This window comes from Nocardia sp. CA-290969 (assembly GCF_050936135.1).
GTDB lineage: Bacteria > Actinomycetota > Actinomycetes > Mycobacteriales > Mycobacteriaceae > Nocardia.
Genome location: NZ_JBNJNJ010000001.1, coordinates 4,695,032 through 4,751,207 on the forward strand (window position 1 = coordinate 4,695,032; position 56,176 = coordinate 4,751,207).

General features: G+C 68.1%; 55 protein-coding genes and 1 other RNA gene (2 of these 56 cut by a window edge). 25 read left to right on the top strand and 31 right to left on the bottom strand.

Features of this window, described 5'->3' with window-relative positions; genetic code table 11:
- The 3 genes from ACQEVO_RS21445 to ACQEVO_RS21455 all read left to right on the top strand — a co-directional run.
- On the top strand, positions 1–353 hold the 3' end of the coding sequence (locus tag ACQEVO_RS21445; RefSeq protein WP_432915907.1) for a hypothetical protein. Its footprint begins 745 nt before the window's first position; 353 of the gene's 1,098 nt are visible here — the last part of the coding sequence; the start codon falls outside the window, past its left edge; its stop codon occupies positions 351–353.
- A 172-nt stretch (positions 354–525) separates the two neighbouring features.
- A complete protein-coding gene (locus ACQEVO_RS21450) occupies positions 526–2,004 on the top strand; it encodes a hypothetical protein (protein WP_432915909.1) in 1,479 nt (492 codons plus the stop codon).
- 76 nt (positions 2,005–2,080) lie between these two features.
- Positions 2,081–3,391 (top strand): AAA domain-containing protein, encoded by a 1,311-nt coding sequence (locus tag ACQEVO_RS21455; RefSeq protein WP_432915911.1) that lies wholly within the window; start codon positions 2,081–2,083, stop codon positions 3,389–3,391.
- Between the two features lie 43 nt (positions 3,392–3,434).
- On the opposite strand, the gene ACQEVO_RS21460 is transcribed toward ACQEVO_RS21455, so the two are convergent.
- Positions 3,435–3,863: a hypothetical protein gene (locus ACQEVO_RS21460; RefSeq protein WP_432915913.1), complete on the bottom strand. Its 429-nt coding sequence runs from the start codon at positions 3,861–3,863 to the stop codon at positions 3,435–3,437.
- Between the two features lie 254 nt (positions 3,864–4,117).
- Between ACQEVO_RS21460 and ACQEVO_RS21465 the strand changes: the two genes are divergently transcribed.
- The 4 genes from ACQEVO_RS21465 (at position 4,118) to ACQEVO_RS21480 (ending at position 8,997) form a co-directional block, all read left to right on the top strand.
- Entirely contained in the window at positions 4,118–5,434 is a 1,317-nt protein-coding gene (locus ACQEVO_RS21465; RefSeq protein ID WP_432915915.1) for a S8 family peptidase, read from the top strand.
- Positions 5,435–5,444: 10 nt separating this feature from the next.
- Positions 5,445–5,684 carry a hypothetical protein gene (locus ACQEVO_RS21470; RefSeq protein WP_432915917.1) on the top strand — a complete coding sequence of 80 codons (240 nt, stop codon included), beginning with the start codon at positions 5,445–5,447 and terminating at the stop codon, positions 5,682–5,684.
- Positions 5,685–5,765: 81 nt separating this feature from the next.
- Positions 5,766–7,607: a protein kinase domain-containing protein gene (locus ACQEVO_RS21475; RefSeq protein WP_432915919.1), complete on the top strand. Its 1,842-nt coding sequence runs from the start codon at positions 5,766–5,768 to the stop codon at positions 7,605–7,607.
- Between the two features lie 226 nt (positions 7,608–7,833).
- Positions 7,834–8,997 carry an FAD-dependent oxidoreductase gene (locus ACQEVO_RS21480; RefSeq protein ID WP_432915920.1) on the top strand — a complete coding sequence of 388 codons (1,164 nt, stop codon included), beginning with the start codon at positions 7,834–7,836 and terminating at the stop codon, positions 8,995–8,997.
- Positions 8,998–9,034: 37 nt separating this feature from the next.
- On the opposite strand, the gene ACQEVO_RS21485 is transcribed toward ACQEVO_RS21480, so the two are convergent.
- From ACQEVO_RS21485 to ACQEVO_RS21520, 8 genes are all read right to left on the bottom strand, one after another.
- The gene (locus ACQEVO_RS21485) at positions 9,035–10,651 is read right to left on the bottom strand and encodes a polyamine aminopropyltransferase (protein ID WP_432915922.1); all 1,617 of its coding nucleotides are present in this window, start codon (positions 10,649–10,651) and stop codon (positions 9,035–9,037) included.
- 1 nt (position 10,652) lies between these two features.
- Positions 10,653–11,078, bottom strand: coding sequence for a DUF350 domain-containing protein (locus tag ACQEVO_RS21490; RefSeq protein ID WP_397102654.1), 426 nt, complete (start codon positions 11,076–11,078; stop codon positions 10,653–10,655).
- Between the two features lie 39 nt (positions 11,079–11,117).
- Positions 11,118–11,543 carry a DUF4247 domain-containing protein gene (locus tag ACQEVO_RS21495; protein WP_432915924.1) on the bottom strand — a complete coding sequence of 142 codons (426 nt, stop codon included), beginning with the start codon at positions 11,541–11,543 and terminating at the stop codon, positions 11,118–11,120.
- A 49-nt stretch (positions 11,544–11,592) separates the two neighbouring features.
- The gene (locus tag ACQEVO_RS21500) at positions 11,593–12,177 is read right to left on the bottom strand and encodes a DUF4178 domain-containing protein (RefSeq protein WP_432915926.1); all 585 of its coding nucleotides are present in this window, start codon (positions 12,175–12,177) and stop codon (positions 11,593–11,595) included.
- A gap of 103 nt (positions 12,178–12,280) precedes the next feature.
- A complete protein-coding gene (locus ACQEVO_RS21505; RefSeq protein ID WP_432915928.1) occupies positions 12,281–14,425 on the bottom strand; it encodes a hypothetical protein in 2,145 nt (714 codons plus the stop codon).
- 56 nt (positions 14,426–14,481) lie between these two features.
- Positions 14,482–16,446 carry a hypothetical protein gene (locus ACQEVO_RS21510; RefSeq protein WP_432915929.1) on the bottom strand — a complete coding sequence of 655 codons (1,965 nt, stop codon included), beginning with the start codon at positions 16,444–16,446 and terminating at the stop codon, positions 14,482–14,484.
- A 34-nt stretch (positions 16,447–16,480) separates the two neighbouring features.
- Positions 16,481–16,798 (bottom strand): hypothetical protein, encoded by a 318-nt coding sequence (locus ACQEVO_RS21515; protein ID WP_432915931.1) that lies wholly within the window; start codon positions 16,796–16,798, stop codon positions 16,481–16,483.
- A 68-nt stretch (positions 16,799–16,866) separates the two neighbouring features.
- Entirely contained in the window at positions 16,867–17,871 is a 1,005-nt protein-coding gene (locus ACQEVO_RS21520) for a hypothetical protein (RefSeq protein ID WP_432915934.1), read from the bottom strand.
- 170 nt (positions 17,872–18,041) lie between these two features.
- Here ACQEVO_RS21520 and ACQEVO_RS21525 point away from each other — a divergent pair, with 170 nt between their 5' ends.
- Entirely contained in the window at positions 18,042–19,061 is a 1,020-nt protein-coding gene (locus tag ACQEVO_RS21525) for a hypothetical protein (RefSeq protein ID WP_432915936.1), read from the top strand.
- A gap of 33 nt (positions 19,062–19,094) precedes the next feature.
- On the opposite strand, the gene ACQEVO_RS21530 is transcribed toward ACQEVO_RS21525, so the two are convergent.
- Entirely contained in the window at positions 19,095–19,769 is a 675-nt protein-coding gene (locus ACQEVO_RS21530) for a class I SAM-dependent methyltransferase (protein WP_432915938.1), read from the bottom strand.
- A gap of 103 nt (positions 19,770–19,872) precedes the next feature.
- On the opposite strand from ACQEVO_RS21530, the gene ACQEVO_RS21535 reads away from it, so the two are divergent.
- Both ACQEVO_RS21535 and ACQEVO_RS21540 read left to right on the top strand, forming a co-directional pair.
- The gene (locus ACQEVO_RS21535; protein ID WP_432915940.1) at positions 19,873–20,433 is read left to right on the top strand and encodes a TetR/AcrR family transcriptional regulator; all 561 of its coding nucleotides are present in this window, start codon (positions 19,873–19,875) and stop codon (positions 20,431–20,433) included.
- A gap of 106 nt (positions 20,434–20,539) precedes the next feature.
- Positions 20,540–20,737 (top strand): helix-hairpin-helix domain-containing protein, encoded by a 198-nt coding sequence (locus tag ACQEVO_RS21540; RefSeq protein WP_432915942.1) that lies wholly within the window; start codon positions 20,540–20,542, stop codon positions 20,735–20,737.
- Positions 20,738–20,856: 119 nt separating this feature from the next.
- Here ACQEVO_RS21540 and ACQEVO_RS21545 read toward each other — a convergent pair whose 3' ends face one another.
- The 3 genes from ACQEVO_RS21545 to ACQEVO_RS21555 all read right to left on the bottom strand — a co-directional run bounded on the left by ACQEVO_RS21545 (position 20,857) and on the right by ACQEVO_RS21555 (position 22,717).
- Complete coding sequence (locus ACQEVO_RS21545) at positions 20,857–21,159, bottom strand: hypothetical protein (RefSeq protein WP_432915944.1); 303 nt, start codon at positions 21,157–21,159, stop codon at positions 20,857–20,859.
- Between the two features lie 274 nt (positions 21,160–21,433).
- On the bottom strand, positions 21,434–21,652 hold the full coding sequence (locus ACQEVO_RS21550) for a DUF4287 domain-containing protein (RefSeq protein WP_432915946.1): 219 nt from the start codon (positions 21,650–21,652) through the stop codon (positions 21,434–21,436).
- Positions 21,653–21,772: 120 nt separating this feature from the next.
- Positions 21,773–22,717 (bottom strand): helix-turn-helix transcriptional regulator, encoded by a 945-nt coding sequence (locus ACQEVO_RS21555; protein WP_432915949.1) that lies wholly within the window; start codon positions 22,715–22,717, stop codon positions 21,773–21,775.
- A gap of 93 nt (positions 22,718–22,810) precedes the next feature.
- On the opposite strand from ACQEVO_RS21555, the gene ACQEVO_RS21560 reads away from it, so the two are divergent.
- Entirely contained in the window at positions 22,811–23,176 is a 366-nt protein-coding gene (locus ACQEVO_RS21560) for a VOC family protein (RefSeq protein ID WP_432915951.1), read from the top strand.
- Between the two features lie 163 nt (positions 23,177–23,339).
- Here ACQEVO_RS21560 and ACQEVO_RS21565 read toward each other — a convergent pair whose 3' ends face one another.
- The 6 genes from ACQEVO_RS21565 to glnA form a co-directional block, all read right to left on the bottom strand.
- Complete coding sequence (locus tag ACQEVO_RS21565; protein ID WP_432915953.1) at positions 23,340–23,771, bottom strand: VOC family protein; 432 nt, start codon at positions 23,769–23,771, stop codon at positions 23,340–23,342.
- Positions 23,772–24,219: 448 nt separating this feature from the next.
- On the bottom strand, positions 24,220–25,068 hold the full coding sequence (locus ACQEVO_RS21570) for an alpha/beta fold hydrolase (protein WP_432915955.1): 849 nt from the start codon (positions 25,066–25,068) through the stop codon (positions 24,220–24,222).
- Positions 25,065–25,802, bottom strand: coding sequence for a DUF899 domain-containing protein (locus tag ACQEVO_RS21575; protein WP_432915957.1), 738 nt, complete (start codon positions 25,800–25,802; stop codon positions 25,065–25,067). Before ACQEVO_RS21575 ends, ACQEVO_RS21570 begins: the two co-directional genes overlap by 4 nt.
- A gap of 124 nt (positions 25,803–25,926) precedes the next feature.
- Entirely contained in the window at positions 25,927–26,493 is a 567-nt protein-coding gene (locus ACQEVO_RS21580; protein ID WP_432915958.1) for a PIN domain-containing protein, read from the bottom strand.
- Between the two features lies 1 nt (position 26,494).
- On the bottom strand, positions 26,495–26,953 hold the full coding sequence (locus tag ACQEVO_RS21585) for an excisionase family DNA-binding protein (RefSeq protein ID WP_432915960.1): 459 nt from the start codon (positions 26,951–26,953) through the stop codon (positions 26,495–26,497).
- Positions 26,954–27,250: 297 nt separating this feature from the next.
- On the bottom strand, positions 27,251–28,687 hold the full coding sequence (gene glnA, locus ACQEVO_RS21590) for a type I glutamate--ammonia ligase (RefSeq protein WP_432915962.1): 1,437 nt from the start codon (positions 28,685–28,687) through the stop codon (positions 27,251–27,253).
- 249 nt (positions 28,688–28,936) lie between these two features.
- Between glnA and ACQEVO_RS21595 the strand changes: the two genes are divergently transcribed.
- Together ACQEVO_RS21595 and ACQEVO_RS21600 are read left to right on the top strand one after the other, a co-directional pair.
- Positions 28,937–29,467, top strand: coding sequence for an RDD family protein (locus ACQEVO_RS21595; RefSeq protein WP_432915964.1), 531 nt, complete (start codon positions 28,937–28,939; stop codon positions 29,465–29,467).
- Positions 29,468–29,500: 33 nt separating this feature from the next.
- The gene (locus ACQEVO_RS21600; RefSeq protein WP_432915966.1) at positions 29,501–29,869 is read left to right on the top strand and encodes a YrdB family protein; all 369 of its coding nucleotides are present in this window, start codon (positions 29,501–29,503) and stop codon (positions 29,867–29,869) included.
- 166 nt (positions 29,870–30,035) lie between these two features.
- Here ACQEVO_RS21600 and ACQEVO_RS21605 read toward each other — a convergent pair whose 3' ends face one another.
- A complete protein-coding gene (locus tag ACQEVO_RS21605) occupies positions 30,036–30,770 on the bottom strand; it encodes a DUF4191 domain-containing protein (RefSeq protein ID WP_432915967.1) in 735 nt (244 codons plus the stop codon).
- A 193-nt stretch (positions 30,771–30,963) separates the two neighbouring features.
- Here ACQEVO_RS21605 and ACQEVO_RS21610 point away from each other — a divergent pair, with 193 nt between their 5' ends.
- Together ACQEVO_RS21610 and ACQEVO_RS21615 are read left to right on the top strand one after the other, a co-directional pair.
- Entirely contained in the window at positions 30,964–32,382 is a 1,419-nt protein-coding gene (locus ACQEVO_RS21610) for a M20/M25/M40 family metallo-hydrolase (RefSeq protein ID WP_432915969.1), read from the top strand.
- A gap of 155 nt (positions 32,383–32,537) precedes the next feature.
- Positions 32,538–33,407: an alpha/beta hydrolase gene (locus tag ACQEVO_RS21615; protein ID WP_432915971.1), complete on the top strand. Its 870-nt coding sequence runs from the start codon at positions 32,538–32,540 to the stop codon at positions 33,405–33,407.
- A 433-nt stretch (positions 33,408–33,840) separates the two neighbouring features.
- Here ACQEVO_RS21615 and ACQEVO_RS21620 read toward each other — a convergent pair whose 3' ends face one another.
- On the bottom strand, positions 33,841–35,283 hold the full coding sequence (locus ACQEVO_RS21620; protein WP_432915973.1) for a metallopeptidase: 1,443 nt from the start codon (positions 35,281–35,283) through the stop codon (positions 33,841–33,843).
- Between the two features lie 220 nt (positions 35,284–35,503).
- Here ACQEVO_RS21620 and ACQEVO_RS21625 point away from each other — a divergent pair, with 220 nt between their 5' ends.
- Positions 35,504–35,782 (top strand): HPr family phosphocarrier protein, encoded by a 279-nt coding sequence (locus ACQEVO_RS21625; RefSeq protein WP_432915975.1) that lies wholly within the window; start codon positions 35,504–35,506, stop codon positions 35,780–35,782.
- 234 nt (positions 35,783–36,016) lie between these two features.
- On the opposite strand, the gene ACQEVO_RS21630 is transcribed toward ACQEVO_RS21625, so the two are convergent.
- The 3 genes from ACQEVO_RS21630 to ACQEVO_RS21640 all read right to left on the bottom strand — a co-directional run bounded on the left by ACQEVO_RS21630 (position 36,017) and on the right by ACQEVO_RS21640 (position 42,040).
- Complete coding sequence (locus ACQEVO_RS21630) at positions 36,017–39,028, bottom strand: bifunctional [glutamine synthetase] adenylyltransferase/[glutamine synthetase]-adenylyl-L-tyrosine phosphorylase (RefSeq protein ID WP_432915977.1); 3,012 nt, start codon at positions 39,026–39,028, stop codon at positions 36,017–36,019.
- A gap of 61 nt (positions 39,029–39,089) precedes the next feature.
- Positions 39,090–40,427: a glutamine synthetase family protein gene (locus ACQEVO_RS21635; RefSeq protein WP_432915979.1), complete on the bottom strand. Its 1,338-nt coding sequence runs from the start codon at positions 40,425–40,427 to the stop codon at positions 39,090–39,092.
- Positions 40,428–40,492: 65 nt separating this feature from the next.
- The gene (locus ACQEVO_RS21640; protein WP_432915981.1) at positions 40,493–42,040 is read right to left on the bottom strand and encodes an alpha/beta hydrolase; all 1,548 of its coding nucleotides are present in this window, start codon (positions 42,038–42,040) and stop codon (positions 40,493–40,495) included.
- A gap of 166 nt (positions 42,041–42,206) precedes the next feature.
- Here ACQEVO_RS21640 and panB point away from each other — a divergent pair, with 166 nt between their 5' ends.
- The 4 genes from panB (at position 42,207) to ACQEVO_RS21660 (ending at position 45,486) form a co-directional block, all read left to right on the top strand.
- On the top strand, positions 42,207–43,085 hold the full coding sequence (gene panB, locus ACQEVO_RS21645) for a 3-methyl-2-oxobutanoate hydroxymethyltransferase (protein WP_432915983.1): 879 nt from the start codon (positions 42,207–42,209) through the stop codon (positions 43,083–43,085).
- Positions 43,086–43,175: 90 nt separating this feature from the next.
- Positions 43,176–43,646, top strand: coding sequence for a hypothetical protein (locus ACQEVO_RS21650; protein WP_432915985.1), 471 nt, complete (start codon positions 43,176–43,178; stop codon positions 43,644–43,646).
- Positions 43,646–44,608: a prolyl aminopeptidase gene (pip, locus tag ACQEVO_RS21655; RefSeq protein WP_432915987.1), complete on the top strand. Its 963-nt coding sequence runs from the start codon at positions 43,646–43,648 to the stop codon at positions 44,606–44,608. Before ACQEVO_RS21650 ends, pip begins: the two co-directional genes overlap by 1 nt.
- Positions 44,605–45,486 (top strand): CHAD domain-containing protein, encoded by an 882-nt coding sequence (locus ACQEVO_RS21660; RefSeq protein ID WP_432915989.1) that lies wholly within the window; start codon positions 44,605–44,607, stop codon positions 45,484–45,486. Before pip ends, ACQEVO_RS21660 begins: the two co-directional genes overlap by 4 nt.
- A gap of 85 nt (positions 45,487–45,571) precedes the next feature.
- Here ACQEVO_RS21660 and ACQEVO_RS21665 read toward each other — a convergent pair whose 3' ends face one another.
- A complete protein-coding gene (locus ACQEVO_RS21665) occupies positions 45,572–45,904 on the bottom strand; it encodes a hypothetical protein (RefSeq protein WP_432915991.1) in 333 nt (110 codons plus the stop codon).
- A 459-nt stretch (positions 45,905–46,363) separates the two neighbouring features.
- On the opposite strand from ACQEVO_RS21665, the gene ACQEVO_RS21670 reads away from it, so the two are divergent.
- A complete protein-coding gene (locus ACQEVO_RS21670) occupies positions 46,364–46,741 on the top strand; it encodes a hypothetical protein (protein ID WP_432915993.1) in 378 nt (125 codons plus the stop codon).
- A gap of 15 nt (positions 46,742–46,756) precedes the next feature.
- On the opposite strand, the gene ACQEVO_RS21675 is transcribed toward ACQEVO_RS21670, so the two are convergent.
- Both ACQEVO_RS21675 and rnpB read right to left on the bottom strand, forming a co-directional pair.
- Positions 46,757–47,587 carry an NAD(P)H-binding protein gene (locus ACQEVO_RS21675; protein ID WP_432915995.1) on the bottom strand — a complete coding sequence of 277 codons (831 nt, stop codon included), beginning with the start codon at positions 47,585–47,587 and terminating at the stop codon, positions 46,757–46,759.
- 18 nt (positions 47,588–47,605) lie between these two features.
- Positions 47,606–48,018: RNase P RNA component class A (gene rnpB, locus ACQEVO_RS21680), an RNA gene on the bottom strand.
- A gap of 174 nt (positions 48,019–48,192) precedes the next feature.
- Between rnpB and ACQEVO_RS21685 the strand changes: the two genes are divergently transcribed.
- Positions 48,193–49,080 carry an alpha/beta hydrolase gene (locus ACQEVO_RS21685; protein ID WP_432915996.1) on the top strand — a complete coding sequence of 296 codons (888 nt, stop codon included), beginning with the start codon at positions 48,193–48,195 and terminating at the stop codon, positions 49,078–49,080.
- A 72-nt stretch (positions 49,081–49,152) separates the two neighbouring features.
- Here the strand turns inward: ACQEVO_RS21685 and ACQEVO_RS21690 are convergent, their stop codons facing one another.
- Positions 49,153–49,656 carry a DUF4870 domain-containing protein gene (locus ACQEVO_RS21690; protein WP_432915998.1) on the bottom strand — a complete coding sequence of 168 codons (504 nt, stop codon included), beginning with the start codon at positions 49,654–49,656 and terminating at the stop codon, positions 49,153–49,155.
- Positions 49,657–49,907: 251 nt separating this feature from the next.
- Here ACQEVO_RS21690 and ACQEVO_RS21695 point away from each other — a divergent pair, with 251 nt between their 5' ends.
- Positions 49,908–50,426 carry a TrmH family RNA methyltransferase gene (locus tag ACQEVO_RS21695; protein ID WP_432916000.1) on the top strand — a complete coding sequence of 173 codons (519 nt, stop codon included), beginning with the start codon at positions 49,908–49,910 and terminating at the stop codon, positions 50,424–50,426.
- On the opposite strand, the gene ACQEVO_RS21700 is transcribed toward ACQEVO_RS21695, so the two are convergent.
- Positions 50,419–51,897, bottom strand: a complete 1,479-nt coding sequence (locus tag ACQEVO_RS21700) for an MDR family MFS transporter (protein WP_432916002.1) — start codon at positions 51,895–51,897, stop codon at positions 50,419–50,421. The genes ACQEVO_RS21695 and ACQEVO_RS21700 overlap by 8 nt on opposite strands.
- 116 nt (positions 51,898–52,013) lie before the next feature.
- Between ACQEVO_RS21700 and ACQEVO_RS21705 the strand changes: the two genes are divergently transcribed.
- Both ACQEVO_RS21705 and fabG read left to right on the top strand, forming a co-directional pair.
- Complete coding sequence (locus ACQEVO_RS21705) at positions 52,014–52,643, top strand: TetR family transcriptional regulator (RefSeq protein ID WP_432916004.1); 630 nt, start codon at positions 52,014–52,016, stop codon at positions 52,641–52,643.
- A gap of 174 nt (positions 52,644–52,817) precedes the next feature.
- On the top strand, positions 52,818–53,570 hold the full coding sequence (fabG, locus tag ACQEVO_RS21710; protein ID WP_432916006.1) for a 3-oxoacyl-ACP reductase FabG: 753 nt from the start codon (positions 52,818–52,820) through the stop codon (positions 53,568–53,570).
- 163 nt (positions 53,571–53,733) lie between these two features.
- On the opposite strand, the gene ACQEVO_RS21715 is transcribed toward fabG, so the two are convergent.
- Positions 53,734–54,711 carry a phytoene/squalene synthase family protein gene (locus ACQEVO_RS21715; RefSeq protein WP_432916008.1) on the bottom strand — a complete coding sequence of 326 codons (978 nt, stop codon included), beginning with the start codon at positions 54,709–54,711 and terminating at the stop codon, positions 53,734–53,736.
- Positions 54,708–56,176: the 3' portion of a phytoene desaturase family protein gene (gene crtI / locus ACQEVO_RS21720; RefSeq protein WP_432916010.1), read on the bottom strand. 58 nt of this gene lie beyond the right edge of the window; only the last 1,469 of its 1,527 coding nucleotides appear in the window; its start codon lies beyond the right edge, outside the window; the stop codon is at positions 54,708–54,710. The genes ACQEVO_RS21715 and crtI overlap by 4 nt, the downstream gene beginning before the upstream one ends.

Genomic DNA, 56,176 nt, shown 5'->3' on the forward strand with positions numbered 1-56,176 from the left:
GGCGGCAGTTGTCGCGGCTCACGTCCATCGATTCCCTGCTGGACCTGGTTCCCCCGGGCGCCTCGTTCACCCCGGGTGAGGGATTACAGGATGCCATCGCGGCGATTCCGTCGCGGTACGCACCGGAATGTATGTCCAGCTGCGAGCTGGCGTTCGCCTGCCGTTCGGAGGCCCGGGCGCAGGGGTCGGTGGATACGCTGGGGCGAGGGGTCTGCGACGATCTCGGCGGTATCGACAACCTCGACACCGTGCTCGCGCTGGCCGAGGGCACCCTGGAGCCCGGCCCGGAGCATGCCGATATCGCAGAAATGCTGCGCCGCGCGCAGATGCTGCGGCTCGAGGTCGCGCGATGAGCGGGACGGAATCGATGGCAGTAGCCCAACCGGCCCACGGAGGATCACCGCTCATCGCGCCGGGGCGCACCCTCAGCGAGCCGCGCCCGGAGGCGGTAGCCCAGCGTGACCAGGCAGGGCCCCCGCTCATGCACGATGTACGCGGCAGGAACACACCAGGATCGGTGGCGGCATGAGCGTGCTCGGCGCGCTGGCGAAGGCGACCGCGGCGCGGACCGGCCGCGCCGAACCCATTGCCGCCCGGCGGCACTACCATCTCGCCGGCCGTCCGCTGGTGCTGGTCCCGCTGCGGCTCGCCGGTGAGGCCGCGGCGCCGCTGGCGGTGATGCTGGGTTCGGCGCCGGAGGATTCGACGGTGCTGATCGTGGCCCAGCCCCGCGACCGGGTCCTGCGTCTGCGTTTCATCGAACAACTGGCCGACCGGGTGCTGCCCTACATTTCGTCGTTCTGCGAAGACGCCGAGGAACTGACGGTCAAATCGACCGGCGAAACCTATCTGCGCTACCTGGACGCCCCACAGCTGCTGCTGCCCAATCTCGGCGGCATCCAGTTCCTCCGGCTGCTGGGCCGTTCGGTGCGGTTCCATCGCACCGAGGGCGAGAATGCCGTCCCGGAATCGCTGCCGCTGCTGGGGCGCTGGCTCACCTGGTTCGGCGACCGGTCGGATTTCCCGGGGTCCAGTGTGTGCCTGGCGATGACCTCGGTGCTCACCGCGCATTGGGCGTCGGGCCAGTCCGCGCTCGAGGACGCGAATCTCGCGGCCCTGCTCGGCTGGATCGACCCACCGCCCGGGCTCACCGGGGCGCAGGCCGCCGCCCTCGCCGAGGACCCGCTCGCCTCGCCGCCCGCCGGCCCGGCCACCGACCCCGGTTTCGACAACGAGGAACTGGCCCCGCTCATCGCCGCCTATGACAGCGCTGCCCACGAATGGGCGAAAGTCATTGCCGCCGAACGCCTCGAGCAGGCGCTGCGCGGTCAGCTGGAACCCACCTGGCGGCTGATGTGGCGGGCGGTGGAACTGCTGCGGGAGCTGCCCGAAGGCGCGAGTGTGGAGAAACGCTGGACCGACGACCGGTCGGCGTTCTCCTGGTTCGTCGCGGATATCCCCGAGGGCTATCCGCAGGCCCGCCGCGATTCCGCGGTCTCGGCGACCCGGCGGCTGCTCAAACAGGAACAAGCCCTCGACACCTTCCAAGCGCAGCGGGCGTTCGACGATCCGCGGGTACTGATCGAATACCGGCTCGTCGGCGAGGCGTTCCAGGGCACCGTGACCGACTGTGAGCCCGAGCGGCGGGCGAAACCGAAATCCCGCGAGGTCCCGCGACCCTATATCTGGGTGCATACGACCGACCCCTTCCGCGGTCGTGTCGGCGAAACCCTGTTCCGGATCGACCGGCCCGCGCAGAAAGCCGAAGTGGTCGCCGTCGACGAGGCTGTCGTACAACTGGAACTGGTGAGCGGGATGGGCCAGGGAAAGAACCCGGCCGCCGGCAGCGTGCCCGAGGAAGGCGACCCGATCGGTTTCGCCCGCTTCTCCCCCAGCGGTTTCGGCGGTCCGCCCGCCAAACTCCCGCCCCGCGAGGAGACACCGTGGACGCACGGCGGTCCCCCGCCCGATCCGGCGGCCGAACACCAGGAGGAATGGTCGTGAGCGAGCGGCAGCGAGTGAACCGTCAATGCAGCGCACCAGTGCGTACGACGGCGCCGGGCGCCGGCGAGGCGCAGTCGTGAGCACTGCCGACGCGGTGATCGGCGCGATCCTCACCGATCTCGACAACACCGCGCACCGGGCCCTGGTGGTGGATTCCCCGCCGGGCGCCGGGAAATCGACCCTGGTGGTGCGCGCGGCCCGGCAGCTGGCCGCCGCCGACGACGAGCAGCGGATGATCGTCGCGCAGACCAACGAACAGGTCGACGACCTCATCGACCGGCTCGCCACCGCCGACCCCGAACTGCGGATCGGCCGTCTCTCCGCGGGCGACTACCGCCCCAGCGCCCGCATCGACCGGGAGAACGTGGACGTGGCCAATCGGCCCGCGGATCTGGAGCGCTGCGCGATCGTGATCGGCACGGCCGCGAAATGGGCCACCCTGGACGAAGGACGCTGGCCGTACGCGATCGTCGACGAGGCCTACCAGATGCGCTCGGATATGTTGCTGCGCATCGCGAATCGTTTCGAACGCGGCCTCTTCGTCGGCGACCCCGGCCAGCTCGACCCCTTCGCCACCGTCGACTCGGACCGCTGGGCGGGCCTGTCCTGGGATCCGACCATGAGCGCGGTCGCGGTGATGCTCAACCACAACGACGGTATCCCCGTGCACACGCTGCCGGTGTCCTGGCGGCTACCGCCCTCCGCGGCGTCGGTGGTGTCGGCCGCGTTCTACCCGTTCGCCCCGTTCGAAGCCGGGACCCGGCCGGAACAGCGGCGGCTGGAATTCACCACGCGCGGCTTGCGTGGACCGGTGGACGATGTCCTCGACGAGGCCGCCGCCCACGGCTGGGCCTACTACGAGTTACCCGCCCGGCACACCCTGCGCACCGACGGCGAGGCGGTGGCGGCCATCGCCGACCTCACCTGCCGGCTGCTGGAACGCGGCGGAGTCGCCCACTCCGAACAAGGCACCCGCACTATCGACGCCACCCGCATCGCGGTCGGCACCGCGCACCGCGATCAGGCACAGGCCGTGCGCGACGCGCTGGCCGGCACGCTCGCCGCGGAGGTCACGGTCGACACCGCCAACCGGTTGCAGGGCCGCGAATACGATGTCACGGTCATCCTGCACCCGCTGTCGGGCCGCCGCGACGCCGGCGCGTTCCACCTGGAGGCCGGACGGCTGTGTGTGCTGGCGTCGCGGCACCGGCACGCCTGTATCGTCGTCGGCCGCCGCGGAATCGACGAACTACTCGACGCGCACCCCTCCGCGGAACCGGTCTACCTCGGTGTGCCGGTGAAGTTCCCGGACGGCTGGGAAGCCAATCAGGCCGTACTCAGCCGCCTCGCCGAACACCGCATTGCCGCCGCGGTCCCGAATAATTGAGCGGCACCCGGCACACCCGGTCGCCGGAGACCGCCACCGCGGGTCACAGGGGCAGCGGACGAATCCAGAAGCCGGCCGGATACACAACCGTCGAGGTATTGGCGACGGTCACACTGCCGACCCAGTACCCCTCGGTCACCTGTGGTGTGAGCGCCAGCCCGAGCGGCGACGCCCCGAAGGTCAGATAACTCTCGTTCGGGCCGTGCGGGGTCTGCCGGCCGGCGAAACGCTGCCCGCCGCAGACCAGCTCGACCGAGACTCTGTCCTCGAAGGCGAGAACGTGGCAGTTCTGCAGCGGCGTCCCGGAGAAGGTGGTCGGAATGGGACCCTGCGGCGGCGTGATGACCAGATACTCGCCCGGCGGCACCACATTCCGCGGAATCCAGGGTTCGTCGGCTCCCGCCGCGGCGGGAGCGCCGCAGAGCGCGGCCGCGATCATGGCGAAACAAGCTGTGACAGAGCGGATTCGCATATGCGACTATCTCCTGACCAGTAGTCCGACAAGACGCACTTCACCGGTGCCCGCGTTTCGGTCCCGCTTGCTGCGGTGCGCTCGGCCGGTCGAACGCGAACAACCCGGGACAATACGCCGGCCGTCCCTACACCGTAGGCGCAGCGGCGAGCATCCGTCGATACGGCCACTGGTCGCGGCTCCGATCACTCGCCGCCCTGCCCGCGGTTGCGCTCCGATTGCCAGTTGTACCGGCGCAAGGCACCATGGCGGGCATGCGAGTCGTCATCGAGCTTCGCCCTTCCCCCGAACTACTCTCCGCCGCAACCGGTTCAGCGAGCGATATCGCCGCCGCCGATCTCACCGGCGAGTTGCCCGGCTTCAGCCTCGATTCCGGGTACTCCCCGGTCGCCCTGCCGCCGGGCACCCGCGAGGTCAGCGATACATCGCAGCAGGATGCCGGAACCTATCTGGTGCGCGGCGAGATTCCCGACGGCGATCAGGCCGCGCGGCAAGCATTGACCGGCGCGCCCGGAGTGACCGGTGTTTTCGCGGACCCGGTGATCGAACCGGTGCTCACCTGCGGTGACGACGGCGCGGTGGGTGACTGGAAGAAGGTCGCCGAACTGCTCGGTCGCGACCGGCTCGCCGCCGAGGGGTTGACCGGTGAGGGGGTGGCGGTGGCCGTTCTCGATACCGGAATCAACGCGGCGAAGGTACGGGAAGTCAGTGGTACCGCGATCGCCATCGACGCGGCGCGCAGCTGGAATCCAGCCGGGGTCAGCGGGAAAGCCGGCGAATTCGACGTCGATCACGGCACCATGTGCGCCTTCGACGCGCTCATCGCGGCGCCCCGGGCGACCTTCCTCGATATTCCGTTGCTGCAGAGTTCCCGGTCCGGGGGCAGCCAGATGGACGGGCTGCTCTCCGACGCGCTCGCCGCCTTCGCGCATCTGCGCACCGTGCTCACCCAGCAGCCCGCGGACCGCCGCTCGCTGGTGATCAGCAACAGCTGGGGTGCGTTCTCACCACAATGGGATTTCCCGGTCGGCGATCCCGGCAACTATTCGGACAACCCCGGCCACCCGTTCAATGTCATCGTCGGTTCCCTGGACGCGGCGGGCGCCGATATCCTGTTCGCCGCCGGTAACTGCGGACGCGACTGCCCGGACGGCCGTTGCGCTTATCCCGACCGGCCCATCACCGGCGCCAATTCGCATCCGAACGCGCTGTCGGTGGCCGGAGTCGATACCGGCGGGCAGCGGGTCGGCTATTCGTCGCAAGGTCCGGGACGCCTGGCCGAACGCAAACCCGATATCAGCTCCTACACCCATTTCCTGGGTTCCACGGCGTTCGGCGCCGATGCCCCCGATACCGGCACCTCTGCCGCCTGCCCGGTGCTGGCCGGGGTGATCGCGGCGTTCCGCACCCGGTGGCCGGCCACTCAGGTGCCGCCGGCACGGTTGCGGGAACTGCTGCTGAACAGTGCCACCGACCGGGCCGGTGCGGGATACGACCACGATTACGGGCACGGCATCGTCGCGCCGCAGGCATTGCTCGCGGAACTGCGCGAGGTGGCCGTCCGCGCGTAGCCTTGGGGGCGTGCCGTTACTGACCGTCGAACTGCCCCCGGGCTCGGTGCTGGCCGACGCGCTGAACGCACTGGGCCTCACCGAGGACGAGATCGACCGCGATTTCGGTTTGATCGCGGTCGATCCGGAGGCCGGCCGTTTCGCGTTACGGGTCGGGGCCGACGCCGCGGCCCGCCTCGGTGATTCGTCCGCCCGTGTCTTCGCCGATCCGCCGATCGAATCCATCAGCACAGACGAGCCGCCCGATTAGCCGAAACCTATTGTGTCCAGCGTTTTCCGGTGTTCCAGGGTGTAAACCCGGTAGTTGTCGGGTGCTGTGAACGGTCACAGGATGTGGTATCCGTTGCTCGTGGAAGGAACACCGTTCGGCCGCTACCGGCTGCTCGAATTACTCGGGGCCGGGGCCATGGGGGAAGTGCACCGCGCCTACGACACCGGCACCGACCGGCTGGTGGCGGTGAAAGTCCTCGCCCCGGAGTTCGCCCACAACGCCACCTACCGTAAACGCTTCCAGCGCGAAGCCCAGGCCGCCGCCCGGCTCTCCGAACCGCATATCGTGCCGATCCACGACTTCGGCGAGATCGATGGCCGCCTCTTCCTGGATATGCGCCTGGTGCAGGGCCCCAACCTGGCGACCCTGCTCGCCGAACGCGACCACCTGGAACCGGAGGAAGCGGTCGAGGTGGTCGCCCAGATCGCCGCGGCCCTGGACGCAGCCCATGCCGAAGGGCTCGTTCACCGGGATGTGAAACCGTCGAACATCCTGGTCACCCCCGCGGGTTTCGCGTATCTGATCGACTTCGGGATCGCCCGCAGCGACGAGGACACCACCGTCACCACCACGGGCGCCGTGATCGGCACCTTCGCCTATATGGCCCCGGAACGGCTCGCCGACGACGATTCGGGCGCACCCTCGGATGTGTATTCCCTGGCCTGCGTGCTCTACGAATGCCTGGTCGGGGCGAAGCCCTATCGCGGCGAGAGTATGCAGCGCCAGATCGCCGCACACCTCAACGAGGAACCGCCGGCACCGTCGACCGCCGGGTTGCCGAGGCAATTCGACGCCGTTATCGCCAAAGGTATGGCCAAGGATCCCGGGCAGCGCTACGAAACCGCCGGCGCACTGGCCGTCGCGGCGCGCGCCGCGCTGCGGGAGCCGGCGACGGCACTGTCCCCGGCTCCCGCCGACCCGGCGCGGCCCTCGGATCCGCCCACTCCGGCCACCGCGGCACCGGCACTCGCCCTGGACCCCGCTACGGCGGCACCGGCCTCGAGCCCGGATCCGGCTACAGCGGCATCGGCATTCAGCCCGTATCCCGGAACTCCGGCCACGGCGACGCCGGCCTCGAGCCCGGATCCGGCCATCGCGGCGGCGCCGGGACCGGGTCGTGCGACCTCCACCACTCCCGAAGCCGACCCGGCTGCCGCGGCACCGGTCGCTACTCCGGCGACGGCCGCCCGCTCGGCGGACCCGTCCGCTGCGGTCTTCGTGCCACCGAAGCCCGGGCCGCGGGCCGGCGCCGCTCCGCCCGCACCGCGTTTCCCCCGGCGGGCGGCTGTCGTGCTGTCGGTCCTGGCTCTCGCCATCGCCGGAACCTCGGCGATCGCACTCACCCGCGACAACAGCACGCTCGTCACGGAAACCCCCGGATCCGCGCCCTCCACAACCCGTTCGACCGTCACCGAGCCGGCCGTGCCCGCGCGCCCGTCGAGTCCCCCACGTTCTCCCGCGCCACCGGTTTCGGTCACCGAATCGGTGCCGGTGACGTCGATGGTCCCCGACAACCCGGCCGGGGATCCCGGCCCGCCCCCGGTCCGGACCGAACCCGAACCGCAACCCAGTTCCCCTCCCCCGCCGCCACCGGTCACCACGACCACGCCGCCACCGGTCACCACCACCACCGTCGAACCCACCCCCTCCGAAACGACCACTCCGGAAACAACCACCCCGGAGACCACGACCTCCGAGACCACGGTGACGACGACCACCGGTGAGAACAACGAAGGCGAGGAAGCGGCGGGCGGCGCCGACGCCACAGGCAGCGCCATCGCGACCTCCTCCACCGCCGGAGGCACGGGCACCAGCGCCGCCCCCGCCTCTTCTGCCGGAACCACCACGCGACCGTCCGCGACCGGAACCACACCGACCCCCACGCCGTCAGCGGAAGGCTGATTCCGCACCGGAACGTTGCCATCCGATGCTCTCGGGTGCGGCGGCCCCGCCACGCCGGGTGACGAAATCCGGTCGGTCGTTCACATATCCGGCCGCCTGTCCGTCCTCGCGCGGCCGAGTCCTCGACCGAGTCGAATCACACACCCTCGGCCGAACCGTGTCCGGCCGCGGACGCGACATAATCGAGTCCGGACGGGCAACGGTGCCCGAGACGGAGGTGGGGACGATGGCCGGCGGACCGATCGGACAGCAACGCCGGGCCGTGGTCGTCGGCGCGGGTATCGCGGGACTCACGGCGGCGATTGCCTTACAACAGCGGGGCTGGCAGGTCGAGGTTCTCGAGCGCGCCACGGAAGTGGGTCCTGCGGGATCCGGTTTGAGCTTGTGGCCCAATGGTTTACGTGGCCTGGATGCGATCGGCGCCGGCGCCGGCGTCCGGGAACAGGCACTGTCGGCCACCGAGGCGGGTATGCGCGACCCGTCCGGCCGCTGGCTGGCGCGCACCGATATCGCGGGCTTCCGCGAGCGCTACGGCGATCTGGTGCTGATCCACCGCACCGGCCTCTTCGAGGTTCTGCGCCGCGCGCTCGGAGACGGCCCTCTGACACTGGGTGCGGCCGTACACAGCGTGGTTGTCACCGAGGGTGGCGTCCGGGTCGAGCACAGCCTCGGCACTTCCACGGCGGGTCTCGTGCTCGGCGCCGACGGGATCAACAGCACCGTCCGGGCGCTACATTGGCCCGATGCCCCACCACCGGCCTACGCGGGCTACACCGCCTGGCGGGCGATCGTGACACCGCGCGGACCGGTGACGTCGGGTGGCGAAACCATCGGGCGCGGTGAACGTTTCGGGATCGCTCCGCTGCGCGACGGCCGGGTGTACTTCTACGGCGCCGCCGACCAGCCCGCCGGAGCGAGCAGTCCGGACGGTGAACTCGCCGAACTGCGCCGCCGCTTCGGTACGTGGCACGATCCGATCCCGGGCCTGCTGGCCGCAACCGATCCGGCGACCCTGCTCCGGCACGACATCTACGAATTACCGCGCCTCCGCAGCTACACGCGAGGCCCGATCGCCCTGCTCGGCGATGCCGCCCACGCGATGACGCCCAACCTGGGTCAGGGCGCGAACCTCGCCATCGAGGACGCTGTCACCGCGGCTGCTTTGCTCGACCGGCACTCCGATATCGCGACCGCGCTCACCGCATACGATCGTCTCCGCCGTGCCCGCGTCGAGCCGCTGCAGCGCTTGTCGCGCCGCACGGGGATCGCGCTGCAATTGTCCTGGGCACCCGCGGTGCTGCTCCGCGATGCGTTCATGCGGATCGCCCCCGTGGGACCGGCACTGCGCGGCCTCGCCCCTGTACTGAATTGGGACCCGCCCACCGGATAACGCGATTGTCGGTCCGGGCGATATCGGGTAACCGCCGCTAGACCCACTCCTTACGGGCCAGGTCCAGGATCACCGGGTGCATCAGGGTGGACGGTTGCTCGCCGGTATCGCGGCGGTCCGGCGCGAAAACGGTTGCGGCTTGCAGACTTGTCTCATCGATCGAGCGCAGCGGGCCAGGGGGGTCGAGGCGCAGTTCCGGATCCGGGTCGCGGGTGGCGAGCAGGAAACCCCAGTCGCCGAAGCTCGGCACATCCACGTGGTACGGCAGCACATTCAGCCCCGACGTGCGCACCGTCGCCGCGATACACCAGTAGGAATGCGGGGCGAAGAACGGCGATCCCGCCTGCACCACCATGGTGGCGTCCGGGGCCAGCACCTGTGCGGCCATGGCGTAGAACTCGGTGGAATAGAGCTTGGCGATGGAGGTCTGGTCCGGGTCGGGCAGGTCGATGATCACCGCGTCGTAATCGGATCCGGCGGTGCGCAGCCAGGTGAACGCGTCGGCGGTGATCACGTGGACCCGTGGGTCGGCGAAGGAATTGCCGTTCAGTTCGGTGAGCCGGGTGTCGGTGCGGGCGAGTTCGATCATGACGGGGTCGAGTTCGACCAGCGTCACCGTGCGCACGTCGGGATACTTCAGGATCTCACGCAGCGCCAGACCGTCACCGCCGCCGACGACCAGCACGTTCTGCCGGTTCCGGGCGAGCGCGGGATGCACCATGGCCTCGTGGTAGCGGTATTCGTCCACCGATGAGAACTGGAGGTCGCCGTTGAGGAAGAGCCGGGTATCCTGCGTCCCGAACGGTGAGATCGATTCGGTGAGCACGATTTTCTGGTACTCGGTCTGCTGCTGCCACACGATCGGCGCCGCGAACAGCGCCTGCTGGGCGGTGGCCTCGAATCGGTCGGCGTAGAGGTAGCCGCCGACGAGGGTTCCCGCGACGAGCAGGGTGAGCATGGCGAACGTCGCCTTGACCAGGTGCGAGAGGTCGGCGCGGAACCAGACGAACACCAGCGCCAGTCCGGCCAGCGCGTTCACCACGCCCACGATGAGACTGCCGCGGATCTGCCCGAACACCGGCAGCAGCAGGAACGGGAACGCCAGCCCGCCCAGCAGGGCGCCCACATAGTCGGCCGCGAACAGATCCGCGACGGCGCTTCCCGCTTCCTGTTTGCGAATGCGCTGTAGCAGTTCCATCAGCAGCGGGATCTCGGCGCCGACCAGGGCACCGATCACACAGGAAGCCACCACCAGCGCGGCCGTGTAGAGGTTGAGCCAGGCGTAGGCGGCATAGAGGCTCAGTACCGACAGACCGCCCACCAAGGCGAGGGCGAGTTCCACCGCCAGGAAAGCCGGCGCGGCCAGATGCCGCAGCGGTTTCGCGGCCAGCGCACCCACCCCCATCGCGCACACCATCACACTCAGCGTGATGGAGGCCTGGGTGGCGGTATCGCCGATCAGATAACTGCCAAGCGTCACCAGGGACAGTTCGTACACCAGCCCGCAGGCTGCGCAGACGAAAACCGTGAGCAGCAGGGCGATCCGGGCGAACCGCCCGGGAACACCCGGCTGCGCCCCGGAATCGGGCGCTGCCGGGGCCGCGGTATCGGGTTCCGCAGGCGGCTCGCCGGCCGTGAGCGTGCTCGCCGGCACCTTAAGTGAGTGCGGAGGCGACCACGGCGGCCACCGCGATATGCACCGCGGCGCTCACCCACACCCCGGGATGCAGTTCGTGCTCGTTCACCACACCCCGGAACTCGCCGGGCGTGGTGAATTCGAGGATCAGGAACGCCAGCCCCATCGCGACCAGGCCGATGATCCCATAGACGGCGCTGGAGACCAGGGCCCGCCCGATCGCGCCTTCCGAGGTCCAGATCGCGGTGGCGACGATGATCCCCACACCCAGCATGTTCGCGGCCACCAGCAGTGCGGCGTTGCGGTTGCGTTCCACCCAGATCTGGTGGCGCAGATTGCCCGGGGTGAGCACGTCGACCAGGACGAACCCGAGCACCATCAGAACGATTCCGAGGCCGGAGTAGGCGGCCGCGGCACCGGCGTCCGCGGGCAGGTCTTCGAGCATTTCTTTCCTCCTGGGAAGGGATCGGTGGGTCGGGGCGGCCTATTTTCCTTCGCCGGAACCGCCGCCGCGGAAGCTGCTGTTGTCGCTGGGCCAGCCGTAAGCGCTGACAAAAGTGTGGTGGCGCCGGTGGCCGGTGCGGTAATCGTCGACCAGAATCTTCGTCCCGGAACCGTTCGGGGAGATCGCGATGATGTCGTCGCGGTACTGCAGGAAGGTCATCGGGCCGGTCGAGCGCCGGTCCAGCGGGCGCGACGCCTTCGCGATCTCGTCGGCGACCGCGTTCGGCTGCTTGTTCGCGGTGTAGGCCATCCCGTTGTTGGCTTCGTCGAGCTTCGCGGCCCGCGTGTAATGCGATCCGACATAGGACCGGGCGCCCACACCGTCGTCATCGTCGGACCCGCACCCGGACAGCACAAACGCGAGGACCGCGCAGACAGCAGCGATCACCCAGGACTTACGACTCACAGAAAACCTTCCCCCGTCTGGTACACAGCCCGTCCGGTGATGCAGCAACTCAAGACGGCGACTGCGGATAGATCATAATCGCGCTGCGGTAAACGACCTGCCCGATTGCCGCTTCCTTCTTCCCCGAATCCCCGAAATCCTCGAACGACAGCCGCGTTCCGTCCTCGGCCACATAGTCGTGATACGCGACCGTTCCGGTGGGTGTGAGCCCGGTGGTCGCCTCACCGATGTAGCGGGCCGTCCCCGACTCCTCCAGCCGGAACCGCTTCCCGTCGTGTTCGAGCTCGTCACCGCCGGGCGCCGGGATCCCCGGCGTCTCGGTCCACAGCACCAGCTCGAGCTCGGGGTCCTCCTCCACCGACAGCCATTTGCGGGTGCCCTTGGCGTTGTCCAGCAGATGTTCACTCCACTGGTAGCCGCCCTCCTTCAACCGCAGCGAACCGCGCACGGTGAAGGTCTCGTTGAAGATATCGACGATATCCCCGGCCTTCAGCCCTCGCGGGTCACCGCGCAGGGCATCGGTGTCCTTGTCGGCGAACGGGTCCACCGGCACGGGCGGTGCGGCCTGCTCGTTCTTCCGCTTCACGAACAGGTACAGCGCTATGCCCGCCACGACGAGCACAACGATCAGCACGACGATCCACAGTGCGGTGATGGCAGCCTCCCTCCGGCGATCTCAGCGGAGACTAGCATTCACGTCCCCGGCCCGCCGCTCACCGCGGGGGCCGGGGACGCCGTCAGATCTCCGGTGCCTGCACCGGAGGTGGCTCCGGCGGTTGCGACTGGGTGATCTTCGGCTCCGGCAACTCCGTGGGCGCTTCGGGAACCGCCGCGCCGGCCGAGTCCAGACCCGTCGGATGGAAGTAGTTCTGGAACTTGCCGTACTGCGCACTGTCGAGGTTGCTCTGGTCGAGCGGCACCAATTGACCGTTCTCCAGATAGTGCGGGCCGTTGCCGTTGTCGACGATGACCGCGCTGTGGTTCTCCCAGGCGATCACATCACCCGACCGCAAAGCCGACACGTCGACCACCTGCCATGGATGCTCAACGGTCTGCTCCGCCGGAGTACCGGCATATGCGCTACCGGCATCGATCGCCGGATTACCCGCCTGCCTGGTCAGTGCATCGGCCGCGGCCTGCGGCACGTTGATCGGGTTCTTGGGGTCACCACCTGGCGGCACCCAGGGCGCCGTGGCGCCCGGGGTGCTGACAATGGGCGGCGTACCGGTATCGGCCGGCGCGGTGACGACGGGCGCCGCCGGCGCACCCTGCTCGGGCGCCACCGGCGCACCGGGAGACGGCTGTCCTGGGGCCGGCACCTGCCGGTCCTCGTCCCGGCGCTCCTCGTCCTCCTCGTCCTCGTCGTCCTTCTCCTTGTCGGCGCCGAGTGCGTTCTGCATCGGCCCGGCCATGGCTGCCATCATCATGGGCATCATCATCGAGGACATGTCCGGACCGGCTGCCGCCTGCTGCGCCTGCGTTCCGGTCTGCGCGGCGGCGGCATCCTTGCCGGCATCGCCCTCGATGTAGTCCATCACCTTGTCTTCCAGAGTCGAGGACGGGGATTCGGACTCGCCCTCCTCGGTACCGCCGGGCAGGTCCGCGGATTCCGGCGTCTTTTCGGTGGTATCGCCCAGGATGGTCGAGAACTCCTCACCCAGATCCGCCAGGGCCTGGTCGGCATCGGTGGCACCACCCGCTCCGTCACCGTTGCCCGCCCCGGACCCATCGCCGTTTCCGCTCCCGTTCCCGTTCCCGAACTGCTCGTCCCCGTTCCCGCCGCCGTTGCCCCCGCCGTCGCCGTTACCTCCGCCGTCGCCGTTACCCCCACCATCGTCATCGCCTCCGCCGTCGCCCCCACCGTCGTCATCGTCCCCGCCCTGGTCGACCTCTTCGGCTTTCTTCTGGAACTTTTCGGTGGCGTCCGCGTAAACCCTCTCCCACTCGTCGACGGCTTCATCGATGTGGCGCACGTAGTACCGGTACTCCGCTTCCGGCGTCAGGACATACTTCCCGTAGGACGAGCCCTCGACGTCCTTGTCCTCCTCGTTGAGGTTCTTCTCGAAGACCGGAACCTGCATTTCGGAGGTCGGGGGCCCGCCGGAGCTCTCGGTGAGCGTATTTCCGGTATGGGTGAGATCGGGGATCTCGTATTTGAGATGGTCGTTCAGGTCACGCTCGATATTCAGCAGCTTCGTGAACAGTTCATGGGTCATCAGCGCGGTGTCATCGGTCTTGAATTCGACACCGGTCAGCCGCTGACCTTCACCGGTCTGCCGATTCGAGAGTTCCCGTGACAGATCCTCGTGACTCGCCACCATCTCGGCCCAGTCATCGGTGGCTATCTCTTTTTCGCCCGCCATATACTGATTGAAATCGGGAGCGGCCTCCGGATTACGGGCGCCGAGTGTGTCGAACCCCCACTGCATGGTGAACTCGGTGTCCTCGAGGAGAGCCTTCAAACTATCGGACGCGCCCTTCGGCTGATACAGGTCGACCCAATGGACATGCTTTTCGTCCTCGGGCCGCTCCTCCCAGCCGTACTCCTGATATTCCGGCTCGGACTCTTCGGCATTCTCTTCCGCAACCTGCTCTTTGTACGGATTCGCGTTTCCGGTCGACAATCCATATACGATATTCGCATATTTATCATCGTTTGCCAGATCGGAGTCCAGATCTTCGACCAGGTTTATTCGGGCTTCTTCGTCCAATTGCCCGATTACCGCTTCGAATTCATCGCCGTTCAGCTCGGCGAGCGCCTCCATCATCTCCTTGTCTTCATCGTCCTTGAAATTTACCCCGTTATCGTAATCTCCCGCGTTCTCCAGTTCATTGAATTTATCGACAGTGCTGTCCACTTTGCCTTGGTCTACATTTCCCACGATCCGCTCCTCCGCTTATCGGGTCATGCGACCCGGTGAACCCTTCCGATCGGTATCTACGGATTCGGCGAGGGCCGGGGAAGAACAGCCGGCACCGAGGACAACTGTGCCGACGAATACGAAGCCGCACCCGTTGGACCGAGACCACGGGAAGTATCACGGGGCGGCTCCGCAACCGGACGCGCCGCGGTGACCTCGATCGGCTGCGCCGTCACCGCCGCCGCGGCGGCGAGGGCCGGATGTTCGACCACCTGACCGTACGCGTACAGAACATCGCGCAGCGTCCGGCGGTCGGCAGGCCCCTGAGCGACCAATCGCAAAATCTCATCGATGCGGCGTTCGAATACCACGCTGTCCGGGCCGTCGGCCTCTGCGAACGCCCGGCGCACCGCGCCGATACGGATATGCGATACATCCCGTCGCGGCGATTTCCGCGCAGTCGTGACGGCTTGCACCGCCCGCAACTCATGCCACCAGTCCGCCGGGACCGTTCCACCAGCGGAGAGCGCACGCAGGATCCGTGCGCGGACGTCGTCCCGCGCGTCTCCGGCCGGCGCGATTTCGCGCAGGCGCGCCACGGCGGCTCGGCCGAGGCCGAGGCAAGTGGCCCGTATCTGTTCATTCGGCACGGTCGCCGCCTGCTGCCGCAGCTCATCGGAACCGGCCAGCTCGAGCCGGTCGACGAGGCCGGCACCGGGCGAGGTGAGATCGACGGCGGATTCGGCAGCCGCGACCGAAGCCGCCACAGCAACGCCGTCCCCCACTGCCGTGCTCAACGTATCCGAGATCGGCGCGGAAGAGGCGAGAGCCGTGAGCCGAATACGCATCCGGCGCGGCACCGCCAGGCAGAACTCGGCCAGTATCCGGGCCGGATCGGTGGTGCCTTCCAACGCCGACAGCGCACGCCGGGTCGCCGGCCCGAATACGCCGTCGAATCCCCAAGGAAGGGCGACCTCCGCGGGAAGGAACAACCCGGACGGAAGCCAGCCACGGCCTTCGGTCGAAGTAAGCAAAACCACGGGTCCGATAGGGCCCCGTACGACGGCAGCCGCCCAGTCGAGATCGGCTGCCGAATCGGCCACGGCGGCACGGATACTCGCGACCAGCGCCCGGGCAAGAGCGATATCGTCCTCCTGCCGATCCCCCACCACGAACGACGGACGAGATCGCCGGTCGTCCGCCGCATGCACCGCGGCGAGGAACGGGCCCGGGGGTAGTGGCGCCGGAAGGCCCGGGATCGTGGGGAGACCTGTCCCGGTGCCCGGCTGTTCCGTTGCTGCAATTCCCGCGGGAGCGGGCATTGCGCCGGCCTCGTTGTACCGCTCCACCGGTGTGGCGGAGTCCCCTCCGACGGGCTGGAACAGCGGTGGACGATCCGTCGACGGAGCGGTGACGACCCGCCCGTCCGAACCCGGCGGCGCTTCCCGAGCGGTATTCGTGACCGCCGGGCCGGGGGGCACACCGAACCCGGAGTACGACGGGGAAGCCGAGGCGGCAACGGCAGGGGCCGGGCCCGGCAGGATCGGCACACCGGCAACAAAATCCGCGGGCGCAGGCGGCGCCGCATCCCGGGCCGGGACGGGCTGCGCGCCAGGCACCTGCGCGTTATGCGGATGGCCGGGAGCGGAGGGCTGCGGATGCCCGGGACCCGGCATATAGGGATCAGGAGCGCCCGGAGGCCGCGTAATGGAAAGACTGTCGTCGACAGCACCGCCCGCGTCGTCGACCAAACCTCCGCCGCTGCGATCGGCCTCTTCGATCTTGTCTGCGGCGGCGAGCAGCGCATCCCGCGTCCGCTCATGGTGCGCGGCACGACGCTCCGCTTTGTCGTGCCGCTTGCGGTAGTAATCCACCAGAGCCGAGCGGACCGGATCGGCTATCGCGCCGTACGACGGCTGGAAGTTGCCGAGCCATTCACTCGGGATTTCGCCCCACTTCCGGATTTTCGCAGCGCGGACGCCGTTCTCCCAGGCCATTCTCCGCAGCTCATCCGGCTCGAGGTTCAAGTACGGCGTCGGCATGCTCTGCTGAATCCTCCCACCATTTAGCCCTTACTCATTGTTCCGCCTTCCCAAAGTTGGGGAGCTGCTTGCCCGGTCCCGTTCTCGCCCGCCATTCGCGCATGACCTCGGCGATCGGCCGCGGCCGATCGCCGGGGTCGTTCATCCTCAGGTGGTACTGCCGGCGGGCGTCCGCCGCGCTCTCGGCAATGGCAGCGACGATCTCGTCGGCCAGCTCCCGATTCCCGAAACGAGCGCAGGTCCCGGGCGCCAGATACAGGTCGCGCAGGCGGCCCATGGCATCAACCTCGGGAATGACCAGACCACTCGGTGAGGGGCGGCGGGCCACGATCTCCTCGGTTCGCTCGCGCACCCGGGCAACTCGGTGCCGCAACTCCCGAACCATGCTCAGTGCAGCAGAAACATCGGGGTGGACTTCTCTCATTTCTCCTCGATCAATCGCCGGCGCAGGCGCTGCGCGGCATATTGCTCGCGCGCGGCTGCGGATGTCGACACGGCCTCCACGGCTGCCATCACCGCTACGGCAGTACTGAGCAAACCACGATCATCGATGTACTCGAGCGCATCCGATTCGCCCGGTACCAGCATTCTGGCCGACGGCGGCCAGCTCCCGTCGGGCAACTGAGCTTCCAGCAGCGCACGAAGAAACAGGTCGGCATGGTCCTGCGCGTCCAGGCGAATCGCGGCAATCAGACGGTGAGCGGTATCGAACGGCGGCTCGGGTGGCGTATCCGCGCAGCTGCCATCGCGCGCCACAAAATCATCCAGCCGCGCGCGCTCGACCGCGGCGACATCGGCCGGTACGCCTCCGGTCCGTGCCAAAAACATCAGGTTATGGGCGATCCCATAGGCATCGGACCGCCACCAGAAAGCGGTCCACCCACCGCTTTCCCGGTGCCGCTCCACGACCCTGGGGCGAATCCGGTCGACTGCGCTCGAATCGCCCAGCGCCAGGAAGGCAAGGCCCACGGCAGGGGTGACCTCGTCGTGCTCGTCGGCCCAGCTCCCGAAGAACTTCGGCGAACGGAAGGTGCGGATACCCGATGCGGAGGTTACGTATTTGTCGAAGATTTCGCCCGGAATCTCGCGGTGGTCGTATCCGGCGAGCAGACGAACCGCCCATGAGGTCGAGTCGGCATCGCAGGGAACGCGGCGGCTGTATCCCCAGCCACCTTTCCGCCGCGAGGCGCGTAACGCGCAGGCGGCGCGGTCGATCGCACCGGCGGTGCCGAGTTCCGTGGGGACGAGGTCGCGTACGAGGTTCAGTACCACACCCACACAACCGGTGATCCAGGTGTCGGATCGGCCGGGCGGCATGTGGAAATCCCGCCAGTACCCGTCCGGCTCTTGCCGGCTCACCAAGTGAGCGGCACCGGCCGCAATTGCCTCGACGAGCTCGCCCCTGGCGCCGGCGACTTCGGACACAGCCTTCCTTCCGCTCGAATCCCCGGGGAGCGAGTCGATCCGGCGGGCGGGATCGAACCAACGACGATCCTCGATCGATACGACAGTTGTCCATCATCCATGGAACCGGCGACGTCCCAGCCATGGGAATAGACGAAGGGGGCTGTAACCGGCATGGCAAAATTCCCGGAATGACCGATACGGCCGTGCTCGCCGCCGGGAACTTCCTGGTGGACTGGGCCGAGCGGATGGAGTGGCCGCTCGATCCCACCTCCCTTCGTGGGGTGCTGGAGCGTGCCTGTACAGGACAACTGGATCCACGCGGACCGGATGGACGACTCGCCAGCACCATGACCCGCTACGGAATTCCGCTGGAAGTCAGCGTGAGCGGCGGCCGAGGTGAAATCGTTCCGACCCTCCGCTACACGGCCGAGGCGGCCACCCAGGAGACCTCGTTCGCCACCCGGGTGACCGCTCAGTGTGCGGTGATTCGCGATCTCGCCGCTCGGCTACCCAACAGCAGCGAAGCGACCGCGGATATGCTGGCATCCTTCGTCGCGACGCTCTATCCCGCGGCCCGACCGGTTCCGGCCCGATGCCGGTCCGCCGCGGGGACCGGCATCGTCCACCACCCGTACGCCCCCGAACACATCGCTCGCCTGAAGGTCTACGGCAGTCCGGCGATAGTGCCGGGAACATTTCAACGGTTGTGTAGCATCTGGCCCGAATTCACCGCGCTGGCCTCGGTCCCCGACGACGAGAAGCTGATCGAGCTCAGCGGTACCGCGCTGGAAGTAGACGCCTACGGCCAGATCAACTACAAGATCTACTTCCAGGCCCGGCCGAATGACGCTGCCGTGCCGATGAAGCTCGTGCGGCACTTCGGGGAACCGGCGTGGGAACTGATGTCGGAACTCGTTTCCTGCGGCCTGGACGCCACCGACCTCCATCGGCACACGATCTTCTTCTGCAATGCACCCGGCGGCTGCGCACTTCTCATCGGGCGGACGAGAGACAACGATCTGAAGGACCTGGCACGTGAGCTGGCCGCCCGCCACCACGGCTCGGCCCACGGTGTCGACTCGATGGTGCTGGCAGCGGAATCCAGTGGCGCGACGTGGCACTACACGGCCGTCGCCCTCGGCTTCTCCGCCGACTCCGGCATAAACAAACTCAACGTCTACGGTGCACCGCTGTGGACGACCGGGTGAACCGCAGCCGGATCGGGATCGCAGATCCGCGGATCACAACCGTTTCGGCTTGGACGCCACAGATATACCGGTCATCCAGCCGGTGAGGTCATCGGGACCGAGGAAGCCGACCGCCCGCAACTCGGGGGTGTAACGACGGATGTCGATTGCGTCGAACGGATCGGTGGTGTCGTGCCGCCGGCGAGTGGATCGGCTGAACAGGAAACGCATCCACGGCGTGGGCCGGGCGTCGGCCAGCACCAGCCGACCGCCCGGACGCAGCACGCGCCACATTTCGGAAATCGCCGCCGCGCGATACTCCTCTGGGATGTGATGCATCACGAAGGTGCACGTCACCACATCGACGGAGGCATCGGCCAGCGGTAACTGCTGCGCCGGAGCCTGGACATAGCGGTGGTTCGAGTGATCGTCCCGCCGGCGGTTGTAGTCGACTGCGGACGCGGAGGGGTCGATACCGACCACACTGCCCATCGGCCCGACCTGCGCGCCAAGAGCGCGAACAAGTTTGCCCGGGCCGCAACCGATATCGACGGCGTCCTCACCGGGGCGGGCTCCACTTGCCCGGACGAGTTCGCTGAGCAGCCGGCGATGCCGACCGAGGAACCAGACGGCGGTGAACACGTTATAGCGACGCATACCCTCGATGACCAGGCCCGTATCGGGGGTGTCGACGAACATGGGGGCGCGGGTGCGCTGATCTGATGTCATGTGTCGATCGTCGCCACCGGGGCCACGATCGACCAGAATCAGATAGGCCTGATCCGTCCGTTTCCGGACATACCCGGCCGGACTGTCCATCGAGAGAAGACGTATGAGTATCCCCGACCGCCGGGTCCGGCGGACCCGCGAGGCCCTGCACCGGGCCCTCATCGAGCTGATGATGGAGCGTGCCTACGACCGCATCACCGTGAGCGATGTGATCGCGCGGGCGGACGTCGGGCGCTCTACCTTCTACGCTCACTACCGGGACAAGGACGACCTGCTCGTGGTGAGTTGCGGCGAGCATCTGCGGCATGAAATCGCCCGCTCACCGGACCGGGCGCGGTGGACGCCGGTCCGGGTGATGATCGGGCTGGCGGCGGGGTATCCGGAGGTATATCAACCGTTGATCGGGCCCAAGGCGACGACGACAGCGTTGCGCGGATACCGCAGCAGTGTCGCGGACATCCTGCGCGAACACCTCGACGAGCAGCCCGGACCGGCCGTCGACGACCTCACCGTCACCATGCTGTCCTGGGCGCTTGTCGGCCTGTTGACGGCGGTCACCGACCGTACGAACCCGGTCGGCCCCGAGCCGGCATGGCGGCGTTTCGCTTCCCTCTGCGGCGATGCGCTCCCGGCCGAGTCCCAGGAAACACCGGACAGCCCATGACTCACGGGCGCAATTCTGTATGCCCAAGTCCCGATACGAGGACGGGCGCATGAACCGCGCCGGTTTTGTCCGCCGGAACCGGAATGCCGCGAGGTAGTTTCGCGGCATGAGCACAATGCAGGACCGCGGACCGGTGTTCGACGGTGTGAAGATCGGCCGGCCCGCGACCGGTGCACTGATGGACGCCGGCTACCGGACGATCGCCGACCTGCCGCCGCGACTGGACGACCTACTCGCGCTCCACGGAGTGGGCCCCCGGGCGATCCAGCTGCTGGACGAAGCCCGGCGTCGCGAACACCCCTGAAAAGCCGTAGTCCCGGGTTCTTCCGGGCGGGCGCAGGATGCGCCTCGCGGCTGAAGTGACGGTCGCCCGATCGATAGTCCAGGGTCTCCTGCCGGACCGCGCGTGGACGAGCGGACCTGTCAGTTGCCGCGACGCCCGAGGTCGGGCCAGGGTGGGCGGCGCAGGATCGCCAGACTCGCGATCACGGCCGCGAGCAGGCCGATCAGTTCACCCATGAGGGCTATCCGGTCGACGTCGACCGCGGGAACCCAGGTCGCCGACCCGTCGCGTACGACGAATACTCCGGCGGGCCGCATCACCGTGCTGAACAGGCCGCGGCGGGCGACGGTGATGACGATGGCACCGTCGGATGTTTCGAACGGTTCACCGTAGACCGGCGCGGAATCGTCCGCCGGAAGTCCCGATCGGTCCCGAATTACCATGTGATGCGCCCCAATCCCTCGGCTCTACCGCCACCGACGTGCCGGTGCGGCGAAGCCTACGGTGGAACTCGGTCGCAGCAGGGCATTTCTACGCCGGGTCGTGACGTGCCACCCGGGCGGTAACGCACAACAACAGAACGGGACGGTCCGGGCTCCATGCGTTTCCGTGTCGCGCGCTGTCGACGGCCCGAACTCCCCGGAGCGGACAGCCGAAAGCAGATGCGGGCATACCCGCAGCACCCCTCGTGCGCTTCGGCCGGTCCGTCCGGTCCCGTCAGGCGGCGGCCCATTTCTCCGGATGCAGATGATGCTGGGTGAGTGCGTTGGCATGCCCGTGCCCGAAACCGTGTTCGGCTTTCAGGAATTCGACGAGCTCTTTGTGTGACGACAACCCGGAGTCCCGCAGGACGGCTTTCCACTCCTCGATACCGCGGCCGTACTTCGCCTCGATGGACGGGAAATAGGACGCGGGACCTTTCGGCTGTGCCGCCATGGTGGTTCTCCTTGCTTCATACAACGTTCCAACGCATAGGACGGGGTGCGACCCGGGAAATCGTCGCGACATCATCTGTGACTCGAACCACATAGGGCGATGCGGGATACCACCGTGGGCTCACTGATAGTTGCGCAGCATCGCCGCGGTGAGTTCCCGGATCCGTTCGCGTGCTTCCGGCGGGCCGGTGACCGTGAAATCATCGGCGAACTGCAGGAGTTGCCGCACATCCTCGACCACCCGGCAGGCCACGCTGATGTGTACCCGCCCGCCTTGCTCCGGTGGCCGGACGGTCAGGCGAGTTCCGAGGATCCGTTTCGCGCGTTCCAGCTGGCCGGCGGTCAGTTCACCCTCGATCCGCAGGGCACCCGCGTTCTCCCAGTTCGCGGAAAGTTCCGCGGCGACCGTGTGCAGGCTCGCCCCGGCCCGCAGCCGCCGTGCTGTGCGCAGCGCCCGCCATCCGGCGATCCGTTCCAGCGAGTAGAGGCGCGGGTGGGCGTTGTGGTCGGCCACGAGATACCACCGGCCGCCCTTTGCCAGCAGCCCGTACGGGTCGACCACCTGCCAGGCCGGTTCGGTCTCGTTCGAGCGGCGGTAATTGATCCGCAACCGGACCCCGCGCCGCAGGTCACCCAGTAACGCCGCGGGGCTTATCCCCTCACCGGCCCGCCCGAACCACGGCCGGTTATCGGTGGTCACCACGGCATGCACCGGCAACAGATTCTCCGGACGCATACGACCCGGAGCCACCTTGCTCCGCGCCCGGCGGCCGTCGGGGCCGCCACCGAGTTGATCACGTTGCGCATCGTCGAGCCCGGACAACGCGAGGTGGTCGCGTTCGTCCGGGGTGAGCCGGGCGAGGTCGAGCGCACCGCCGGGCAACAGGGTCACCCCGCCCCATCGGCCCCGGCGCACCAGTATCGGGAACCCGGCATCCTGCAACCACTGCACGTCCCGGAACACCGTCCGCACCGAGATGTCCAGCTCATCCGCCAGTTCGGTGGTGGTCACGGTTTCCCGGGACTGCAGGGCGATCAGCAGGGAGAAGAAGCGATCGGGCGTCATAGCGGAAGATTCTTCCGGAAACCTGCCGGAATCTGTCGGGTATAGCAGCGAACCTCATGTCGTCCACACCAACGGCAAGAGGAGAACATCCCCATGACCACTCCGAACATGTTCATCGTGTACGTCGGCGACGCGGCGGCCGCCGCCCGTTTCTACGGCGATCTGTTCGATATGAAGCCGGTATTCGAGTCCCCGCGCTTCATCGCCTTCGACCTCGGCGGCGGAATCCAGCTCGCCGTCTGGAGCGGTGTGCAGGACCGGTTGTCCCGCGACATCCCTCGTACGAGCGAACTCTGCCTGGCCCTGCCGGGTGGACCGGAAGAGATCGACGAGCTTTTCCGGAAATGGGCCGGTAAGGGCGTCGAAGTCGTCGCGAAACCGTACGACGAGGTCTTCGGTCGCACATTCGTGGTAGCCGACCCCGACGGCAACCTCATCCGGGTCGCACCCGTCGACTGATACCCCTGCGGTACGTAGGAACAACGGAACGGAGCCTCCCACACCAGGTGTGGGAGGCCGCTTCCGAGACCCGCGCAAGCGGGCTCACCTGATTCGAGGTAGGCAAGCGGTACGGCCGCTCATCGTGCAGGGCCGCCCTGCGCGACACCGGCACGTACCGCGCTCACCCGAGCACCACGGTGCCGTCTCCTTCTATACGCCAGGAGGGGTTGTGCGCGATCTCCCACACCACTCCATTGGGGTCGGCGACGTGACCGTTGAAGATGCCCCCGAATTCGCTCTCCCGCGGCGTTTTCAACACCGTCCCGCCCGCGGCGACCATCGCGTCTACAGTACTGACGACCTCCTCGCGACTGCCGACGTTGTGCGACAGCGTGAGCCCCGATACCGCCGCCCGATCGGACCCGTCGGCGATATCGGCGTTGAACTTCTCCGCAAGAAAGAAGCCGAGCACCAACCCGGGCGCGATCTGGAAGAAAACGATCTCCCCCGGCACATCCATCAGCGGTTCCCAGCCCAACCCCGCCGCATAGAACTGCCGCACCGCGTCGAGATCCGGTGTGGCGATCGTGAGGAAATGCGCCTGCTGCTTCACGAAGACTCCCGTCGAACGTGTGGTCCCGGCCGCCGCCAGACTACCGCCGTCGCGGCTCCGGATCGGCCTACCGGAGGCAACCCAGGGCGGGTCGCCGGCGGCCGACGCATCAGGTCCGCAGTCACTGACCCGGCGAGCCTCGAACGCTGCCCCCGCAACGCCGCCTACGGCCTGGGTTTGCAGAGCACGCCGCTGCCCTGCGGGGGCTTGGCCTGGTGCACTCCGGGGAGGTCTTCGGCTTCCAGACGATCGGCGCGACCACGACCGACGGCCGGAGCGCAACGGTGATGGTCAACCTTTTTCCAGGGTCGAGCGAAGCGCAGGACGCTGATATACACGCCGCCCTCACGACGGCACTGTGCGCAAGCCGCCCTTCGAAATCCTGAGGCACAGACGAGTCGACCCGCCGAGTGATCACCGTTGCGATCACTCGGCGGATCGACTTCCTTCAGAACAGTTCAGGTGTCGCCGGTGGCAGATCGTCGAGGAAGGAACTCACCATCGGTACCAGTACCGCCGACTCCCCGCTGATACCGATATGCGATGTCGCGGGCAGAATCACCAAGCGCGCGGCCGGGGCCTTGTGCAACATGCCCGATGCCGCCGCTTCTTCGTCACCGCCCCCGCGCAGCGTGAACATCTGCAACGCATGCTCCGGTTTCACGCCGTCCGCATCACCGATTATCACCATCGTTTTCGCGGAGATCGAACGCATCTGCGCGTCGCTGATGTTCTGGTCTTCGATATTCAGCACCTTCATCTTTTCGAGGTAGGCGGCGAATGCCGTGGGATCCGGCGTGTGCTCGAGGAACGCCGTCTCGACGGGTGTACCGGCGAACATTGCCGCGTCGAGACCCGCGATGCCCTCCAGCACCGAGGGATACCAGCCGTCCTTGCGGAAGGTAGCCGACAGCGAAACCAGTTTGCCCACGAGTGCCGGGTGACGGAGCGCGAGCTGTAGGGCGACCCCACCACCCTGCGAGTAGCCCATGACATCCGCGCGCTCGACATCCAAGGCGCGCAGCAATTCCGCCGCATCGTCGGCGAATTGCTCGTACGACATCGTCCGCGAAGTATCCGGGGTGCGGCCGTGCCCCTGCTGATCGAAGACGATCACCGCCCGCTCGCCCGCGAAACCGGATATCCACGACGTCATCGAGTCGGTGGCCATGAATGCGCCGGGTATGAGCAGCAGCGGGGACGTTTCCGAACTGCCGAGCTCACCGTGCACTTCGTAATACAGGCGCAGACCGTTGATCGGCAGGTGACCACTGCGCGAAGGCTTCGTTGCCGTCATTTCGAGCTATCCCCTCGCGCACCGGAAACCGGAGTAGCGTCGGCGTCCGGACCGTACAGCCGGGCAACGTCGGGCGAATCGAGCCACTTGGAATAGGTGGGCGATTTCGGCCACCCGTCGGGTGAATCCTGCCATTCCTCCTGGCGGCCCCACGGCAGGATATCGACCAACGCGAACGTGTAGCTGAGCTGCTCGGTGCCGCGGCCGTTGGTGTGCCAGGTGCGGTAGACCTTGTCGCCGTCGCGGAGAAACACGTTCACCGCGAAACCCCCGCCGGGCGGTGCGTCCACATCGGTACCGAACGAACTCTCCGAGGACGAATACCAGTCCATCATGTTGCCGACCTTCGTCTTGTAGGCCAGCGCCTCACCGATGGGTCCGTTGGTGACGACGACGAAGCGGGCGTCGTAGTTGTCGAGCCAACCCAGCCGGACATACTGAGACGTGAGCCCGGTACAACCGCCGCACTGCCACTCCGCACCATCGGACCACATGTGGTGGTAGACGATGAGCTGAGAGCGCCCGTCGAAAACGTCGACCAGCCGGATAGGGCCGTCCGGGCCGATCAGTGTGTAGTCCGGCAGCTCGACCATCGGCAGCCTGCGGCGTTGCGCGGCGATCGCGTCCAGTTCACGAGTGGCGGCCTTCTCCCGCTTCCGCAGATCATCTAGCGCGGTCGCCCACGTCTGCCGGTCGACGATCGGCGGCAAGGCGCCGGCGGTGTGCTCGGTCATGATTTCCTCCAGAGTCCGGATGGATCTGCTCTGGATATGTGGACCGGGCCCGGAGCCGGAAATCATCGCTCTCCGGGGCATCCACCGTTGGCCGGCGCGATCTGCGACTCGATCTGATCCACTATCAGGCTGTCCAGCGCCCTGATCGGAGAGCGGCTACGGATTCCAGCATTCCCGCTCGGTCGAGTGCGTCGAGCACATCCTCGGCCGTTTCCGGAGGGTGGCGCCGTGAATCCGCAATCTGCTGGACACACGCCCATACTCGCCGATCGTCGATGCTGATCTGCTCGAGGAGGAATTCGTCAGGGCTCTTGGCTTCCACATTCCACGGATTCAGGCTTTCCGGTGGAAAGTCGGAGAGATTCCACGTAACGATCGTCGACGCGTGGCACTTTATCGCAGCAGCCAGTACATGCCGATCATCTGGATCTGGGAGCTTCAGTACTTCGATCAGCGGTTCGTAGCCCGTGACCAGGCTGTCCGGAACTGCCGCATTCATCAGTGCCCGCAGCCGGTCGAGCTTGGCTCGCTGAATATCCGGGCGGCGCGCCGACAGATTCTCGAGCGCCTCGTCGAGGATTCGTTCAGACCACTTCGCCTGCACCAGACGGGACCGGGCGACCCGTATCAACATGTCCCGCAAGGTGTTGCCGTACAGGACGTTCGCGTCGTAAACGACCACACAGGGCATGTCAGATACCCAGTTCCTGACCCAACTCGGAGAGCTCGTCGGCCGCAGCGCGACCGGACTCTTCGAGCCGGCGCTGGTAGGCGCGAAGATCATCGAACCTGACGCGTCGATGGGTGCCCACCAGGCGGAACGGAATCTCACCCGATTCCAGGAGGCCGACCAGATAGGGCCGCGAAACGTTCAGCATGTCCGCGGCCTGTTGCGTGGTCAATTCCGCGTCGGAGGGGACAATGGTGACGCCTCGGCCACCCGCCGCTTCCGCCAGCACGAAGGCGAGCAGATCGACGACCGCGCGTGGCACCACCAAGGCATCATCGCTGCCGACCTCCCGGCCGACCGAAATGGCGTCCTCATCGGGATGCCGGGCAAGATAGTCGCGAATGCGGCGCATAGCTCGCGCGGCGACCTCGGCATCGATGGCACCCGGCTCGATTCGTTTCGCAGTGTGTACACCCGTCACGACTCACCTCCACGACCAGGATAGCAATAAACGAAATAAACGAAACAGGCGTCGATGTCTCCGACCCCGGAGAAGGCGAGTGATGCCAGCGAGCTGAGCGGCGCCTCTGAGCGCAGAGCGGCGGCTCCCCAATGCCGCCACCGGCCACGTCGACGCCTTCGCGCATCTGTCACCGGACACAGACGAGTCCACCCGCCGAGTGATCGCGCGATCACTGAGCGGGTGGACTCGAAACCTCCTACTGCGTACCCACTGCGGTCCGGAGACCGGAAGCAGGGGTAGAATCGCAGGTCAGGCTTACACGTCGAAGTAGAGTTCGAATTCGTAGGGGTGGGGACGGAGGTTCACCGGGGCGATTTCGTTTTCGCGCTTGAGGGTGATCCAGGTTTCGATCAGGTCCTCGGTGAAGACATTGCCTTCGGTGAGGTACTCGTGGTCGGCCTCGAGGCGGTCGATCACCGACGCCAGGCTGGTGGGAGCCTGCGGGATGTTCTTGGCCTCCTCCGGCGGGAGCTCGTAGAGGTCCTTGTCGACCGGGGCCAGCGGCTCGATCTTCTTCTTGATGCCGTCCAGGCCGGCCATCAGCATGGCGGCGAAGGCCAGGTACGGGTTGCCCGAGGAGTCCGGCGCGCGGAACTCGATGCGCTTGGCCTTCGGGTTGTTGCCGGTGACCGGGATACGGACCGCGGCGGAGCGGTTGCGCTGCGAGTACACCAGGTTGATCGGGGCTTCGAAGCCCGGGACCAGGCGGTGGTAGGAGTTCACGGTCGGGTTGGTGAACGCCAGCAGCGACGGCGCGTGGTGCAGGATGCCGCCGATGTAGTGGCGGGCCAGATCCGACAGGCCACCGTAGCCGGCCTCGTCGTGGAACAGCGGCTTGCCGTCCTTCCACAGCGACTGGTGGGCGTGCATACCCGAGCCGTTGTCACCGAACAGCGGCTTCGGCATGAAGGTGACGGTCTTGCCCTCGGCCCACGCGGTGTTCTTCACGATGTACTTGAACAGCTGCAGATCGTCGGCAGCGCCCAGCAGGGTGTTGAACTTGTAGTTGATCTCGGCCTGGCCGGCGGTGCCGACCTCGTGGTGGCCGCGCTCCAGCTCGAACCCGGCGTTCTGCAGGTTGGTGGAGATCTTGTCGCGCAGGTCGACGTAGTGGTCGTAGGGGGCGACCGGGAAGTACCCGCCCTTGTTACGGACCTTGTAGCCGCGGTTCGGGCTGCCGTCGGGGTTGGTCTTCGCGCCGGTGTTCCAGGAGCCCGAGATCGACTCGACCTCATAGAAGGCGCTGTTCATGCCGGAGTCGTAGCGGACCGAGTCGAAGATGTAGAACTCGGCCTCGGCGCCGAAGAACGCGGTATCGGCGATACCGGTGGAGCGCAGGTACTCCTCCGCCTTGCGCGCGATATTGCGCGGGTCGCGGGAGTAGGACTCACGGGTGAAGGGGTCGTGCACGAAGAAGTTCATGTTGAGCGTCTTCGCCGCACGGAAGGGGTCCAGCGCCGCGGTGCCGAAGTCCGGCAGCAGCAGCATGTCGGACTCGTCGATGGACTGGAATCCCCGCACCGAGGAACCGTCGAACGCAAGGCCTTCTTCGGCCAGGTCGGCAGTGAACGCCTTCGCCGGGATGGAGAAGTGCTGCTGCACACCCGGCAGATCGCTGAAACGGATGTCGACGTATTCGACATCCTGATCCGCGATGTACTTGATGACCTCGTCGGCCGTGCTGAACGTCACTTATATCTCCTTACGGATAGATTCCCAGCCAGTATCGAGTGCGGGGCGTCGCGAACCGACGCTATGGACCGGGTGTTTCCCGGCAGTCAAGGCCGTGTTTCGCCAGTGTTACACGTGCCGACCAGCCGGTGTCGTCGGCCACGCCACGGACACTACTCCGCGCTCACCTGCCGGAACGGCCCCGCCCCGGCCGCCGGGAGAGCGGTCACCGCCGGAAATGCCGGAAATCGACGGGCATATCCTGGGGTCATGGCACGTGTTACCGGATCCTGGCTCACCGGACCCTCCGCCGATTCCGGCGATCCGGAAGCAAGCGAGTACCGGGGCGAACATATCGGTCTGCCTCGTAAGGGAGCGGGGTCCCTGGTCGGTCTCCCCCGGCGCATCGCGGCGCTGATGGTGGACTGGGTCATCTCGATCGGCATCGCCGCGCTGATCGTGCGACCCGATCCGCAGCAGATCATCGCCGAATCCGACCCGCCCCCCGGGGTGGCCGAGCCCACGGCCTTCGAAGCGGTCTCGGCGGCGTTGAGCACCCCGACCTGGCTGGTCTGGATGGCGATAGGGATTGTCGCGGTCGCCCTGTTCGGCTTCACCCCGGGGCAGTACTTCCTGCGACTGCGGGTGATCCGGGTCGATATCCCGGCGCGGGTCGGTTTCCTGCGCGCATTCGGCCGGCAGGTGCTGCTCACCTTCGTCGTTCCCGCCCTGTTCACCGATGGCGACGGTCGCGGTATGCACGACCGCGCCACGGGCACCGCGGTGGTCCGCTCGCGCTGACCGAGTGACGGGACCCGGCCGTACGATCGCCCGGTGTCACTGAAACCCGCCCTGCTCGGCGTCCGGTTCCTGCTGGAGTTGATCGCCCTCGTATCCTTCGCGGCCCTCGGCTGGCGGGTGACCGACAATCCGAGCCGATGGCTGCTGGTCGTGTTACTACCGGTGCTCGCGGCAGCGGCCTGGGGTGTGTTCGCCGTGCCGGACGACCCGAGCCGTTCGGGTGCGGCTCCGGTCGCTGTTCCTGGACCGGTCCGACTGGGTATCGAATTCGCCGTGCTGTGGGGCGGAGCAGCCGCACTATGGGTCGCCGGACTGCCGCGTCTGGCGTTGTTCTCCGCAGCGGCCATGCTCCTGTACCAGGTCGTAGCCTACGACCGGGTGATCTGGTTGGCGAAGCGCTGACCTTCCAGGCTTACCGACCGAGCCGCGGATAGTTGACCTCCGTGGTTCGGGGCCCGTCTCGGATCTGGACTGACGGAGCGGGGGAGCGAAGCGGAGGAGCGGAGGAGGGAAGATTCGAGACACGAGGGGGCCCCGAACCTGCGCCGCCGGAGGCGGCGCCGAGAACTCAGCGGCGGCGGATGGTGCGCTGCATACCGCGCATCTTGGCGTTGGTGGGCATCGGGCCCTTCGGCATGGCCGGGCCGCCGCGGGCGCTGAGGGCGCTGAGCCGGCCCTCGATCTGATCCATCCGTTTGGTGTCGATATTGCGGGGCAGTTTGGTGAGGTAGCGCTGCAGTTCCTTGAGCGGGACCTGACCTTCCTCGTTACCGACCACCACGTCGTAGATGGGGGTGTCGCCGACGAGGCGGGCGGTGCGCTTCTTCTCCTGGGCCAGCAGTGAGCGCACCCGCTGCGGCGAACCCTCGGCCACGAAGATCACGCCGGGCAGCCCGATCACCCGGTGCACCGCGTCGAGCTGGGTGGTGGCGGCAATACCGTTGCTCACCCGCCATTTGCCCTGGAGGTTGTCGAGCACCCAGGCGGCGGCACCGGCCTGGCCTTCGGCTTTGCCGTAGACGGTCTTCTGTACGCGGCGGCCGAAGATGATGAAGGCGAACAGCACACCCAGCAGCAGGCCCAGCGGCAGCAGGAACCACTGCACATCGAAGAGGAAACCGATCCCGAACAGCACCAGCGTGGTGACCACCACCGCGCCGATCATCAGCGGCAGCAGCAGTTTGTCCTCTTTGCGCTGCATCTGGAACGCCTGCCAGATCTGCTGACGACGTTCCTTCGACTGCTGTTTGCGCGCCGCTTTCGCCGCGGCCTTCGCCTCTTTGTCGGGCTTGCCTGCTGCCATGAGTCCCACAATAATGCCCGCACCCGGACCGCCGGTCACGGGACGGGCAAGCCATTCGAGCCGGTCGGGCCGCCTGCACCCCCGCCGCCGGCCCGAGTCCAGCGGCCGGACGGCCCGGCGCCACGATCCGCTCGGCCACCGCCACCCGGAGCATCCGGCAACATCGGGGGCGCGGGGCGAGGACAATACAGGGATGTCCACCAACCTCGAGACCCGTCCGTCGTCCGGCGACCCGGTCGACGACGCCACCGCGGAACGGCTCGCGGTCGCGTTGCGCTGTGTCACCGTCTCCCGCGAGGAGGTCGCCGACTCCGGTGCGGAAACGGGGACGAACGCCGCGCAGAACTCGCTCGATGCGGAATTCCGCCGGCTCGGCGAGCACCTGGAGGAATCCTTCCCGCGGGTGCATGCCGAACTCGAACTCGAGAAGTTCGGGCACAGCCGGCTCTACACCTGGCGCGGGATCGACGACACCCGGACCGCCGCCCTGCTGCTGGCGCACCAGGATGTGGTGCCCGCCGACGATCCCGGGCGCTGGACGCACCCGCCGTTCGCCGGAGTGGTCGACGAGGAGTTCATCTGGGGTCGCGGCGCGATCGACGACAAGAGCCGGGTGCTGGCAATCCTGGAGGCCACCGAATCCGCGCTGGCCGCGGGTCTACGCCCGCGGCACACGATCTATCTGGCCTTCGGTCACGACGAGGAAGTGTTCGGCGATGCGGGCGCGGTCCGGATGGCGCAGCGGCTGCGCGAGCGCGGAGTACATGCGGATCTGCTGCTGGACGAGGGCGGCGTGATCACCGACGGCATCGTCGGCGATGTGCGGGTGCCGGTGGCGACGATCATGGTCGGTGAGAAGGGGTACGCGACGGTCCGGCTGTCGGTCACCGATGCGGGCGGGCATTCGTCCATGCCGGGCCGGCAGACCGCGATCGGGCGGCTGGCGCGGGCGGTGAGCCGGCTCCAGGACCATCCGATGCCGTTACGGGTGACCCCGGTGGTCACCGATATGCTCACCCGCCTGCGTCCGTACCTGCCCACGACCAAACGCCGGCTGCTCGGCTTCGCCGGGGCGGCGGCGCCGGTGGTGTCCCGGATCCTGGCCGCGTCCCCGCAGACCGAATCGATGGTGCGCACCACCACCGCGCCGACGGTGATCCACGGCGGAGTGAAGGCGAATGTGCTGCCGCAGCAGGCGGAGGCGCTGGTCAATTTCCGGATCCTGCCCGGCGATACGGTCGAATCGGTACTGGCGCACTGCCGCCGGACCGTGCGCGACGAGAACGTCCGGATCGAATCGGTGGGGATGACCTCGGAACCGTCCGCGGCTGCGGTCCCAGGGCCGCAGTTCGATCTGGTCGCCGAGATCACCCGGCAGGTGGCGCCGGAAGCCGCCGTCACCACCGGGTTGGTACCGGGCGCGACCGATTCCCGGCACTACGACGATCTGGCGGGTACCCGGTGCAATTTCGCGCCGATCCGGCTCACCGCGGCCGACCTGGAACGAATCCACGGAAACGACGAACGCCTCTCCCGGGTGAACTACGCTCGGCTGATCGAGTTCAACCGGCGCCTGTTCACCGCCCTCGCCGAGCCGCAGCGGGGCAACTGACCGGCCGAGGGCATCAGGAGCCGGGAGGATGCGATACCGCCACCGGCGCTTCGGCCGCCGCGAACCGTATGCACGGGCTTCGCGGGAGCAGCAGTGATGCGATACCTCCGCTGCGGCTACCGCGGACCACATGTATTTCCTTCGAGGGAGGTCCGATGACCGGCGACCAGGGTATCCGCACACAGCGCGGGGAATTCGAGCATGCGGGCCACCGCTTGGCGCGACGCGCCTGGCTGCCCGCCGGGCCGGTGGTCGGCGTGATCGTGCTCGTCCACGGGGTGGCCGAGCATTCGGGACGGTACGAATACGTCGGGCAGACGCTGGCGGCGGCGGGTTTCGCGGTGCACGCCCTGGACCATGTGGGTCACGGAGAGTCCGCGCGGGTCGGCGCACCGGCGAATCTCGGTTCGGTCGACGACGCCGCGGACAAGGTGGCAGCCCTGCTCGACCTCGCCCGGGCCGAGCATCCCGGCGTGCCGGCGTTCCTGATCGGGCATTCGATGGGCGCGCTGATCACCCTGTACCTGGCCACCCGGGCTCCGCTGGATGTTGCGGGGGTGGTGGTCTCGGCGCCGCCGTTGCTCATCGATGCCGGCAATCCCGTGCAGCGACTGTTCGCACCGGTGATCACCCGGATCGCGCCGAATCTGGGTGTGCTGAAACTGGATTCGTCGCAGATCAGCCGCGACCCGGACGTCGTCACCACCTACGACAACGATCCACTGGTATTCCGCGGCAAACTCCCCGCCCGCACGGCGACCGAAATACTGACCGCCGCGGGCCGAGTCCTCGACCGGCTCCCGGACCTGCGGGTCCCGACTTTGGCGATGCACGGTACCGCCGACGCCATCGCCGCCCCGGCGAGCACCGACCGAATCGAACAACGCGCGGGCACAACGGATCTGACGATCCGCCGTTACGACGGCCTGTACCACGAGATCTTCAACGAGCCCGAACGCGACCAGGTGCTCGCCGATGTCGTCGCCTGGCTGACCGCCCGGCTCCCGGACTCCGCGCCCCGGTAAACGGAGTCCGTGGTCGACCGGCGGCTCGCCTCCTGCCGGGCCGGGTGCACGCTGTCGATCGGAAGAGCGGAGTCACCGGCATACAACGCAGCGTTGTCGGCCCGCCGATCGGTATTCCGCCGAGCAGGACCGGGCTGAACAGTGGGATCACCGGATACCGAGCGGCACGGCTGCACGATCGGCCGCCGCGGAGGCAGTACCGCCCCGGAACTGTTCTCCGGCGTCACTCGGGCCGATGGACGCTCGACCTGTTGAGCGACGCCGGTAGGCAGCACGGGCCCCGCCGCAGCAGCACCAGCGGTCGGTGACAGCATCGGGCACCACGCGATGCCGTAGGGGCGGCTCGCATCCGAACAATGTGATTTCCAGTGTCTTTCGGCCGCCGGGATCCGGACGTCGCTTATCGTCGTCGGCGTTCAGCCGGGGGCACCGCCTATGCGTACTCGGTGAGGCAGGCCTGTTCGCCGTCGAGGACGCCCAGGCGGAAGGCTTCCAGGCGCAGGTAACCCTCGGGAACGACCTCGCCGTTCACATCACTGGCCGCCAGCCCGTCGGACAGCAGGCCGGAGACCGCTTCGTCCAGGTCCCCGGCGGACAGGCGTGGGTTGCTGGTCTCCTGGCTGAGCGCGGTGGTGACCACGCCGGCGAGGCAGGCGGTGCGCAGGCCGGCGGTGTCGGCGCCGGTGAGGGTGAGTTGTTTCTCGTGCTGGTACAGCAGGGCGTAGCGGGAGATGAACACGACGAAGGCGTTGTAGTCGCCGCTGACGATCGCCGAGAGCGGTTCGTCCTCCGAACCCTGCTCCCCCGCGCGTTCGGCCAGGGCGTCGACATCGGTGCCGATCACCTCCGTGGCCGGGCAGTACGCGACCGGCTCGGTGGGGGTGGCGTCGGCGCAACCGGTGGGTACGCCGTCGTAGTCGTACCGGGGCGTACCGCTGACCGGCAGGATATCGCCGAGTGCGGCCGCCATATCCTGCAGCGAATCCTCGGTGACCTCGAGCTGCAGGTATTCCTCGCCCGGTTCGAAGGTGACCGGCAGGCCCGAACGCCGGTTCTCGATCTCCTGTTCGTCGATCTGGGCACAGGAACCGGCGCCTTCCATATAACCCATCTGCACGGCAGTGACCCGCTCGAAGGCGGTGCCGTGCACATTGTCCGGATCGTTGGGGTCGCGGTCGCGCACGGCCACCGTGGCGCCCAGGACGCCGTTGAGACCGTCGCTGGTGTTCAGCGTGAAATGCGGTGAATCGCCTTCCGCGACATGGCGGAGGAACACCCCGGCCAGGCAGTCGGCCTGCTGTTCGGTGACCAGGCCCGGGGTGTCCTCGGTGGCGATACCGGCGGGGATCTGCAGGGCGTGGCCGTATTCGTGGGCCAGCACCATCACCACGGCCATTTCACCGAACTGCTGCACCAGTTCGGGCAGCAACACACCGCGATCCCAGCCGATCGAATCGTCCAGCCCGCAGTAGGCGGCGTTCACCAGTTCGTGGGTGCTGACGGTGCAGAACTCCACCGAATCGCGTTCCGCGGCCGTCGCGTCCCAGGAGATCAGCTTCGGGACGGGCCGGAATTCACCGGGGAAGGTCGCCGAATAGTTCTCCGCCCAGAACGCCTCGATATCGGCCACCGCGTTCAGGGCGAGGCGGTCCATTTCCCCGCCGTCGCTGTTCTCGGCCCGGCGGTCGGTATCGGATACGCCCTCACGTGGCCCGCTGGGGCCCGTGCTGGTCGTCGCCCCCGCGATCTGCCACGGATTGTCCGGATCCGTCGCGTTCTGCGCGGAATTCGCGTCCGAGCACGCCGACAGCGCGGAAACCGTCAGCATCGCCGCGGCCGCCAGCCCCATCAGCCGCGACCACCGTGTCCTCGTCATTTGTTTCTCCCCGTATCCCGTGCCGGGCCGTCGGCGGCCCGGCAGCGCCCGGGCGGCGGTATCGCGTGCCCGGACCGGTGATCATCGAATCACAAGGCGGGCAACGGCGTACACCGCAGAACACGGGCGGCTCGTTCATCTTGCGGTATAGGGCTCGGCAGCGGGCTCGTTAGCACCGGCGGCTCACTAGACTGTTCACAGCCGTGATCGAGGAGGAGCCGTGTACGTCGAAGAGTTCCGGTCGCCCGGCGCGCTCACCGCGGAATCCGCCGAGGAACTCGCCGCGAGCGCGGCGGGCTACAGTTCCCGCATCACCGTCGCGGCCAACGACCACGCGGTGAACCTGCCGGTTCTCCCGTGGTGCTGGGCCGACCTGGGGATCGGCGAGGGGACCCGGGTGACCATCACCGCCGAGGGCGGCATCCGCCCACCCGACCTCGAGGACCGCCGGGCTCTGGACGCCCTGACCGGCCGTTTCCGCGCGCTGACCAGCACCTGACGATACATTGCTCCGACGGCGCTACCGACCGGGCTCTGGGGGCCGGGCCGAGCGACCGTCGGTCCTCGCTCGGCGAGAGCGACCGCGGCGGTATGCGTCGCCCGGCACAGCTCAGCGCCACTCGTCACCCACCCACACACTGTCGCAGCGTCGGCGGGAATACGCCGCGTGGAGGCAGCCGGGCGCATCTCATTCCGCAGACCGTGCCCGGTCGTGGAGTGCTGCGGTATGCCTCTAGACGCCGAACACCCGTTCCACCACGCGGCGTGCGCGACGGGTGATCCGCAGATAGTTGTCCAGGAATTCGCCGCCGTCGCCGCTGGGCCAGCCCGCCACCCGGGCGACCGCCGACAGGGTACGGCCCGGTCCGGGCAACTGGTCGGTGGGCTTACCGCGCACCAGGACCAGCGCGTTGCGGGCCGCGGTGGCGGTAATCCAGGACTGCCGTAGCAGGTGGGTGTCCTCGGCGCCGAGCAATTCGTGGCGGGCGATGACATCGAGTGATTCCAGGGTGGAGGTGTTGTGCAATTCCGGGACTTCGTGCGCGTGCCGCAACTGCAGCAGTTGCACGGTCCATTCGATATCGGCCAGTCCGCCGCGACCCAGTTTGGTGTGGGTGGCGGGGTCGGCGCCCCGGGGCAGGCGTTCGGAATCCACCCGGGCCTTGATCCGGCGGATTTCGCGCACCGCCTCCGCCGAGACCCCGCCGGCGGGGTAGCGCACCGGGTCGATGGTGTGCAGGAACCGCAAACCGAGGTCCTGATCGCCGGCCACCTGATGCGCCCGCAGCAGGGCCTGCACCTCCCAGGGCTGGGCCCATTGCCGGTAGTAGGCCTCGTAGGCGGTCAGGGTGCGCACGAGCGGGCCGCTGCGGCCTTCGGGTCGTAACCCGGCGTCGACCTGCAGCGGCGGATCGGTACTGGGTGCGCCGAGCAGTTTCTGCACCTGTTCGGCGATTCCGTTGGCCCATTTCACGGCGACGTGTTCCTCTTCGCCGGGCCGGGGTTCGCAGACGAACAGCACATCGGCGTCGGAACCGTACCCCAGTTCCATGCCGCCCAGCCGGCCCATGCCGATCACCGCGAAATCGGCGGGTGCGGGGGCACCGCGTTCGGCCACACTCGCCCGGATCACCGCCCGCAGTGAGGCTTCGAGCACCGCCACCCATACCGACGACAGCGCCGCGCACACCTGCGGCACCTCGAGCAGGCCCAGCAGATCCGCCGACGCCACCCGCGCCAGTTCGTGCCGGCGCAGCGAACGCGCGGTGGCGACGGCACGTTTCGGGTCGTCGTAACGGTCGGCGGCGGTGAGGATGCCGCCGGCCACATCCGCGGGCTGGGTGCGCAGCAGCAACGGGCCCTCGGGGCCGTCGGCGAACATGCGGATGGTTTCGGGGGCGTTGATGAGCAGGTCGGGCAGGTAGGCCGAGGAACCCAGCACCATCATCAGCCGCTGCCCCACCGCGCCCTCGTCGCGCAGCACCCGCAGATACCAGTCCTGGTCGTTGAGGCCTTCCGAGACCCGCCGGTAGGCGAGCAGGCCCGCGTCGGGGTCGGGGGTGTCGCCGAGCCAGGCGAGCAGGGTCGGCAGCAGCAGGGCCTGGATCCGGCCTTTCCGGGAGACCCCGCTGGTGAGCGCCCGCAGATGGCCGAGGGCGTGCTCCGGGTCGGCGTAGCCGAGCGCGGCAAGCTGGCGGACGGCGGCGTCGGGGCTGAGCCGCAACGCCTCCGAGTCGATACTGGCCACCGATTCCAGCAGCGGACGGTAGAAGAGTTTGGTGTGCAGGCGCCGGACGCGGCTGGTGTTGCGGCGCAGTTCGGCCTGCAGCACCCCGGCGGCGTCGCGTTTGCCGTCGGGCCGGATATCGGCGGCCCGCGCCAGCCACCGCATACCTTCCTCGTCGTCGGCGGCGGGCAGGGTGTGCGTGCGTTTGAGCCGCTGCAGCTGCAGCCGGTGTTCCAGCAGGCGCAGGAATTCGTAGGACGCGGTGAGGTTGGCGGCGTCGTCGCGACCCACATATCCGCGCGCGGCCAGCGCGGCCAGCGCTTCCACGGTGCCCTGTACATGCAGTTTCGGATCGACCCGGCCGTGCACGAGTTGCAGCAGCTGCACCGCGAACTCCACATCGCGCAGGCTGCCACTGCCCAGTTTCAGCTCACGTTCCCGCAGATCCTCGGGCACCAGATCTTCCACGCGACGCCGCATGGCCTGCACATCGGGCACGAAATCCGGGCGTTCGGAGGCGGTCCACACCATCGCGTCGGTCGCGGCCCGGTACTGCTCCCCCAGCTCCAGATCACCGGTCATCGGCCGGGCCTTGAGCAGGGCCTGGAATTCCCAGGTCCGGGCCCAGCGCTGGTAGTAGGCCAGATGCGAATCGAGGGTGCGGACCAGGGCACCGGCCTTGCCCTCGGGGCGCAGGGCGGCGTCCACTTCGAAGAACGCCGAACTGCCGACGGTCATCATCTCCGCGGCCAGCCGGGTGGCGACGGAGTCGGCGGGTTCGGCGACGAACACGATATCGACATCGCTGACGTAGTTCAGTTCGCAGGCGCCGCTCTTGCCCATGGCGATCACGGCCAGCCGCACCGGGCACGGTTCGTCGCGGCACACCCGCGCCACCGCCACGGCCAGCGCGGTGGTGAGCGCGGCATCGGCCAGCGCCGTGAGCTGCCGGCCCACCACCTCGTACGGGATGACCGGTTCGTTCTCCACGGTCGCGGCCAGATCCACGGCGGCCAGCAGCATGAGCTGGTCGCGGTAGCGTTTGCGCAGCGCGGCCACCACTTCCGGCCCGGATTCGCGGGCCCGGAACAGCATCGGCGACGCATTCGGCCCGGTTTCGGGTTCGGCGCCGACCACCGCCAGCAGGTCGGCGATCAGTTCGTCGCGCTCGGGCAGTTCTGCGCGGCGCAGCAGAGTCCACGCGTGCGGATCGGCGACCAGGTGATCACCGAACGCGGTGGAGGAGCCGATGAGCGCGAAGAGCCTGCCGCGCAACGTGGTTTCGGTGCGGATCGCCGAATCCAGGGCGTCCCAGTCGTTTCCGAGGGATTCCCGGATCCGGATCAGGGTGTTGAGGGCGAGATCGGCATCCGGTGCGCGCGAGAGCGCCCACAGCACCGCGATGCTGTCGACATTGTCCCAGCCGAGGGTTTTCAGCGAATCGGCGGCCGTCGGCTCGAGCAATCCGAGCCGGCCGGCACCGGGGACGGCGGATCGGGCGGACGGGGGGCGGACCATGAGCCAAAGTTACCCATTGTGCGCCGGGAAGTGTGCCGGACCCCCGTCCGCCGCCGCGTCGTTACAGGCCGAGGTATTCGCTCAGTTCGAACGGCGTCACCTGGGTGCGGTAATCGGCCCACTCCCGCCGCTTGTTGCGCAGGAAGAAATCGAAGACGTGCTCGCCGAGGGTTTCGGCGACCAGTTCCGACCGCTCCATCGCGCGCAGCGCCTCGTCCAGCGTTCCGGGCAGTTCCTTGAACCCCATGGCGCGCCGCTCCGCCGCGGTGAGCGACCAGACGTCGTCCTCCGCCTCGGCCGGCAGTTCGTACCCCTTCTCGATACCGCGCAGGCCGGCGGCCAGCAGCACGGCGAAGGTCAGGTACGGGTTGCAGGCCGAATCGGGGCTGCGGATCTCGACCCGGCGCGAGGACGCCTTGTTCGGCGTGTACATCGGCACCCGGACCAGCGCCGACCGGTTGGACCGGCCCCACGAGGCCGCCGTCGGCGCCTCACCACCGTGGATGAGCCGCTTGTAGGAGTTCACCCACTGGTTGGTGATGGCGCTGATCTCGTGCGCGTGCTCCAGGATGCCGGCGATGAACGCGCGGGCGGTCGCGGAGAGGTTGTCGGGATCGTCCGGATCGGCGAAGGCGTTGGCCTCGCCCTCGAACAGGCTCATATGCGTATGCATGGCCGAGCCGGGGTGCTGGGAGAACGGTTTGGGCATGAATGTCGCACGCACGCCCTCGTCGATGGCGACTTCCTTGATCAGGTACCGGAAGGTCATCACATTGTCGGCCATGGACAGCGCGTCCGCGTAACGCAGATCGATCTCCTGCTGGCCGGGTGCGCCCTCGTGATGGCTGAACTCCACCGAGATACCCATGGATTCGAGGGCGTCGATGGCGTGGCGCCGGAAGTTCGGGGCGGAATCGTGCACGGCCTGATCGAAGAACCCGCCGGTATCGGCGGGGACCGGCGGGAGACCGTCGGCCTGGTTCTTCAGCAGGAAGAATTCGATCTCCGGGTGCACGTAGCAGCTGAACCCGACATCGCCGGCCTTGTTGAGCTGACGGCGCAGCACATGGCGCGGATCGGCCCAGGACGGCGAACCGTCGGGCATGGTGATATCGCAGAACATGCGGGCGGAGTGCTGGTGACCTTTACTCGACGCCCACGGAAGCACCTGGAAGGTGGACGGATCGGGCCGGGCTACCATATCGGCCTCGGAGATCCGGGCGAACCCTTCGATGGCCGACCCGTCGAATCCGATGCCTTCTTCGAACGCCCCCTCGAGTTCGGCGGGCGCGATGGCGACGGACTTGAGATAGCCCAGCACGTCGGTGAACCAGAGACGTACGAAGCGGATGTCCCGCTCTTCGAGCGTCCGCAGCACGAATTCCTTCTGGCGATCCATGACCGCGAGAGTAGGCACCCGGCGTTAAATCCGTGTTACATGGCGTGCTGCGCTGTGTGTCGGCGTCAGCAGCGCAGGCCTTCGGGCGGCGATTTCAGGTCGGTCAGGTAGCTGATCACGGCATCGTCGACGCAGGTCGCGCCACCGTTGAGGACCACGGTGTGGCTGTCGCCCTCGTGGGTGATCAGCGCCGCCCCGAGCTGCTCGGCCAGATCGACACCGGCCTGGTACGGCGTGGCGGGGTCGCCGGTGGTGGATACCACCACGGTCTCCGGCAGACCCTGCACGGAGATCTCGTGCGGTTGGCTGGTGTTGGGCACCGGCCACGTCGCGCACAGTTCCAGCGGGGCCGCGCCGGTTCCGCGGCCGTCGTCGAGGAAGGGGGCCGCGGCCCGGTATTCGGTGTCCTGGCGGCCGGCCACCGCCCGGTCGGTGACGCGCGGATCGTCGACACAGCGGATGGCGTTGAAGGCGTCGGTCAAGTTGCTGTAGCTGCCGTCGTCGCGGCGGCCGTTGTACAGATCGGCGAGCTGCAGCAGGGTATCGCCGCGCCCCTGGCCCAGCTCGGTGAGCCCGACGGTGAGTACCGGCCAGAAATCGGCACTGTAAAGGGTCTGCTGCACACCGGTGATCGCGTCGTTGTAGCTCAGGCCGCGGGGGTCGGTGGTGGCGGCCGGGGTTTCCCACAGCGGGTCGACCAGGGCGCGGAACCGCGGGATCGCCTGCGCCGGGTCGGTGCCCAGCGGGCAGTCCGCCGATTTCACACAGTCGGCGGCGTAGGCGTCGAAGGCCCGCTGGAATCCGGCGGCCTGGCGCAGCGATTCGGCAACCGGGTCCTGGGTGGGGTCGATGGCGCCGTCGAGCACCATCGCGCGCACATTGCCTGGGAATTCCTCGGCGTAGGCCGTGCCGAGGCGGGTGCCGTAGGAGTAGCCGAGATAGGTGAGTTTCGGATCGCCCAGGACCGCACGGATGACATCCATATCCTGGACGACCTCGCGGGTCCCGATATGCGCGAGCAACTCCTCGCCGGTGCGCGCCATACAGAGGTCGGCGTATTCACGGTTCTCGGCCTCGTCGGCGGCGATACCTTCGGGCGTGTTCGGCTCCGGCGGCTCGGCGCGTTCGGCGTCGGCTTCGGGCGGGGTCAGGCAGGTCACCGCGGGGGTGGAGGCGCCGACACCGCGCGGATCGAAGCCCACCCGGTCGAACCGCTCCGCCAGCGGAGTCCCGCCGCCGATCGCCACGGTGGACAGCCCCGACATCCCGGGGCCGCCGGGGTTGAGCAGGAGCGAACCGATCCGGTCGCCGCTTGCGGGCAGTCGCGAGAGGGCCAACTGCGCGGTCGGGCCCGCGGGGTCGGCGTAGTCGATCGGCACCTCGATCCGGGCGCACTGCGCGGCCGGCGGCAGACCCTCCCCGGGCGCGGCATAGCCGGTACACGACCCCCACTGCGGGACCTGCGTGTAGAAGCGGCTCAATTCGGCGGGGACCGGAGCGGGCGGCGCTGTCTGCGCCCCTTGCTCCTCCGCGCAGCCCGTCACCAGGATCGCCACCGCCACCATTGCCAGCACACCCGCCGGCACTCCGCACCCGCTCCGCACCGGCGCCATGCTAGCGCGACCAGCGCCGACACCCGTGGATGTGACCAACCGCACCAGGTCGCGGGCTTAGTTCCGGCTGCGCCGCGGGTGCACACTGGAAGGCGTCAACCGAACCCGGGGACCCGGTCAGGGCCTCGAGGAGACGAAAGGGACGATGATGTCCGAATCATCAGGCATGCCCGATTCCGCCGCGGAAACCCCCGCCTACGGTGCCGCGAAAACTTCCACCTCGGGCGCGGCCGATTCCGCGAAACCCACCCGGCGCCCGACCCGCGTCCAGCATCTGCAGCAGATGAAGGCGACGGGCGAACGCTGGGCCATGCTCACCGCCTACGACTACTCCACCGCCCGGCTCTTCGAAGAGGCAGGTATCCCCGTCCTGCTGATCGGCGATTCCGCCGCCAACGTGGTGTACGGGTACGACACGACCGTCCCCATCACCACCGACGAGCTGATCCCGCTGGTCCGCGGGGTGGTACGCGGCGCCCCGCACGCTTTGGTGGTGGCGGATCTGCCGTTCGGCAGTTACGAGAGCTCCCCCGAACAGGCCCTCGCGACCGCCACCCGCTTCATGAAAGAGGGCGGGGCGCACGCGGTGAAGCTGGAGGGCGGCGAACGCGTCGCCGACCAGATCGCGCTGCTCACCGCCGCCGGTATTCCGGTGATGGCGCATATCGGGTTCACCCCGCAGAGCGTGAACACGCTCGGCGGTTTCCGGGTGCAGGGCCGCGGTGCGGGTGCCGAGGGCTTGCTCGCCGATGCGATCGCGGTGCAGTCCGCGGGCGCGTTCTCGGTGGTGATGGAGATGGTTCCGGCCGATGTGGCGGGCCAGGTGACCCGGAAGCTGACCATCCCGACCATCGGCATCGGCGCCGGTGCCGACTGCGACGCCCAGGTGCTGGTCTGGCAGGACATGGCCGGGTTCACCAGCGGGAAGACCGCGAAGTTCGTGAAGCGGTTCGCCGCGGTGGGCGATGAGCTGCGGACGGCCGCCGCCGCCTACGCCGAGGAGGTCCGGCGCGGGACGTTCCCGGGTCCCGAGCACAGCTTCTGAGCCCGCGTCCGGGCCGGAGCCGCTTCTCACCTCGTTTCGAGATGGCAAACTCGGAGTCGAGAACTTTCGGCTCGAGCACATGAGGTATTGATGCGGCAACGCGCTTGGACAACCGCCCGGACGGCACGGGGCGCCCTGATGGTGGCGGGAGTGTGTGGGGCGGTGCTGCTCACCGCGTGCGGTGGTGTGCAGACCGGTTCACCGGCCGCGAGTTCCTCCGACGCTTCCGCCACCGGTTCGGCCACAACTTCCGCACCGGCCCGCACCAGCGCCGCGCCCAGCACCCCGTTGGAGGTGTCGGACAAGGCCGCGGAGAACCTGTGCGCCATGATGCGTCCGGAGCTGTCGAACTGGCGGGTGCAGGGGCCGACGCTGGGCCGCGTCGGACTGAACCTGATGGCGCACGAATGGGCGCTCACCAACGGGATCGGCAACCCCCAGCTGCTGTCCGATCCCGCGGTGATCGACCGGGCCACGTCGGCGAGCTGCCCGGACGTGCGGACCCAGGCAATCGAGGCGCTCGAACTGCCCGACCTGGCCGCCGGCGTGCTGAGGCTCTGATGCGCGGCCTGTACCCCCCGATAGAACCGTACGACCGGGGCATGCTCGAGGTCGGTGACGGTCAGGCAATCTATTGGGAGACCTGCGGCAACCCCGAGGGCAAACCCGCCGTCTTCCTGCACGGCGGCCCCGGTGGCGGTATCTCCGAACTGAACCGCCGCTATTTCGACCCCGCCCGCTACCGGATCGTGCTGCTGGATCAGCGCGGTTGCGGACGATCCACCCCGCATATCGCCGACGGCGCCGACCTCTCGGTGAACACCACCCCGCATCTGATCGCCGATATCGAGGCGCTGCGCACGGAATTGGGAATCGACCGCTGGCTGGTGTTCGGCGGCTCCTGGGGTTCGACCCTGTCGCTGGCGTACGCGCAGCAGTATCCCGAACGCGTCACCGAACTGGTACTGCGCGGAATTTTCCTGCTGCGCCGCAAAGAAATCGACTGGTATTACAACGGCGGCGCCGGATACGTATATCCGGACGAATGGGAGAAATTCCTCGCGCCGGTACCGGTTTCCGAACGCGACGGCGACCTCGTGGCGGCCTATCACCGCCTGCTGCACGCCGGCGATCCGCGGATCGCGACCGAAGCCGCCGTGGCCTGGTCCACCTGGGAGGCCGCGACCAGTTCGCTGCGCCCGGATCCCCAGCGGGTGACCGATTCCGCCGATCCCCGGTTCGCCCTGGCCTTCGCCAGGATCGAGAACCACTATTTCCGGCACGGCGGTTTCCTCGACGAAGGACAGCTGTTGCGCGATATCGGCGCGATCACCCATCTTCCCGGCGTGATCGTGCAGGGCCGCCACGATATCGTCTGCCCGGCCGTCAGCGCCTGGGACCTGCACCGCGCCTGGCCCGGGTCGCAGCTGCGGATCGTCGACGACGCCGGCCATTCGGCCACCGAACCCGGAATCGTGCACCACCTGGTCGAGGCGACCGATCATTTCGCGGAGCGGCGATGAACCAGAAATCCCGTACCGCCGGTGCCGCCCTCACCGCCGCACTCCGGGCGGATATCGACCGGCTGATCGACGCCGAACCGGATGTCCGTGCCGACGTCGAGGATTCGGTGCACCAGATGCGGGTCGCGACCCGGCGGTTGCGCAGTGTGCTGCGCTCCTACAAACGGCTGCTCGACCCCGACGCGGCGAACCGGATCCGCACCGAACTGGCCTGGCTGGCCGGGATCCTGGGGGTCGCCCGGGACGCGGAGGTCCGTGGCGCGCGCTTCGCCGACCTACTCGACCGCTACGCCGAAAAAGGTACCCCCGCACTGAAATCCACGCGCACCCGCCTGGTCCGGGCCGAGCGCGACCGCTACCGGTCCGCCCACACCGAAATACTCGCGGCCCTGGACAGCAAACGATATCGGGCGATGCGCCGGGAACTGAAAGGGTGGCGTAAGGAGCCGCCACTGACCGAATCCGCGAGCCGGACCCCCGCGGCCGAGGAATTCGACCGGGTACTGCGCGCCGACCGTAAACGCGTGCGCCTGCTCGTGCGCGCCGAGCCCACCGCGGCGCCGGCCGACCGGGTCGAATTGCTGCACGATATCCGCAAGAGCGCCAAGCGGTTACGGTACTCCTGCGAGGCCGCGGCGCCGGTACTCGGCGAGGTCGCCACCGGGCTCGGCGGGCGAGCCAAATATTTGCAGACCGTCCTGGGCAATCACCGCGACGCGGTCGAATCGTACGAGGCGTTACGTGCTCGCGCCGCCGAGGCCCACGCCGCCGGCGAGGATGTCCACCTCTACGAAACGCTCGCCGACGCCGAGGACACCGCGGCCGGCCGCTGCCTGGCCCAGTACCCCGCGGCCGCGGCCGCCATCGACAAATCCTGACCGCCGACAGGCCCGCACCAGCACAGACGGCTCGGGCCGGTACCGAATCCGGTACCGGCCCGAGCCTCGAAAAATATTGCGCGCGTTACTGCAACGCGAGCATCGACCCGTTCAATTCGTGCAACGGGCCGAACACGGTGAACACCACACGCCCGTTCGGGTGCGCGGAAGACACCGCAGCGGCCGCGTCCAGCGCCATCCCGAAGGACGGCGCCGACGGATGCGGAATGGCCGCGAGCGTATGCCCGAAATTCGAATTGTGCACCCACCGGGTATCCGCGGGACTGAGGTCGACCCGCACCCCGCCGGGCAGCGGTGTCACCGCGACCGCACCGGCCGAACCGGCGCCCACGGTGGCGAGAACAGATGCGGCCCCGGCGATAAAAGCTCCGGCTGCCAAGGTACGTGCTACCCGCATATGGTTTGTGACCTGTCTTCGATAGGAATGAATCGGCCCGGCCATACGGATAACCGCCGCCGGCCGAGCCTGCCGACGCGCATACTTTATGACGCCGATCACCTTTTATGCCACCTCTGCACGATTTCTGTGTCCATAAAGCATGCGCGAGGCCCTACCCGGTTACACGGCGCGGCCGCCTCCGGGCCCGGCTTCCCCGCGCTCCGCGAAAGCGTTCACCCATAGCCCCCGACTGCTACTGTGGCGGACCGTAAGCGTTTCGACGATCCCGAGTTGGAGTTCCCTGACGTATGTCCACTCTCATCTATGACTACCTGCTTCCCATCCTCGGCCCGCAGCAGGCCACCGCGCTGGCGCAGATGTTCGTCATCGGTCCCTCGGCCTGAGTTGCCGCTGGATGAACATCGTCCCCCGCCCGGCGGGGGCCGGTGTCCATCTCGTGGAGTTACCATCCGGCCCGTGAAAAGACCGATCGCCCTCCTTCCCGCCGCCCTCGTCGTCCTCGCGCTCGCCGCGACGGCCTGCCAGAGCGAAAGCGCGGCCCCGGAAACCACCGCGGCCGCCACCTCGGCCGCCGCGACCCCCGATACCGCGAAGATCGACCAGGTGAAGGCCGGTTCGTTCGTGATCGGTTTCCGCGGCGCGTTCCCCGCGCTGGCCGCCGGTCGCGACGATGCCGCGATCACGACGCTGTTCACCGAGACCTGCACCGATATCCGGTCCGGCGAACCCCAGGACGCGGCCACCACCGCAATCACCGAACGTCTCGACGGGGCGACACCGCAGGAGGCCCAGGCCGTCTACCAGATGGTCGCGGCCATGTGCGGCCCGCAATAGCCCTGCGCTTCGCAGCTAGGGCGAGTCCCCGGCACCCGGGCCGAATATTTCGGTGGCATACCGCTGCGCCCACCGGGCGAAAGTCATCGCCGGGCGGCCGATGACTTCCTCGGCCACCCGGTTCGGTGGCAGGGTGATCTCGTCCAGCCCGGTGAGCACATTGTCGACGTACCAGGTCGCGGTGTCGCCCATGGTCGGGGTGAGAACCTGGATCGTCTCGTCGCGGGTCGCCCGCAGGAATTCGATATCGCGCCCGAGTGCGGCGGCCAATTCCGCCACCAACTGCGCCCGCGTCAACTTTTCCGGGCCGGTCAGCCAGTAGGCGCGGCCGATATGGCCGTCGCCGGTCAGTGCCGCGGCGGCCACGGCGGCGATATCGTCCATGGCGATCGGGGTGCTGCCGGCCGCCGGGTCGGGTTCGCGGACAGTACCCGTCTCCCGGATCTGACGCGCCCAGACCCCGGTGTTCTCCATGAAATCCCCGGGCCACAGGTGCGTCCACGCGATCCCGCTCGCCTCGACGGCCCGCGCGACCGTGCCCCACCAGCTCTCGGGTTCGCCGGACAGGTCGACGATATGGCGGACGCCGGCGGCACGGGCGCGCGCCAGCACCTCGTCCACTGTGTCCGGGGCCGGCGCCAGGTACATCCGCTCGACTCCGTCCAGCGCGCGGTCCAAGGTTGCGGGCCTGCGCACATACCCGCGGACGGCTTCGACCCCGGCGGGCAGCGCCGCCTTCCCCGGATCGACGGTCAGCGCGCGGATATCGCGCACATCCCGCGCCAGCAGCTCGTCCACGACTTTACGGCCGATATTGCCGGTGGCTCCGGTGACCAGAATCGTCATCTGTTCCCTCCCGTTCGGCGGATGAGCCGGCCTGTAAGCCGGATCCTGTCCCCGGTTCGCACCGGGGGGCGGCCATCCATCTGGGCACACCGTCGCCGGGTACCTCGAGCGGTCCACCCGCAGGCTCGGGCGAGCAGCCCTCGGACACCTGCGCAACCGCACCGCGAGGTGCGATCTTCGACCTTGCTCCGGGCGGGGTTTACCGAGCCGCCCCGGTCACCCGGGGCGCTGGTGCGCTCTTACCGCACCGTTTCACCCTTACCGCGTGGCCTTGCGGCCACGGGCGGTCTGTTTTCTGTGGCACTGTCCCGCGGGTCACCCCGGGTTGCCGTTAGCAACCGCCCTGCTCTGTGGAGTCCGGACTTTCCTCGGCGCCCGGCGTGACACCATCCGATGTCCGTTCCCGGCGCCGCGACCGCCCGGCCGGCTCATCCGCTGCACAGGATACTCGCCGCCGGTTCGAGTCCGGCGCTCCGGCTTCCTCGCGGTCCGGCCCGGGGATCTTGCCGCTCTCCGCGCCACTGCGGGCGCCGGGGTCGTGACCGCGTCCTGCCCAGCCGGACTGACAACGCCGGTGAAACAACAACTCGGTACCGTCACTGATCATGGAGCGTGTCGAGGTCGGCTTCCCGTCGGGAGGTCAGAAGTGTGCCGGCTGGCTGTATCTACCGGCCGGTCCGCCCAAACCTCGCCCCATCGTGGTGATGGGGCACGGGCTGGGGGCGAACCGGGAGATGGGTCTGGATCGGTTCGCGCGGCGATTCGCCGCCGCGGGAATGGGAGTACTGGTTTTCGATTACCGGCATTTCGGTAACAGCGACGGCGACCCGCGGCAGGTCGTCAATCTTGCCCGGCAGCGCGAGGATTGGACCGCCGCGATCGCCTACGCCCGCACGCTGCGTGGCTTCGATGCCACTCGTATCGCGTTGTGGGGAACCTCGCTGGCCGGGGGCCATGTGCTGGCCGTGGCACCGGACGACGCCTATATCGCGGCCGTCGTGGCGCAGGTGCCGTACGTGAGCGGGTTTTCCTCGGCGTGGGCGAAGGGCCCGATCAGTCTGCTGAAGGTGACGACCACGGCGATCACCGATGTCGTGTTCGGCACGATATTCCGGAAACCGGTGCAGATCAGGCTCTCCGGAGGGAAACGGGCGAACGCCATGCTGACGGGCCCGGACGTCCCGGCGGGTTTCGGCCGGCTGGCCGAGGAGAGCCCGTCGTACCGGCCGAAAATCCCGGCCCGCACGGCGTTCCCACTGCTGTTCGGCCGGCCGGGCAGGTATGCGAAGGAACTCAAGATGCCGGTGCTGTACGCACTGTGCGACAAGGATTCGATCACCCCGGTGAAACCCGCGCTGCGGGCGGCGGCGAAAACGAAGCACGCCGTGGTGAAACGCTATCCCGCAGGGCATTTCGATATCTATTTCGACGATGTCTTCGAACAGGCCGTCTACGATCAGACGGAATTCCTGACCTCGGTCCTGCGGCCGTGACGAGCCCGCGGTACCGGATACTGCGCCGATCCGGTACCGCGGCAGTCCGGGGCGGTGATCAGCCGCCCCGGCTCATTTCACGAGCGACAAATTGATCGGGTACTTGTATTCCTGCCCTTTGTTGGCGGCGAGCCCGGCCAGGATCGAGAAGACGATGCCCGCGATCCAGACGATCGGCAACAGCACCAGCCCGATCAGGATGATCGTCAGCAGCGAGGACACCATGATGCTGATGAACAGCAGGATCTGGAAGTTCAGCGCGCTCACCGCATGCCGGCGGACGAACTCGTCGCGGTCCTTGTACATCACCCAGACGATGAGCGGGGCGACGAAACCGAGCAGGATCCCGCCCAGATGCGCCAGCATGGCCCAGGTCTTGGCATCGGAGGGCGATACCGCGGCACCGTAGGGCTGCGGGGTGCCGTACGGCTGCTGCTGGGGATCGCCATAGGGCTGCTGCGGGGCGCCGTACGGTTGCTGTGGCGCCCCGTACTGCGGTTGGGCGCCGAAATCCGGCTGCGACGGATACGGCGGCTGACCCTTGGTCGGGTCGAAGGGCGGCTGAGGAGCGGTCATCACATTCCAAACTGACTGGTGGCAAATACGGTTCGACAATAGAGCGAAACGCCGGTTCCATGGGAGTGCCGAAATCCCACACCTAGGTGAATTGTGCGGCAGGTATGGTGGATGGCAGTATCGGCCCGCCCTTGGGCCGGTCCCGGTGATGGCCCGGATGCGCCGCGAAGCATCCCGTGAATGAAGTGTTTCCCCCGGATGCGGGCCGCCGCACCGATTCCGCCCCACGGGAAGGCTTTTCCCGCCCGCCGATGAGCGCTCCGCGGCAGCGATCGCGCCCGGACCTGCGGCGACAGCGCCGGCAGCGGGCACACAGTTGCTGGGATCATCTGATCGTCGCGCCGTTGTGGCCGAAGCACGGCGTCAATCTCGGCACCATGCTGCGCACCTGCGACGCCGTCGGCGCCTGCCTGGCGGTGCCGCGGTGGCCGTGGATTCCCGAGGCCCTGGCCCAGGGCAATACGCTGCGCCGCCGGCAATGCGTGCACTGGGTCGACGGGCGGGCCGACCGCTGGCTGGACAAACAGCGCCGCGGCGGGGCGGCGGTGATCGGGGTGGAACTCACCGACGAGTCGATCCGGCTCGCCGATCTGCCGGCGGCCCGGCGGCGCACCATCGTCGTTCTCGGCCACGAATCCGACGGAATCCCGCCGGAGGGTCTCGAACATGTCGATCTGACCGTGGAGATCCCGATGGTCGGCACCGGCCACAGCCTGAATGTGGCCGTGGCCGGCAGTCTGGTCCTCTACAAACTGGCCGGGCTCAGCTGACCGAGCCGTGCGATGCGGTCACTGTTTTCTCCGGTGACCGCACCATCGCCGCCGCGGCGATCAAAACCAGCGACAACACCGCCGCGACGAGGAAGGCGGTGTGTACACCGTCGGCGGTGGCCACGATCGGTTCGACGCCCTCGGCGAGTGCCGACTCGGTGCCGCGCGTCATCAGCGTGATGAACAGTGCGGTCCCCGCCGCACCCGCGACCTGCTGCACGGTGCTGACGGTGGCGCTGCCGTGGGAGTACAGCTGCGGCGGCAGCGAACCCAGCGCCGAGGTCATCAACGGGGTCAGGCCGCAGCTGATGCCGGCACTCACGATCACATGTGCGGTGATCACCAGGGCGATCGAGGAATGCTCGTCGAGGGTCGCCAGAATCCAGCAGCCGGCGCTGAGCGCGATCGTGCCGGGCAGCACCAGCGGCCGGGCACCCCACCGATCGAACAGGGCACCGACGAACGGTGCCAGCAAACCCATGACCAGCCCGCCCGGCAGCAGCACCAGCCCGGTGGTGAGGACGTCCTTGCCGAGCACGTTCTGCAAGTAGATCGGCAGCACGATGAGCGCGCCGAACAGGCTCAGCATCAGGCTGCCCATCAGGATGACGGCGAGCCGGAACGGGGCCACCGCGAACGTCCGCAGATCGAGCAGCGCCCGGCCCTTCTCGACCAGCTTCAGCTGGCGCACCACAAAGAGCACCAGGGCCGCCACGCCGACCGTGAGCGATACCCACGGCGGAATCGGTGCGTGCCCGGACGCGGATTCGCCGATACTGCTCAGTCCGTAGACCAGGCCGCCGAACCCGATGGCCGACAACGGAACCGAAAGGTAGTCGAGGTGCGCCTTGCTCGGCTCGGTCACATTCCGCACGAACACCGCGCCGAGCACCAGTGCCAGAATCGCGAACGGCAGGACAATCCAGAACATGGCCCGCCAGCTCAGTGACTGCAGGATGAGCCCGGACACGGTGGGCCCGACGGCCGGAGCCACCGAGATCACGATCGACACCAGCCCCATCGTCCGTCCGCGCGACTGCTCGGGCACCAGATTCAGGATGGTCGTCATCAGCAGCGGAATCATCAACGCCGTGCCCACGGCCTGGACGATCCGGGCCACGATCAGGATTTCGAAACCGGAGGCCAGAGCAGCGAGCACGGTACCCGCGCTGAACAGTGACATCGCGACGATATAGATCGAGCGTAAGGCGAACCGCTGCAGGATGAATCCGGTGGTGGGGATCACCACCGCCATGGTCAGCAGGAAGCCACTGGTCAGCCATTGCGCGGTGGCCGCCGAGATCTCGAGGTCCACCATCAGGGTCGGCAGGGCCACGCTGAGGATGGTCTCGTTGAGGATCACGACGAACGCGGCGACGAGCAGCAACGCGATCAGCAGGAACGCGCCCGGAGCAAGCCTGCCCTCGTGCACCGGGGAGTCGTCGGTTGCCGAAACCGATGTGTCTGTCACCTGGAATTCCGCTCGATAGTGCTGTCGTGTACCGGGCCACCCTAACAAAAATGACAGTCGCTGACATATTGGCAGCGGGTGCCGGGCGGAGGCCGCCGGGAAGTATCCTGTGGCCCGTGCTCTCCGCTACCCCACCCGGTTCGCCGCCGCCGGATCTGCGTGCGCGACGCCGGAACGCCACCCGCATCGATATCCGGGAGGCGGCCCTCGACCTGTTCGAACGCCAAGGCGTCGACCACACCACGAGCGAGGAAATCGCCCGCGCGGCGGGTATCTCCCAGCGGACCTTCTTCCGTTACTTCGCGACGAAAGAGGAATGCGTCCTGTTCGACTCCTACGGTTTCGACGATGCCGTGCACAACTGCCTCGAAACCGCGGATATGCGGTCGCTGACCCTCGCCGATATGGAGGCCGCGATCGGCCGGGCGACCGAGGTCATCGGCAACGACGAACAATGCGAAGCGGCAGTCACCGCCCTGCGGATCCAGAAACTGGTCGCGACCGATGCGGCACTGAGCCGGGCCGCCATCGCCCAATACGCCGACCGGACGAAGCGTTCGATGGCGCTGATCGAAGGACGCTGCTCGCCCGCCGACCGGACCCGCGTACGAACGATCGTCCAAGTGGCGCAGGTCGCGCTGCAGCTCGCGTTCGAGGAGTGGGTCGAGGCCTGTGCACCGGATTCCGCCGGCCGCAGCCTGCCGGAGATCTACCGGACTGTGTGCGCACGTATCCGCACACTCTGACCCGGCACCGGGCGCCGGGTTCTGCGTCCATCCCGGAGCACTGGTCCCGGCCAGGACTGTCCGATAAGCACAGTGGCGCCGCAGAGATCTTGTCCCGGTACCCCCTCGCTCCCCGGCGGCACACGTTGTTAGATGGCGTAAGGACTATCGCCCACAGGAGAGGATTTCGAACGCATGGCCGAGAGGATCGCAGTAGTATCCGGCGCCGCCCGGGGAATCGGGGCCGCCATCGCCAAACGGCTGGCCTCCGACGGGATGAAGGTCGGCGTGCTCGACCTCGACGAAGCCGCGTGCGCCGACACCGTATCGGCGATCACCGGCGCCGGCGGACAGGCGATCGCGCTCGGCGCGGACGTCAGCAAGGAAGATTCGGTGAACGCCGCCGTCGAGCGGCTGGCCGCCGAACTCGGCGAACCCACCGTCGTGGTCAACAATGCCGGTGTCCTGCGCGACAACCTGCTGTTCAAGATGAGCGTCGACGACTGGGACACCGTGCTGGCCGTGCATCTGCGCGGCGCGTTCCTGCTCACCCGCGCGGCCCAGAAGTACATGGTCGAGCAGAAGTGGGGCCGCATCGTGAACATGTCCAGCACCTCGGCGCTGGGCAACCGCGGCCAGGTGAACTACTCCGCCGCCAAGGCCGGTATGCAGGGCTTCACCAAGACCCTGGCCTTCGAACTGGGCAAATACGGCGTCACGGCCAACGCGATCGCTCCCGGTTTCATCGTCACCGATATGACCGCGGCCACCGCCTCCCGTGTGGGCGTCGATTTCGAGGATTTCCAGAAGGCCGCCGCCTCCCAGATCCCGGTGAACCGGGTGGGGCAGCCGGAGGATATCGCGCATACCGCGTCGTTCCTGGCCAGCGAGGGCGCGGGGTTCGTCTCCGGCCAGGTCATCTACGTCGCGGGCGGACCCCGCGACTGAGTGCCGCGCGGGCGGGTCATCTACGACGCGGGTGGCTCCGCCTGTGCCGCGCAGCGGGTTATCTACGACGCGGGCATCCGTCAGCCGCCGGACCATGCGGAATGCCGGTCCGGCCGCGTGCGAGGCGGGATTTCCGGGCGCCGAGCGTGGGCGGAAATCTGTTTCACAGGTCTCGAGGGCCAATCGGTACCGGGGCCGGCGCGGCGGGGTGGCCGGGTACCGGAACGCGCCGTGCGCGCCACGAGCCGAGGAGCCCGCGCCCGCCGACCGCGAGCCGGCGGGTGAGCGGCACGTGGGCGCGGCGGGTGAAGACGGCGAAGCCGCTGTCCTCGATGCGGTCGAGGATTTCCGAGTAGAGGGTCAGCGCGGTGGCGACGCAGGCCCGCGAGCGCGGGTGCAGCAGTGCGATCCCCTCCCGTGCGTACGCGTAGCGCTCGCGGGTGAGGGCATGCTGGTGGGCGAGGGCGCGGCGCACGCGGGCGTCGGTGCGGCGATGGATCCGGCACCAGTGCAGTACGTCGCGGTCCACGCCGAAGGCCGCGAGTTCATCTGCCGGTAGGTAGACCCGGCCGCGGGCCAGGTCTTCGTCGATATCGCGCAGGAAATTGGTGAGCTGGAAGGCGTAGCCGAGTGCGGCCGCGTGCGGGGCGGCGTCCTCGCGCGGCCCGACGGTGCCGAGTACGGGCAGGACCTGTAAGCCGATCACCTCGGCGGAGCCGTGGACGTAACGGTCGAGGGCGGCGCGGTCGGGATAGCCGGTGACGGTCAGGTCCATCCGCATGGAATCGAAGAACGCCTCGAACCATTGCGCCGGCAGCCGATATGTGCGGGCGGTGTGCAGGACCGCGGCCAGCACGGGGTCGGCGCCGGTGTCGCCGTCGCGGAACTGCCGCACCAGAGTGTCCAGGCACGCAGCGCGGTCGGCGGTGCTCGTGGCGGGGTCGACGGTGTCGAGAATGTCGTCGGCGCGGCGGGCGAATCCGTAGAGGGCATGGATGGCGGGGCGCTGGTCCGGGGCCAGTAGCCGGGTGGCGAGGAAGAAGGTCCGGCCGTGCTGTGCGTTGAGGGTGCGGCACGCGGTGTAGGACCGGCGCAGTGCCGGGTCGAGGATTTCCGCGGCGTCGAGTTCGGTACGGGTCATGATGCCGATCTCCGGTCCGTGCGTGAAACGAGTTGCCCGGCCGATGACGCGGGCATGGTGCCGGTGATGCGGTCGGCGGCCAGCCGTCCCGAGATCAGCACCGGTGGGATACCGACACCGGGCACGGTGGAGCCGCCGGCGAGGACGACATTGTCCAGTCCGCGGATCATATTCGCAGGTCGCAGCGGACCCGTCTGGGAGAGGGTGTGCGCCAGCGCGAACGGGCTACCGGCGAGCATCCCCTGCCGCGCCCAATCCGCCGGGGTGAGTACATGCAGCACGTCCACGCCGGTCAACGGTGCGGGCAGGCGCTGATTCACCGTGGCGAGCAGTTCCTCGGTGTAGGCGGCCGAGCGACGGTCCCAGTCGATCGGTGCCCGTGCCAGATTCGGCGCGGGCGCCAGAACCGACACCAGGTCCCGGCCGGGCGGAGCGAGCGTACTGTCCGTCGCGGTGGGGCGGGTGACCAGCAGGGATGGGTCGCGCATCGGCCGGCCGCGGGTGAGGATATCGGCGAACGCCTCGTTCCAGGCGTGCCCGAACAGCAGCGTGTGGTGGGCGAGCTGGGGACTGGGGTCACAGCTCAGCTGTACGACCACGGCCGAGGGTGCGGCGATCGGCCGCTGCGGGCGCCGCGACCGGTGGCCGACAAGCGTGTAGGTGTGCGCGAGTTCGGTGGTCGAAACGAGTGCGTCGCAGGCGAATCGGGCTCCGTCGGCGGTCGTGACCGACAGGATTCGCGAGCCCGACCGCTGGGCCGACACCACCGTCGCGCCGTACTCGATGCGGACGCCGGCCTCGACGGCCACCGCGGCCAGCGCGTCGGGCAGCGCCCGCATCCCGCCGAGCGGGAAGAACACACCTCTGATGGTGTCCATATAGGCGATCACCGCATAGGCCGCCAGCGCCCGCTGCGGCGCGACCCCGGCGTAGAGGGACTGGAAGGTGAACAACCTGCGCACATCCGGGTCACGCAGGTGGTCGGCGACCGCGCGGTCCCAGCGTCGCAGGCCCCCCGCCATGATCAACCGCAGGGCAGCGGAGTTCACCAGGGACGCCGGGGAATCGAAGTCGGCGGCGATGAACCGCTCGAACTCCGCGTCGTAGAGGCGGGTCAGCCAGCGGCGCAGCTTCAGGTAGCCGGCCGCCTCTCGCTCTCCCGCGAAACCGGCTATCGCGGCGCTCATCCGTTCGGCGCCGGTGTGCACCTCGAGTTCGCGGCCGTCGGCGAAACGTGCCCGGTAGGCCGGATCCACCGGCACCAGCCGCAGATGATCGTCGGTGTTCGCGCCGACGGCGGCGAACACCTCGTCGACCAGATCCGGCATGGTCAGTACCGTAGGCCCCAGATCGAGCCGGCAGCCGCCGGTATCGGCGCGACCGGCACGCCCACCGGGGACGTCCGCGCGTTCCAGCACCGTGACCGCCACCCCGCGACCGGCCAGACGGATCGCGGCCGACAATC

Excerpts from the sequence above, each read along its gene's own strand:
- ACQEVO_RS21450 (WP_432915909.1), top strand. The coding sequence starts at position 526 with ATGAGCGTGCTCGGCGCGCTGGCGAAGGCGACCGCGGCGCGGACCGGC.
- ACQEVO_RS21460 (WP_432915913.1), bottom strand. The coding sequence starts at position 3,863 with ATGCGAATCCGCTCTGTCACAGCTTGTTTCGCCATGATCGCGGCCGCG.
- ACQEVO_RS21465 (WP_432915915.1), top strand. The coding sequence starts at position 4,118 with ATGCGAGTCGTCATCGAGCTTCGCCCTTCCCCCGAACTACTCTCCGCC.
- ACQEVO_RS21475 (WP_432915919.1), top strand. The coding sequence starts at position 5,766 with ATGTGGTATCCGTTGCTCGTGGAAGGAACACCGTTCGGCCGCTACCGG.
- ACQEVO_RS21480 (WP_432915920.1), top strand. The coding sequence starts at position 7,834 with ATGGCCGGCGGACCGATCGGACAGCAACGCCGGGCCGTGGTCGTCGGC.
- ACQEVO_RS21490 (WP_397102654.1), bottom strand. The coding sequence starts at position 11,078 with ATGCTCGAAGACCTGCCCGCGGACGCCGGTGCCGCGGCCGCCTACTCC.
- ACQEVO_RS21510 (WP_432915929.1), bottom strand. The coding sequence starts at position 16,446 with ATGCCGACGCCGTACTTGAACCTCGAGCCGGATGAGCTGCGGAGAATG.
- ACQEVO_RS21525 (WP_432915936.1), top strand. The coding sequence starts at position 18,042 with ATGACCGATACGGCCGTGCTCGCCGCCGGGAACTTCCTGGTGGACTGG.
- ACQEVO_RS21530 (WP_432915938.1), bottom strand. The coding sequence starts at position 19,769 with ATGACATCAGATCAGCGCACCCGCGCCCCCATGTTCGTCGACACCCCC.
- ACQEVO_RS21535 (WP_432915940.1), top strand. The coding sequence starts at position 19,873 with ATGAGTATCCCCGACCGCCGGGTCCGGCGGACCCGCGAGGCCCTGCAC.
- ACQEVO_RS21540 (WP_432915942.1), top strand. The coding sequence starts at position 20,540 with ATGAGCACAATGCAGGACCGCGGACCGGTGTTCGACGGTGTGAAGATC.
- ACQEVO_RS21545 (WP_432915944.1), bottom strand. The coding sequence starts at position 21,159 with ATGGTAATTCGGGACCGATCGGGACTTCCGGCGGACGATTCCGCGCCG.
- ACQEVO_RS21550 (WP_432915946.1), bottom strand. The coding sequence starts at position 21,652 with ATGGCGGCACAGCCGAAAGGTCCCGCGTCCTATTTCCCGTCCATCGAG.
- ACQEVO_RS21555 (WP_432915949.1), bottom strand. The coding sequence starts at position 22,717 with ATGACGCCCGATCGCTTCTTCTCCCTGCTGATCGCCCTGCAGTCCCGG.
- ACQEVO_RS21560 (WP_432915951.1), top strand. The coding sequence starts at position 22,811 with ATGACCACTCCGAACATGTTCATCGTGTACGTCGGCGACGCGGCGGCC.
- ACQEVO_RS21570 (WP_432915955.1), bottom strand. The coding sequence starts at position 25,068 with ATGACGGCAACGAAGCCTTCGCGCAGTGGTCACCTGCCGATCAACGGT.
- ACQEVO_RS21575 (WP_432915957.1), bottom strand. The coding sequence starts at position 25,802 with ATGACCGAGCACACCGCCGGCGCCTTGCCGCCGATCGTCGACCGGCAG.
- ACQEVO_RS21580 (WP_432915958.1), bottom strand. The coding sequence starts at position 26,493 with ATGCCCTGTGTGGTCGTTTACGACGCGAACGTCCTGTACGGCAACACC.
- ACQEVO_RS21595 (WP_432915964.1), top strand. The coding sequence starts at position 28,937 with ATGGCACGTGTTACCGGATCCTGGCTCACCGGACCCTCCGCCGATTCC.
- ACQEVO_RS21605 (WP_432915967.1), bottom strand. The coding sequence starts at position 30,770 with ATGGCAGCAGGCAAGCCCGACAAAGAGGCGAAGGCCGCGGCGAAAGCG.
- ACQEVO_RS21610 (WP_432915969.1), top strand. The coding sequence starts at position 30,964 with ATGTCCACCAACCTCGAGACCCGTCCGTCGTCCGGCGACCCGGTCGAC.
- ACQEVO_RS21615 (WP_432915971.1), top strand. The coding sequence starts at position 32,538 with ATGACCGGCGACCAGGGTATCCGCACACAGCGCGGGGAATTCGAGCAT.
- ACQEVO_RS21620 (WP_432915973.1), bottom strand. The coding sequence starts at position 35,283 with ATGACGAGGACACGGTGGTCGCGGCTGATGGGGCTGGCGGCCGCGGCG.
- ACQEVO_RS21630 (WP_432915977.1), bottom strand. The coding sequence starts at position 39,028 with ATGGTCCGCCCCCCGTCCGCCCGATCCGCCGTCCCCGGTGCCGGCCGG.
- ACQEVO_RS21635 (WP_432915979.1), bottom strand. The coding sequence starts at position 40,427 with ATGGATCGCCAGAAGGAATTCGTGCTGCGGACGCTCGAAGAGCGGGAC.
- ACQEVO_RS21640 (WP_432915981.1), bottom strand. The coding sequence starts at position 42,040 with ATGGCGCCGGTGCGGAGCGGGTGCGGAGTGCCGGCGGGTGTGCTGGCA.
- panB (WP_432915983.1), top strand. The coding sequence starts at position 42,207 with ATGCCCGATTCCGCCGCGGAAACCCCCGCCTACGGTGCCGCGAAAACT.
- ACQEVO_RS21650 (WP_432915985.1), top strand. The coding sequence starts at position 43,176 with ATGCGGCAACGCGCTTGGACAACCGCCCGGACGGCACGGGGCGCCCTG.
- pip (WP_432915987.1), top strand. The coding sequence starts at position 43,646 with ATGCGCGGCCTGTACCCCCCGATAGAACCGTACGACCGGGGCATGCTC.
- ACQEVO_RS21660 (WP_432915989.1), top strand. The coding sequence starts at position 44,605 with ATGAACCAGAAATCCCGTACCGCCGGTGCCGCCCTCACCGCCGCACTC.
- ACQEVO_RS21665 (WP_432915991.1), bottom strand. The coding sequence starts at position 45,904 with ATGCGGGTAGCACGTACCTTGGCAGCCGGAGCTTTTATCGCCGGGGCC.
- ACQEVO_RS21675 (WP_432915995.1), bottom strand. The coding sequence starts at position 47,587 with ATGACGATTCTGGTCACCGGAGCCACCGGCAATATCGGCCGTAAAGTC.
- ACQEVO_RS21685 (WP_432915996.1), top strand. The coding sequence starts at position 48,193 with ATGGAGCGTGTCGAGGTCGGCTTCCCGTCGGGAGGTCAGAAGTGTGCC.
- ACQEVO_RS21690 (WP_432915998.1), bottom strand. The coding sequence starts at position 49,656 with ATGACCGCTCCTCAGCCGCCCTTCGACCCGACCAAGGGTCAGCCGCCG.
- ACQEVO_RS21695 (WP_432916000.1), top strand. The coding sequence starts at position 49,908 with ATGAGCGCTCCGCGGCAGCGATCGCGCCCGGACCTGCGGCGACAGCGC.
- fabG (WP_432916006.1), top strand. The coding sequence starts at position 52,818 with ATGGCCGAGAGGATCGCAGTAGTATCCGGCGCCGCCCGGGGAATCGGG.
- ACQEVO_RS21715 (WP_432916008.1), bottom strand. The coding sequence starts at position 54,711 with ATGACCCGTACCGAACTCGACGCCGCGGAAATCCTCGACCCGGCACTG.